This is a genomic window from Burkholderia sp. NLJ2 (assembly GCF_049487195.1).
Taxonomy (GTDB): Bacteria; Pseudomonadota; Gammaproteobacteria; order Burkholderiales; family Burkholderiaceae; genus Burkholderia; species Burkholderia pyrrocinia.
The window spans coordinates 2,283,062-2,337,767 of the sequence record NZ_CP137810.1 but is presented as its reverse complement, the minus strand read 5'-3'; the positions used below and the strand labels follow the sequence as shown (position 1 = coordinate 2,337,767).

General features: G+C 64.4%; 55 protein-coding genes and 1 pseudogene (2 of these 56 cut by a window edge). 34 read left to right on the top strand and 22 right to left on the bottom strand.

Features of this window, described 5'->3' with window-relative positions:
* The 3 genes in view from R9B84_RS32905 to fae are tightly spaced (at most 40 nt apart) and all read right to left on the bottom strand, a layout consistent with a single transcriptional unit that may run on beyond the window.
* Window positions 1–1,024: the 5' portion of an NAD-dependent succinate-semialdehyde dehydrogenase gene (locus R9B84_RS32905; protein ID WP_423761602.1), read on the bottom strand. It extends 428 nt beyond the left edge of the window; 1,024 of the gene's 1,452 nt are visible here — the first part of the coding sequence; its start codon is at window positions 1,022–1,024; the stop codon falls past the left edge of the window.
* A 22-nt stretch (window positions 1,025–1,046) separates the two neighbouring features.
* Window positions 1,047–2,069: an aldo/keto reductase gene (locus R9B84_RS32900; protein ID WP_047901826.1), complete on the bottom strand. Its 1,023-nt coding sequence runs from the start codon at window positions 2,067–2,069 to the stop codon at window positions 1,047–1,049.
* A 40-nt stretch (window positions 2,070–2,109) separates the two neighbouring features.
* A complete protein-coding gene (fae, locus tag R9B84_RS32895) occupies window positions 2,110–2,634 on the bottom strand; it encodes a formaldehyde-activating enzyme (protein ID WP_011356415.1) in 525 nt (174 codons plus the stop codon).
* 412 nt (window positions 2,635–3,046) lie between these two features.
* On the opposite strand from fae, the gene R9B84_RS32890 reads away from it, so the two are divergent.
* The 3 genes from R9B84_RS32890 to R9B84_RS32880 all read left to right on the top strand — a co-directional run bounded on the left by R9B84_RS32890 (window position 3,047) and on the right by R9B84_RS32880 (window position 5,290).
* The gene (locus R9B84_RS32890) at window positions 3,047–3,973 is read left to right on the top strand and encodes a LysR family transcriptional regulator (RefSeq protein WP_423761601.1); all 927 of its coding nucleotides are present in this window, start codon (window positions 3,047–3,049) and stop codon (window positions 3,971–3,973) included.
* A gap of 261 nt (window positions 3,974–4,234) precedes the next feature.
* The gene (locus R9B84_RS32885) at window positions 4,235–4,585 is read left to right on the top strand and encodes a hypothetical protein (protein WP_423761600.1); all 351 of its coding nucleotides are present in this window, start codon (window positions 4,235–4,237) and stop codon (window positions 4,583–4,585) included.
* A 144-nt stretch (window positions 4,586–4,729) separates the two neighbouring features.
* Window positions 4,730–5,290 (top strand): hypothetical protein, encoded by a 561-nt coding sequence (locus R9B84_RS32880; protein WP_423761599.1) that lies wholly within the window; start codon window positions 4,730–4,732, stop codon window positions 5,288–5,290.
* Here R9B84_RS32880 and R9B84_RS32875 read toward each other — a convergent pair whose 3' ends face one another.
* Window positions 5,291–6,166 (bottom strand): LysR family transcriptional regulator, encoded by an 876-nt coding sequence (locus tag R9B84_RS32875; protein WP_027782171.1) that lies wholly within the window; start codon window positions 6,164–6,166, stop codon window positions 5,291–5,293.
* A gap of 129 nt (window positions 6,167–6,295) precedes the next feature.
* On the opposite strand from R9B84_RS32875, the gene R9B84_RS32870 reads away from it, so the two are divergent.
* Both R9B84_RS32870 and R9B84_RS32865 read left to right on the top strand, forming a co-directional pair.
* On the top strand, window positions 6,296–7,615 hold the full coding sequence (locus R9B84_RS32870; RefSeq protein ID WP_423761598.1) for a DUF3422 family protein: 1,320 nt from the start codon (window positions 6,296–6,298) through the stop codon (window positions 7,613–7,615).
* 29 nt (window positions 7,616–7,644) lie between these two features.
* Window positions 7,645–7,845: a hypothetical protein gene (locus tag R9B84_RS32865; protein WP_423761597.1), complete on the top strand. Its 201-nt coding sequence runs from the start codon at window positions 7,645–7,647 to the stop codon at window positions 7,843–7,845.
* Between the two features lie 37 nt (window positions 7,846–7,882).
* Here R9B84_RS32865 and cynR read toward each other — a convergent pair whose 3' ends face one another.
* Window positions 7,883–8,815 (bottom strand): transcriptional regulator CynR, encoded by a 933-nt coding sequence (gene cynR / locus R9B84_RS32860; protein ID WP_423761596.1) that lies wholly within the window; start codon window positions 8,813–8,815, stop codon window positions 7,883–7,885.
* A 113-nt stretch (window positions 8,816–8,928) separates the two neighbouring features.
* On the opposite strand from cynR, the gene R9B84_RS32855 reads away from it, so the two are divergent.
* The 4 genes from R9B84_RS32855 (at window position 8,929) to R9B84_RS32840 (ending at window position 11,249) form a co-directional block, all read left to right on the top strand.
* Window positions 8,929–9,588 (top strand): carbonic anhydrase, encoded by a 660-nt coding sequence (locus R9B84_RS32855; RefSeq protein WP_423761595.1) that lies wholly within the window; start codon window positions 8,929–8,931, stop codon window positions 9,586–9,588.
* Window positions 9,589–9,618: 30 nt separating this feature from the next.
* Window positions 9,619–10,089: a cyanase gene (gene cynS, locus R9B84_RS32850; protein WP_423761594.1), complete on the top strand. Its 471-nt coding sequence runs from the start codon at window positions 9,619–9,621 to the stop codon at window positions 10,087–10,089.
* A gap of 114 nt (window positions 10,090–10,203) precedes the next feature.
* On the top strand, window positions 10,204–10,671 hold the full coding sequence (locus tag R9B84_RS32845; RefSeq protein ID WP_423761593.1) for a nucleoside deaminase: 468 nt from the start codon (window positions 10,204–10,206) through the stop codon (window positions 10,669–10,671).
* Between the two features lie 314 nt (window positions 10,672–10,985).
* Window positions 10,986–11,249: a hypothetical protein gene (locus tag R9B84_RS32840; RefSeq protein ID WP_423761592.1), complete on the top strand. Its 264-nt coding sequence runs from the start codon at window positions 10,986–10,988 to the stop codon at window positions 11,247–11,249.
* A gap of 33 nt (window positions 11,250–11,282) precedes the next feature.
* On the opposite strand, the gene R9B84_RS32835 is transcribed toward R9B84_RS32840, so the two are convergent.
* Together R9B84_RS32835 and R9B84_RS32830 are read right to left on the bottom strand one after the other, a co-directional pair.
* Window positions 11,283–11,894, bottom strand: a complete 612-nt coding sequence (locus R9B84_RS32835) for an FMN-dependent NADH-azoreductase (RefSeq protein ID WP_423761591.1) — start codon at window positions 11,892–11,894, stop codon at window positions 11,283–11,285.
* Between the two features lie 459 nt (window positions 11,895–12,353).
* Complete coding sequence (locus tag R9B84_RS32830; RefSeq protein WP_423761590.1) at window positions 12,354–13,247, bottom strand: LysR family transcriptional regulator; 894 nt, start codon at window positions 13,245–13,247, stop codon at window positions 12,354–12,356.
* On the opposite strand from R9B84_RS32830, the gene R9B84_RS32825 reads away from it, so the two are divergent.
* From R9B84_RS32825 to R9B84_RS32810, 4 genes are all read left to right on the top strand, one after another.
* A complete protein-coding gene (locus R9B84_RS32825) occupies window positions 13,246–14,199 on the top strand; it encodes a pirin family protein (protein ID WP_423761589.1) in 954 nt (317 codons plus the stop codon). The genes R9B84_RS32830 and R9B84_RS32825 overlap by 2 nt on opposite strands.
* A gap of 54 nt (window positions 14,200–14,253) precedes the next feature.
* Complete coding sequence (locus R9B84_RS32820) at window positions 14,254–14,685, top strand: DoxX family protein (RefSeq protein ID WP_423761588.1); 432 nt, start codon at window positions 14,254–14,256, stop codon at window positions 14,683–14,685.
* Window positions 14,686–14,743: 58 nt separating this feature from the next.
* The gene (locus R9B84_RS32815; protein ID WP_423761587.1) at window positions 14,744–15,760 is read left to right on the top strand and encodes an NADP-dependent oxidoreductase; all 1,017 of its coding nucleotides are present in this window, start codon (window positions 14,744–14,746) and stop codon (window positions 15,758–15,760) included.
* Window positions 15,761–15,941: 181 nt separating this feature from the next.
* The gene (locus R9B84_RS32810; RefSeq protein WP_423761586.1) at window positions 15,942–16,844 is read left to right on the top strand and encodes a LysR substrate-binding domain-containing protein; all 903 of its coding nucleotides are present in this window, start codon (window positions 15,942–15,944) and stop codon (window positions 16,842–16,844) included.
* A 638-nt stretch (window positions 16,845–17,482) separates the two neighbouring features.
* Here R9B84_RS32810 and R9B84_RS32805 read toward each other — a convergent pair.
* Complete coding sequence (locus R9B84_RS32805; RefSeq protein WP_423761585.1) at window positions 17,483–18,679, bottom strand: acyl-CoA dehydrogenase family protein; 1,197 nt, start codon at window positions 18,677–18,679, stop codon at window positions 17,483–17,485.
* A 266-nt stretch (window positions 18,680–18,945) separates the two neighbouring features.
* Here R9B84_RS32805 and R9B84_RS32800 point away from each other — a divergent pair, with 266 nt between their 5' ends.
* Both R9B84_RS32800 and R9B84_RS32795 read left to right on the top strand, forming a co-directional pair.
* On the top strand, window positions 18,946–20,445 hold the full coding sequence (locus R9B84_RS32800; protein ID WP_423761584.1) for a PAS domain-containing sensor histidine kinase: 1,500 nt from the start codon (window positions 18,946–18,948) through the stop codon (window positions 20,443–20,445).
* Window positions 20,446–20,509: 64 nt separating this feature from the next.
* A complete protein-coding gene (locus R9B84_RS32795) occupies window positions 20,510–21,682 on the top strand; it encodes an alpha-hydroxy acid oxidase (protein ID WP_423761583.1) in 1,173 nt (390 codons plus the stop codon).
* A gap of 71 nt (window positions 21,683–21,753) precedes the next feature.
* Here the strand turns inward: R9B84_RS32795 and R9B84_RS32790 are convergent, their stop codons facing one another.
* Both R9B84_RS32790 and R9B84_RS32785 read right to left on the bottom strand, forming a co-directional pair.
* Window positions 21,754–22,398 carry a response regulator transcription factor gene (locus R9B84_RS32790; protein WP_423761582.1) on the bottom strand — a complete coding sequence of 215 codons (645 nt, stop codon included), beginning with the start codon at window positions 22,396–22,398 and terminating at the stop codon, window positions 21,754–21,756.
* A 107-nt stretch (window positions 22,399–22,505) separates the two neighbouring features.
* A complete protein-coding gene (locus R9B84_RS32785) occupies window positions 22,506–23,600 on the bottom strand; it encodes a porin (RefSeq protein ID WP_423761581.1) in 1,095 nt (364 codons plus the stop codon).
* A 551-nt stretch (window positions 23,601–24,151) separates the two neighbouring features.
* Here R9B84_RS32785 and hpaC point away from each other — a divergent pair.
* From hpaC to R9B84_RS32750, 7 genes are read left to right on the top strand one after another with little or no spacing between them, the layout of a single operon-like run.
* Window positions 24,152–24,676, top strand: coding sequence for a 4-hydroxyphenylacetate 3-monooxygenase, reductase component (hpaC, locus tag R9B84_RS32780; protein WP_423761580.1), 525 nt, complete (start codon window positions 24,152–24,154; stop codon window positions 24,674–24,676).
* Between the two features lie 53 nt (window positions 24,677–24,729).
* A complete protein-coding gene (locus tag R9B84_RS32775) occupies window positions 24,730–25,884 on the top strand; it encodes an ABC transporter substrate-binding protein (RefSeq protein ID WP_423761579.1) in 1,155 nt (384 codons plus the stop codon).
* Window positions 25,885–25,903: 19 nt separating this feature from the next.
* Window positions 25,904–26,941, top strand: a complete 1,038-nt coding sequence (locus tag R9B84_RS32770) for a branched-chain amino acid ABC transporter permease (RefSeq protein WP_423761578.1) — start codon at window positions 25,904–25,906, stop codon at window positions 26,939–26,941.
* Window positions 26,938–28,746: an ABC transporter permease subunit gene (locus R9B84_RS32765; RefSeq protein ID WP_423761577.1), complete on the top strand. Its 1,809-nt coding sequence runs from the start codon at window positions 26,938–26,940 to the stop codon at window positions 28,744–28,746. The genes R9B84_RS32770 and R9B84_RS32765 overlap by 4 nt, the downstream gene beginning before the upstream one ends.
* On the top strand, window positions 28,747–29,469 hold the full coding sequence (locus tag R9B84_RS32760) for an ABC transporter ATP-binding protein (RefSeq protein WP_423761576.1): 723 nt from the start codon (window positions 28,747–28,749) through the stop codon (window positions 29,467–29,469).
* A 1-nt stretch (window position 29,470) separates the two neighbouring features.
* Window positions 29,471–30,517 (top strand): ketopantoate reductase family protein, encoded by a 1,047-nt coding sequence (locus tag R9B84_RS32755; protein ID WP_423761575.1) that lies wholly within the window; start codon window positions 29,471–29,473, stop codon window positions 30,515–30,517.
* A 38-nt stretch (window positions 30,518–30,555) separates the two neighbouring features.
* Window positions 30,556–31,323: a class II aldolase/adducin family protein gene (locus R9B84_RS32750; protein ID WP_423761574.1), complete on the top strand. Its 768-nt coding sequence runs from the start codon at window positions 30,556–30,558 to the stop codon at window positions 31,321–31,323.
* Window positions 31,324–31,784: 461 nt separating this feature from the next.
* On the opposite strand, the gene R9B84_RS32745 is transcribed toward R9B84_RS32750, so the two are convergent.
* Window positions 31,785–32,681: a LysR substrate-binding domain-containing protein gene (locus R9B84_RS32745; protein WP_423761573.1), complete on the bottom strand. Its 897-nt coding sequence runs from the start codon at window positions 32,679–32,681 to the stop codon at window positions 31,785–31,787.
* A 138-nt stretch (window positions 32,682–32,819) separates the two neighbouring features.
* Between R9B84_RS32745 and tam the strand changes: the two genes are divergently transcribed.
* Complete coding sequence (tam, locus tag R9B84_RS32740) at window positions 32,820–33,605, top strand: trans-aconitate 2-methyltransferase (RefSeq protein ID WP_423761572.1); 786 nt, start codon at window positions 32,820–32,822, stop codon at window positions 33,603–33,605.
* A gap of 30 nt (window positions 33,606–33,635) precedes the next feature.
* On the opposite strand, the gene R9B84_RS32735 is transcribed toward tam, so the two are convergent.
* The gene (locus tag R9B84_RS32735) at window positions 33,636–34,226 is read right to left on the bottom strand and encodes a GNAT family N-acetyltransferase (RefSeq protein ID WP_423761571.1); all 591 of its coding nucleotides are present in this window, start codon (window positions 34,224–34,226) and stop codon (window positions 33,636–33,638) included.
* A 307-nt stretch (window positions 34,227–34,533) separates the two neighbouring features.
* Between R9B84_RS32735 and R9B84_RS32730 the strand changes: the two are divergent.
* A pseudogene (locus R9B84_RS32730) lies at window positions 34,534–34,725 on the top strand (porin); the annotation flags it as partial.
* 218 nt (window positions 34,726–34,943) lie between these two features.
* Window positions 34,944–35,603, top strand: coding sequence for a M24 family metallopeptidase (locus R9B84_RS32725; RefSeq protein ID WP_423761570.1), 660 nt, complete (start codon window positions 34,944–34,946; stop codon window positions 35,601–35,603).
* Between the two features lie 75 nt (window positions 35,604–35,678).
* On the opposite strand, the gene R9B84_RS32720 is transcribed toward R9B84_RS32725, so the two are convergent.
* The 4 genes from R9B84_RS32720 to R9B84_RS32705 all read right to left on the bottom strand — a co-directional run bounded on the left by R9B84_RS32720 (window position 35,679) and on the right by R9B84_RS32705 (window position 40,183).
* Window positions 35,679–38,132 carry a phosphocholine-specific phospholipase C gene (locus R9B84_RS32720; protein WP_423761569.1) on the bottom strand — a complete coding sequence of 818 codons (2,454 nt, stop codon included), beginning with the start codon at window positions 38,130–38,132 and terminating at the stop codon, window positions 35,679–35,681.
* A gap of 97 nt (window positions 38,133–38,229) precedes the next feature.
* Window positions 38,230–38,367, bottom strand: coding sequence for a hypothetical protein (locus R9B84_RS32715; protein ID WP_423761568.1), 138 nt, complete (start codon window positions 38,365–38,367; stop codon window positions 38,230–38,232).
* Window positions 38,368–38,534: 167 nt separating this feature from the next.
* Complete coding sequence (locus tag R9B84_RS32710; protein ID WP_096475253.1) at window positions 38,535–39,215, bottom strand: HAD family hydrolase; 681 nt, start codon at window positions 39,213–39,215, stop codon at window positions 38,535–38,537.
* 23 nt (window positions 39,216–39,238) lie between these two features.
* Window positions 39,239–40,183 (bottom strand): choline ABC transporter substrate-binding protein, encoded by a 945-nt coding sequence (locus tag R9B84_RS32705; RefSeq protein ID WP_423761567.1) that lies wholly within the window; start codon window positions 40,181–40,183, stop codon window positions 39,239–39,241.
* Window positions 40,184–40,452: 269 nt separating this feature from the next.
* On the opposite strand from R9B84_RS32705, the gene R9B84_RS32700 reads away from it, so the two are divergent.
* From R9B84_RS32700 to R9B84_RS32685, 4 genes are all read left to right on the top strand, one after another.
* Window positions 40,453–41,133 carry an MgtC/SapB family protein gene (locus R9B84_RS32700; RefSeq protein ID WP_174416699.1) on the top strand — a complete coding sequence of 227 codons (681 nt, stop codon included), beginning with the start codon at window positions 40,453–40,455 and terminating at the stop codon, window positions 41,131–41,133.
* A gap of 43 nt (window positions 41,134–41,176) precedes the next feature.
* On the top strand, window positions 41,177–41,944 hold the full coding sequence (locus R9B84_RS32695) for a DeoR/GlpR family DNA-binding transcription regulator (protein WP_423761566.1): 768 nt from the start codon (window positions 41,177–41,179) through the stop codon (window positions 41,942–41,944).
* Window positions 41,945–42,087: 143 nt separating this feature from the next.
* Entirely contained in the window at window positions 42,088–42,579 is a 492-nt protein-coding gene (locus tag R9B84_RS32690) for a molybdopterin-dependent oxidoreductase (RefSeq protein ID WP_423761565.1), read from the top strand.
* Between the two features lie 121 nt (window positions 42,580–42,700).
* Window positions 42,701–43,024, top strand: coding sequence for a winged helix-turn-helix domain-containing protein (locus R9B84_RS32685; RefSeq protein WP_423763529.1), 324 nt, complete (start codon window positions 42,701–42,703; stop codon window positions 43,022–43,024).
* A 97-nt stretch (window positions 43,025–43,121) separates the two neighbouring features.
* Here R9B84_RS32685 and R9B84_RS32680 read toward each other — a convergent pair whose 3' ends face one another.
* Entirely contained in the window at window positions 43,122–44,468 is a 1,347-nt protein-coding gene (locus R9B84_RS32680; RefSeq protein ID WP_423761564.1) for a DUF2325 domain-containing protein, read from the bottom strand.
* A 120-nt stretch (window positions 44,469–44,588) separates the two neighbouring features.
* The gene (locus R9B84_RS32675) at window positions 44,589–45,125 is read right to left on the bottom strand and encodes a hypothetical protein (RefSeq protein ID WP_423761563.1); all 537 of its coding nucleotides are present in this window, start codon (window positions 45,123–45,125) and stop codon (window positions 44,589–44,591) included.
* Between the two features lie 652 nt (window positions 45,126–45,777).
* Between R9B84_RS32675 and R9B84_RS32670 the strand changes: the two genes are divergently transcribed.
* Window positions 45,778–46,182, top strand: coding sequence for a nuclear transport factor 2 family protein (locus R9B84_RS32670; protein ID WP_423761562.1), 405 nt, complete (start codon window positions 45,778–45,780; stop codon window positions 46,180–46,182).
* Window positions 46,183–46,512: 330 nt separating this feature from the next.
* Here the strand turns inward: R9B84_RS32670 and R9B84_RS32665 are convergent, their stop codons facing one another.
* From R9B84_RS32665 to R9B84_RS32655, 3 genes are all read right to left on the bottom strand, one after another.
* On the bottom strand, window positions 46,513–47,994 hold the full coding sequence (locus R9B84_RS32665) for an aldehyde dehydrogenase family protein (protein ID WP_423761561.1): 1,482 nt from the start codon (window positions 47,992–47,994) through the stop codon (window positions 46,513–46,515).
* A gap of 28 nt (window positions 47,995–48,022) precedes the next feature.
* A complete protein-coding gene (speB, locus tag R9B84_RS32660) occupies window positions 48,023–48,973 on the bottom strand; it encodes an agmatinase (protein ID WP_423761560.1) in 951 nt (316 codons plus the stop codon).
* Between the two features lie 153 nt (window positions 48,974–49,126).
* Window positions 49,127–50,011, bottom strand: a complete 885-nt coding sequence (locus R9B84_RS32655; RefSeq protein ID WP_423761559.1) for a helix-turn-helix transcriptional regulator — start codon at window positions 50,009–50,011, stop codon at window positions 49,127–49,129.
* Between the two features lie 195 nt (window positions 50,012–50,206).
* On the opposite strand from R9B84_RS32655, the gene R9B84_RS32650 reads away from it, so the two are divergent.
* The 4 genes from R9B84_RS32650 to R9B84_RS32635 all read left to right on the top strand — a co-directional run bounded on the left by R9B84_RS32650 (window position 50,207) and on the right by R9B84_RS32635 (window position 54,428).
* Window positions 50,207–50,551 (top strand): cupin domain-containing protein, encoded by a 345-nt coding sequence (locus R9B84_RS32650; RefSeq protein ID WP_031402035.1) that lies wholly within the window; start codon window positions 50,207–50,209, stop codon window positions 50,549–50,551.
* Between the two features lie 84 nt (window positions 50,552–50,635).
* The gene (locus tag R9B84_RS32645) at window positions 50,636–52,096 is read left to right on the top strand and encodes an NAD(P)/FAD-dependent oxidoreductase (RefSeq protein WP_423761558.1); all 1,461 of its coding nucleotides are present in this window, start codon (window positions 50,636–50,638) and stop codon (window positions 52,094–52,096) included.
* Window positions 52,097–52,184: 88 nt separating this feature from the next.
* The gene (locus R9B84_RS32640; RefSeq protein ID WP_423761557.1) at window positions 52,185–53,375 is read left to right on the top strand and encodes an MFS transporter; all 1,191 of its coding nucleotides are present in this window, start codon (window positions 52,185–52,187) and stop codon (window positions 53,373–53,375) included.
* A 132-nt stretch (window positions 53,376–53,507) separates the two neighbouring features.
* Complete coding sequence (locus R9B84_RS32635) at window positions 53,508–54,428, top strand: LysR family transcriptional regulator (RefSeq protein ID WP_423761556.1); 921 nt, start codon at window positions 53,508–53,510, stop codon at window positions 54,426–54,428.
* A 16-nt stretch (window positions 54,429–54,444) separates the two neighbouring features.
* Here R9B84_RS32635 and R9B84_RS32630 read toward each other — a convergent pair whose 3' ends face one another.
* On the bottom strand, window positions 54,445–54,706 hold the 3' portion of the coding sequence (locus tag R9B84_RS32630; RefSeq protein WP_423761555.1) for a helix-turn-helix transcriptional regulator. Its footprint extends 569 nt past the window's final position; only the last 262 of its 831 coding nucleotides appear in the window; its start codon lies beyond the right edge, outside the window; its stop codon occupies window positions 54,445–54,447.

Sequence of the window (54,706 nt, the reverse complement as noted above, 5' to 3'; positions counted from 1 at the left end):
CGTGCCGTTCGACCTTGCCGAGCGCCGCTTCGTTGATCAGCGGCCCCTGGTCGACGTCGCCCGCGAGCGCATTGCCGACGCGCAGCGTGCGCACGGCGTCCGCGAGCTTGCGCGTGAACGCGTCGTACACGCCGTCCTGCACGAGGAAGCGGTTCACGCACACGCAGGTCTGCCCGGTGTTGCGGAACTTCGACGCGATCGCGCCAACGACCGCCGCATCGAGATCGGCATCGTCGAACACGATGAACGGCGCGTTGCCGCCGAGTTCGAGCGACAGCTTCTTCAGCGTGTCGGCCGACTGCTTCGCGAGCAGCTTGCCGACCCGCGTCGAGCCCGTGAACGACAGCTTGCGCACGACGGACGAGCTCGTCAGCGTCTCGCCGATCGCGACTGCATCGCCCGACACGACGTTGAACACGCCGGCCGGCACGCCCGCGCGCTCGGCGAGCACCGCGAGCGCGAACGCCGACAGCGGCGTTTCCTCGGACGGCTTCAGCACCATCGTGCAGCCGGCCGCGAGCGCGGGGCCCGCCTTGCGCGTGATCATCGCGAGCGGGAAGTTCCACGGCGTGATCGCCGCGACGACGCCGACCGGCTCGCGCGTGACGACGATCTGCGTGTTCGGCTTCGGGCTCGGGATCACGTCGCCGTACATGCGCTTCGCTTCTTCCGCGAACCATTCGAGAAAGCTCGCCGCGTACGCGACTTCGCCGCGCGCTTCCGCGAGCGGCTTGCCCTGTTCGCGCGTCAGCAGCTCGGCGAGCGCGTCGCGGTGTTCGAGCATCAGCTCGCCCCAGCGCTTCACGCGGGCGCCGCGCTCTTTCGCGGTCAGTGCGCGCCACGCGGGAAACGCGTGCGCGGCCGCATCGATCGCGCGCTGCGTGTCGTCGGCACCGCCTTTCGCGACCTTCGCGATCGTCTCGCCGGTCGCCGGGTTCAGCACCGGATAGGTTGCGTCGCTCGCGCCATGCGATTCGTGCCATTCGCCGCCGATGTAATGGCCGGTCCTCAGAAATTCGTTCATCTCGTGTCGTTCCCTCAGTACTTCAGTCGGCCGCGAAGCTGCCCTGCGCCGGGCGCGACTCGCGCGCGATGCGCTTGCCGGCCGTGTAGTCGTTGATCAGGTCGCACGGCGTGTAGTTGCGTTCCAGCTCGTGCAGTTCTTCGTCGGTGAGCTGCGTTTCGAGCGCGCCGAGCGCGCTGTCGAACTGCGCGACGGAATCCGCGCCCACCAGCATGCTCGCGATGCCGGGCCGGCTCAGCACCCACGCCTGCGCGATTTGCGCGGGCGGCACGCCACGCCGCTTCGCGACCTTCGCGACCGATGCGGCGATCGCGAGCGACGACGCGTCGCCGTACATCTGCGCGGTGAAGAAGTCGGTCTGGTTGCGCGTCGATTGCGGCTCGCAGGTCAGCAGGCCGCGCGCGAGCGGGCTGAACACCGACACGCCGACGCCCTGGTCGATGCAGTACGGCACCATCTCGCGCTCTTCCTCGCGATACGCGAGGTTGAGCTGCAACTGCATGTTGATCGGCTTGTCCCAGCCGTTGCGCTCGCACGCCTGCATGATCTTCGCGAACTGCCACGTGTACATCGTCGATACGCCGATGTAGCGCGCCTTGCCCGCGCGCACGATGTCGTGCAGCGCGCTCATCGTTTCCTCGACGGGCGTGTTCACGTCGAAGAAGTGCAGCATGAAGATGTCGACGTAATCCATCCCGAGCCGCTTCAGCGAGCCGTCGATGCCGTCGAGCACGTGCTTGCGCGAATGGCCGCCCGCATTCGGGTAGCTGCCCATGTCGTAGCCGACCTTGGTCGTCACGACGAGCTCCTCGCGGCGCGCGTTGCGCTTCAGGATGCGGCCGACCACTTCCTCGCCGACGCCCGTCGAATAGAAATCCGCGAGATCGATGAAGTTGACGCCGGCGTCGAGCGCGCGACGCACGATCGGCTCGCTCTGCGCTTCGTCGAAGATCCACGGCTTCCATTCGGGGGTGCCCATGTTCATCGTGCCGAGACACAGGCGGGACACCTTCAGGCCGGACTGGCCGAGGCGGACGTATTCCATGCTTCCTCCTGGTGCGGCCCTGCCGGCCGCGCGTTGTCTGTCAGTTCTTTTTCGGCGTGTAGAACGGGTTCGACACGTCGCGCGCGGCGGCGAACACGGCGTCGCGATGCGGCAGCCCTTCCATCGCGGCGACGATCGCGTTGCGGCACGCGCGGTAGTTGTTCTCGAACACGGCGTCGAGATCGTCGGTCTGCGGGTTCACCCAGTTCGCCGACACGACGACCCAGTCGTTTTCCGCTTCGGGCGGCAGCGTGCCGTTCTCGAGCGCTTCGGCCACGGCCTTCGCGATGCCGGCCTGCGATGCGCCCCACGTGGCATTACCGTGGAAGTCGCTGGCGATCTGCGCCTTGTTCACGTACAGCGTGAGCGGCTTGGTCGGCACGCCCGGCTGCGCGATCACGACGAACGGCGCATGGCCGGCCGACGGCGTCGCGAGCGCGGTCGCGAAGGCCTGCCCGGCCGGGCCGTTGCGCGGGCCGACCAGCACGTTGATGTGTGCGAGGTTGACGCCGGGGCCTTCGAAGCCTTCGCCGATGTAGAGCTGCCTGGGTTGGGATGCGGTCATTGCGGTGTCTCGTCGATGAGGTTGGTGTGAGGCGATTGTGGTGGGCCGCGCAGCGGCCGGTGAATCGATGTTTTCTGATCGGGCTATGAGTTTTCGTCGTCTCCGGGAAAGCCCTGGGCCCGGCGCGCGAACGCCCGCCGGGCGGGCCGCGGCCGCCGCCGCGACGGCATGCGGGGCGAGCTCGGCGGGCGGTTTTTCGCGTGCAGGCTCCGGGTTTGTCATACCCGGGCAGGGGTTGGAGGGCCGAGCGCATCTGGACAACAATCGGCGTACTCCGAGCCCTATCTTTCGTCTTCCCTTTTCTTTTCGAAAGCGAGTAATTCCGATGGCTGCCATTGAGAAACCTGTCGCTTCGCGCCAGCCGCCCCGAGCGGGGCACGCCCCCAAGGGGCCTTCCTTCGGGGCGGAAAGCTTGGGGCGGCCCGGCGTTTTCTCGAAGCCCGACTGGTCGAAGCTGACTTCGCTCGATCCGGAGCTGATCCGGGCATTCGTCGCCGTCGTCGAAAGCGGCGGCTTCACCGCGGCGGCCCGGCAACTGCATCGCACGCAGTCGACGATCAGCCTGCGCATCCGCACGCTCGAGGAGCGGCTCGACACGCACCTGTTCATGCGCAACAGCCGGCGGCTCGAACTGTCGCGCGACGGCGAGAATTTCCTGATCCACGCGCGGCGGATCATCCAGGTGCAGAACGACGCGATCATCGCGCTGAAGCAGACGAGCAGCGATCGCGGCGCCGTGCGCTTCGGGTTGCCCGAGGACTACGCGGAGCTGTGGCTGCCCGACCTGCTGAAGTCGTTCTATGCGCTGCGGCCGGGCGCGCGCCTGCACGTGCATTGCCGCACGTCGCTCGAACTGCTCGAACGGCTGCAGGCCGGCGAGCTCGACGTCGCGCTCGTCGTGCGGCACGGGCCGAATGCGGGCGGCCGGTTGCTCGGCCGTCACGACGTCGTGTGGGCCGCGCATCGGGATTTCGCGCTCGGCCCGCAAGCGTCGGTGCCGCTCGCGCTGTTTCCCGAGACGTGCTGCTACCGGCAGCGCGGGCTGCAGGCGCTCGCGACGGCCGAGCGGCCGTATCACGTCGTCTATACGAGCCAGAGCCCGACCGGCATCAAGATCGCGGTGAACCACGGTGCGGCCGTGACGATGATCGATCGCTGCACGCTGCCCGAGAACTGGCGCGTGCTCGACGAGACGGACGGGCTGCCGCCGCTGCCGGCGGCCGATCTCGAACTGCATCGCTCGCCCGGTATCTGCGACCCGCTGACCGACGATCTCGTGTCGCTGATCGAATCGATGGTCGACGAGCGGCGGCGCGCATCGCTCGAGGCGTTCGCGTAGCGGGGCGACAGGGGCGCGGACGAGCCTGACGCGAGGTGACCGGCTCGGTCCTGGCGTACGTCGCTCGCCGGCCACTGCCCACCGGCCACCGGCCACCGGCCACCGCCCGCCGGTAGCCCGCCGGCCGCTCTGCCCGCTGACGGCAGGCAGCGTTCCACATGCCGTTTTTTGCACCGCCGCGCCGTTTTTTTGCACGGCGTTTATGCGTCGTCTTCTAAGCTGGCCATGTGTCGAACAGCCGAGACGGCTTCCGTCCGCTCCATGACCTTCATCCATCCCGTTCCCGCCTTCGATGTCGCCGGCCGCCAGTTGCGCGCCGGCGCACGCAACAACGTCATCCCGTTCCCGCCTGCGCGCCCGCGCCTGCAGTTGCCCGTCACGCTGACGGCCGACTCCGGCGAACTCGCGCGCGCCCGCCTCGCGGCGCTGCTGCATTCGCCGCTCGGCGTGTATGTCGTCAGCGCGCGCGCCGTGCGCGACGTGATCCATGTGCACTTCGAGATCGCGCCGGAAGATCTGGACTTCACGCTGCACACGCTGATCGCGCAGCAGGCCGATGCGGTGATCGGGCCCGTCGCGCGCCGGTTGCGCGTCGGGCCGCAGGCCCGGTGAGCCGGCGAACGGTTATTGCGCGTTCGTTGCGTGTTGCTCGATCGATTCGCCGCCGGATCGCCGGTCGCGGTGCTGTCCGCCGGCCGGCGGCAGATGTTCGTGCGCCGCGTCACGCGCGGAGCCGATCCTGAATACGGAGGGTTCATGTACCTCACCGACGAAGTGCGTACCGCGCGGCCGGCAAGCCGCCGCGTGCGGACGGCGTCGCTGCCGTCGGGCCCGCAGCTTGCGCGGCAGCTCATGACGACGGTTCGCGTGGCCGAAGTGCTGCTGCATCAGGCGATCGTCGTGCCCGACGGGCATCAGTGGTCGGTCGACACCGAGCGCGTCGACGCGGCCGGCGGGCCGCTCGCGGCCTGGGAGCGTTGCGTGACGTTGCGGATCGGCAAGGTGTTCGCGCCGGCGGTCAACCCGGCCGCGCGGGTCAACGATCCCGATCAGGTCGCGATCGAGATCCGTCTCTGCCTGCCCGAGCAGGCGTATCTGGACGAGCGGCGCGTGAGCATCTTCGGCCGCCGCCACGGCAACCGGTTCGGCGCGACGCTGTCGGTCGCGTCCGGCGCACAGTGGGGCTGGCAACGTGTGGAGCATGTCGTGCCGGAACGCGCGCACGTGCGCGGCGATACGCTCGAAGCACTCGTCGATGCGGTCGCGGCGAACGTCAATGCGGCGCTGGCCGCGGCGGGGTTTGGCGCGATGCGTTGATCACGCGTCGCCGGTTTGCCCGGTCTGCCGCTGCAGATCCTCCATCAACTGCTCCGCGAGAAAGTCGCACGGCGGCCGCTTCGATTTCGTGCTGCGCGCGAGAATCAGCTCGAGTGGCGGCAGGTCGGGCAGCCCGTGCGAGCGGCCGAGCATCGACAGTTGCGCGGGAATCGCGCAGCGCGCGAGCGGCGCGACCGCGAGGCCGGCCTCGACCATGCTGAGCAGCCCGAGCAGGCTCGGGCTTTCATACGAGGTGCGGTACGGCACCTTCGCGCGTTCGAGGCTGCGGATCGCGTTCTCGCGCGCGACGCTGCCCGGCATGAACACCGCGATCGGCAGCGGCCGTTCTTCCCACACGCGCGGCCCGTTCGTCATCGCGGCCCACGCCATCGGCTCGTGGCGGATGAAGTCGCCGGTCAGCCCCTTGATGCGCGTGCCGCACACGAGATCGACGGTGCCTTCCTTGATCAGCGGCGCGAGCGCGCTGCTCGGCAGCCCCATCACCTGGATCTCGACCTTCGGGTAGGTCGCCGAGAATTTCTTCAGGACCGACGGCAGCAGCGACGACGCATAGTCGTCCGGCACGCCGATCACGACCTTGCCGGTCACTTCCGGCCGCACCACGGCCGCCCACGCCTCGTCGCGCAGCGCCAGCATTCGTCTGGCGAATCCCAGCAGCACCTCGCCCTCGCGCGTCAGCACGATGCTGCGCGGCTTGCGCACGAACAGCGGCCGCCCGATCGCGTCTTCCAGGCTCTTGATCTGCATGCTCACGGCCGACTGCGAGCGGTTCACGGCTTCGGCGGCGCGGGTCATGTTGCCCGTCTCCGCGACGGCGACGACGGTGGCCAGCACGTCGTGATCGAGCATCTTCATGGGTATCAGGAAAACTGAACGTAACGATCAGCATTATGCGTTTTTATTGTTGCTGTGTGTCTGCCATAGTGCGATCACGCGGGCGTTTTGCGCGGCACGCAGGCTTGAACAAGGAAGAGTGGTGTATCGATGATGGACCATCCGTTGCGCGCCGCACTGGCCGCGGAATTACATGCGCGGCCGTTCCTGCGGCTGGCCGAAGCCGTGTCGCTCACGCATTACGCGATCTACGCGGACGGCCAGCCCGACATCCACGAAACGCTGCTGCACGCGCTGTGCCGCGACACCGGCATAACCGCGCCGCACGAAGGCGCGACGCACTACGCGGTGCAATCGCCGTGCGGCTGGCACCTGAAGTGGGAACGTCACACCGAATTCTCGACCTTTACGTTCGTCGCGCCGCGTCGCGACACCGGCTATTTCGACGATCTCGCGATCGAGGGCATTCCGGCCGCTTGGTTCGCGCGGCTCGCCGGCATCCGCTTCGTCGCGGTGCGGATGGAGTTGCTGTCGGGCGATGCCGCGCGGCTCGTCTGCGGCGACCTGCGCCGCTGGATCGACGGGCCCGCGCTCGTCGGCAGCAACGTGCTCGGCGGCGGCAAGGTGTTCTGCGACTGGCACGTGCGCGACGACGGCTTCATGCGTTTTCTCGTCGTCGACGAGGATTTTCGCGAGGAGCAGGGCGGCCGCCTGCTGCAGCGTCTCCATGAAATCGAAACGTACCGGATGATGGCGCTGCTCGCGCTGCCCGTCGCGCGCCGGATGAGCCGCGAACTCGACGAGATCCACTCGGCACTGCATGCGCTGATGCAGCGGATGGACGTAAGCGGCGCCGACGGCGACGACGCGGCGCTGCTCGTCAAGCTCACGCATCTCGCGGTGCGGGTCGAATCGCTGTCGGGTTCGGGCGCGCGCTTCAGTGCATCGCGCGCGTACGAAAAGCTCGTGCTGGCGCGCATCCAGGAACTGCGCGAGGAGCGCATCGAAGGAATGCCGACGATCGCCGAATTCATGGAGCGGCGCTTCGCGCCGGCGATGGAGACGTGCCGCAGCGTGTGGGCGCGCCACGAGCAGATCGCCGCGCGGATCGCACGCGCGGTCGACCTGCTGCGCACGCGCGTGAACCTCGCGCAGGAAAAGGACGTGACGCGCCTGCTGGCGGGCATGGAGCGCACCGCGCGCAATCAGCTTCATCTGCAGCACGCGGTCGAAGGGCTGTCGGTGGCGGCCATTTCGTACTACGTGCTGTCGCTCGCGACGGCGGCGTTCAAGGCATTGCACGTGATGAACCTGCCGGTCGATCCGGAGCTGGCGGAAGGCCTGCTGATCGCGCCGGTGGTATTCGCGGTGATTCACATCACACGGCGCACGCGCGCGCAGCTTGCACGATCGGAGGCCGTGCATGACGACACGCCCGTTCATGCGGCGGCGTTGAAGCAGGTCAGCTAGAACATCAACGACATAGCAAAGGAGTGGAGATGACTTTTTCGCAGAAACAACCGGGTTTTTATAGCGGTTTCGATGCCTTCGACGAATCGGTATCGGATGAAGCGGGCGTGCCGGAGGAGGCGCGCGTGAGCTCGTATCAGGCTGTGCTGCAGGAGCCGATGACGTCGCTCGTCGGGAATACGCTCGATCGGCCGGACGTCGCGGCAGTGGCGATTCTCGGCTACAACTGACGCGTTTCCTCGCGTCGATTCGATTCGACGCAGGCGTTCATTTGCCGGCCGCCCTTTGGCGCGCCGGACGTGAAGCGCCTTCCCCCTTCGCTTTGCCCGCCCCCTGATCGAGCGCCAGCTCGACGAACGCGCGCGCGGCCGCGCTCCGGTACGCGCCCTTGCGCTGCAGCAACACGGCCGTGCGCCGCAGCACGGCCGGATCGAGCGCGACGGCAACGAGATCGTCGTGCCCGGTCGCGATCGTCGCGGGCAGCAGCGTCGCGAGATTCGTGCGGCGCACGATCTCGATCACCGCACCCAGCGAATTCGCCTCCATCAACACGCGCGGCCGCACGTCGTGCTCGCGGAAATAACGGTCGATCTGCGCGCGCGTCGCGAACTCGGCCGTGAGCAGCACAAGCGGCGCGTCGTGCAGCGCGCGCAGGCCGGCCTTGCGTTTGCCGGCAAGCGCGTGCCGACGGTTCACGACGAGCGCAAGCGTCTCGACCAGCAGCGTTTCCACTTCGATATCCGCCGTCTGCACTTCATCGAACGCGATGCCGACATCGAGTTCGTCGTCGACGAGCAGCGCCTCGATGCGCTCCTGCGACATCTCGCGCACCGATAGCGACACATCCGGATAGCGGCCGTGAAACGCCTCGACGAGCGGCCCGACGAGATAGCTCGTGAAAGTCGGCGTGACCGCGATCCGCAGCGAGCCGCGGCTGAGATCCTGCACGTCGTGAATGGCACGCCGGCCTTCCGCGAGATCGTGCAGCGCCTGCCGCGCATAGCGGAAATACACGTCGCCGGCGTCCGTCAATCGCGTGACACGCCCGGTGCGATCGAACAGTTGCGCGCCGAGCGTCTCCTCGAGCTGGCGGATCTGCTGCGACAGCGCGGGCTGCGACACGTGCAGCGCAGCGGCCGCGCGCGTGAAGCTGCGGTGTTCGGCGACGGCCAGGAAGTAGTTGATATGGCGCAGCAGCATGGCGGTTCCTATAAGTCGTGCTTATCCGCTGGATCATAAATCAGTCTTTTACGTTATTGGAAGTCCGGCGTAACCTGCCCTTCATCGATTTCACCCACACCGGAGGACACGCGATGAAGGACATCATCGAAGGCTTTCTGAAGTTCCAGCGCCACGCCTATCCGGAGCGCGCCGCGCTGTTTCGCGATCTCGCGCGCAGCCAGAACCCGCGTGCGCTGTTCATCTCGTGTTCGGACAGCCGGCTCGTGCCCGAACTCGTCACGCAGCGCGAACCGGGCGATCTGTTCGTGATCCGAAATGCCGGCAATATCGTGCCGTCGTACGGCCCCGAGCCTGGCGGCGTGTCGGCGTCGGTCGAATACGCGGTGGCCGCGCTGCGCGTGACCGATGTCGTGATCTGCGGGCATTCCGATTGCGGCGCGATGACCGCGATCGCGACCTGCCAGTGCATGGATCACATGCCGGCCGTCGGCCACTGGCTGCGCTACGCCGATTCGGCGCGCGTCGTGAACGAGGCGCGCACGCATCGCAGCGAACGCGAGCGGATCGACTCGATGGTGCGCGAGAACGTCGTCGCGCAACTCGCGAACCTGAAGACGCATCCTGCCGTGCGGCTCGCGCTCGAAGAAGGGCGTCTCGCGCTGCACGGCTGGGTCTACGACATCGAATCCGGCTGCATCGACGCCCATGACGGCGCGACCGGCCGGTTCGTCTCCCTGGCGGACCATCCCGACGTCCGTGCCACGCCCGCGACGCTCCCCGTCGCGGCCTGAACCGCTCCCAACCAACCACGAGGTATTGCCATGATCCAGTCCCAGCACAGTCAGACCGCCCGCCACGCGCTTGCAGAAACCGTCGTCCTCGCGAAGACGCGCAAGAACCTGTCGTTCGCGCAGCTCACCGAAGGCACGGGCCTGAGCGAAGCATTCGTCACGGCCGCGCTGCTCGGCCAGCATGCGCTGCCGGCCGACGCCGCGCGCGTCGTCGCCGACAAGCTCGGCCTCGACGACGACGCGGTGCTGCTGCTGCAGACGATTCCTCTGCGCGGCAGCATCGACGATCGCGTGCCGACCGACCCGACCATTTATCGCTTCTACGAAATGCTGCAGGTGTACGGCACGACGCTGAAGGCGCTCGTCCACGAGAAGTTCGGCGACGGCATCATCAGCGCGATCAATTTCCGGCTCGACGTGAAGAAGGTGGACGATCCCGAAGGCGGATCGCGCGCGGTGATCACGCTCGACGGCAAGTACCTGCCGACCAAGCCGTTCTGACCGTTCCGACTCAGGCGCGGCGCTGCAGCGACGGTGCCGCGCCGTTTCGCTCGACGTGCGTCGGCCGCCGGCCGGTGCACGTGCCCACCATTCCGTTTCTACGAGGACGCAGCCATGGATTTTGTGAAGCGCACGATCGATCTCGCGATGAAGAACGTGGAAGAGGGCGGCCGTCCGTTCGCGACGGTGATCGTCCGCGACGGCGAGATCGTCGCGGAGAGCCCGAACCTCGTCGCGCAGACCAGCGACCCGACCGCGCATGCCGAGATCCTCGCGGTGCGCGACGCGTGCCGCAAGCTCGGCACCGAGCACCTGACCGACTGCGAGATCTACATCCTCGCGAGCCCGTGCCCGATGTGCCTCGGCTCGCTGTACTACTGCAGCCCGAAGCGCGTGATTTACATCACGACGCGCGAGGATTACGCGCCGTTCTACCGCGACGACCGCAAGTACTTCGAGCTCGACACGTTCTATGCCGAGTATGCGAAGCCGATCGAGGAACGCCGGCTGCCGATGGTGCAGCAGAAGCATGGCGACGCGATCGGCGTCTACCGGCGCTGGAAGGAACTGAACGCGAAGTGATGTGATCCGCGCGCCGCACAGGTCGCGCGGCGCAGCCGCCCTGGTTGCTCGTTTTCCGGACCCCTTGCTCGGCGGCTTTCGTGCTGCCGGGTGTCCGCGCTGCCGCGCAGGGTGTGTCGTGCTCCCGTTTCCGCGCCTAATCGATCAGGAGTCGGTGAGCGGATTTGGGCCACCTCGATGAACCGGCGCCAGGCTTCGAACCGTGCCGCGCGTTGATCTGTACCGCCTCTTTGTCAGAATGAATCGTGTCTGAGAAAGCGGGTCATCTCCGTTACGTACTCGGCGGAGGGGGGAGAGCACGCTGGAGTGCATCGATGAGTCAAGCGACGACGCTGCATCGAAGGATACGGGAGATGTGTGTCGCGCGAGCCATAGAAAAACCGACCGGCAAGCCGGTCGGAAAAGGTTGTGGTTCCGAGGGAGATCAAGCATTGTTGGAGCAGGGCCCGAAGGAAACCGACAACAGAGGCACTGAGAAAAAATGGTGCAACACGCCGACACGGATGGCGGGCGGGTCCATGAAGGCGCCGCGGTACCTGACAAAAACAGATCAGGAATGCGATATTTCAAGACGATGAGCGCGTATCCATGAACGAGCCGCTCGGCTGAAATCAGAAAACGAGCTCGGAGATTTCGCGTTTTGCTTTCGCGATGGCGGCATTCTTCGCGTCGTCACCGAGCGCCAGTCCTTCGGCACGGACGATCGTGACGTCGGTCAGTCCGATAAATGAAAGAATGCCGGTGAGATAGCTTTCCTGGTGATCCAGCACGCGTGACGGGCTGTTGCCGGTATATTGCCCACCGCGGGAAGATGCGATGAAGACTTTCTTGCCCACGGGGAGAAGGCTTTCCGGCCCGTTCGGGCCATAACGGAATGTCTTTCCGGCCACGACGATACGGTCGATCCATGCCTTGAGCTGGGACGAAATGGAGAAGTTGTACATCGGCGACCCGATCACGATCAAATCAGCCGAGAACAGATCGTCCAGATATTGAGTGCCCAGCGCGATGTCTTCAGCCAAAGCTTCGTCGCTGTTGGTGTTTCCGTGGGATGCGGCTACGTGTTTGGAGGACAGGTGAAGCGCGGGACCTTCGTCGAGATCGCGATACGTGACACGCGTGCCGGGATGCAGTTCGATCAGGCGGTCGACGATGTCGGCGGAAAGGATGCGGCTGACCGAATGGTCGCCGAGGATGCTTGAATCAATGTGCAGTAGATTCACGATAGATAGCCCGGAGCAAGGTTGGCAGGGTTCCGATCGACCGGAGTCGATCGATCGACGCTGATACTTATCTCACATGCCGGCTTTGCGGGGTATCCACAATATATCGATGCGACCTATCTCGGAATACGATGGATTAGCCTGTGAATCCGATCGTTGTCTGCAACAAGACTGCCGACATTTTCGGGGGCATCTGATTTCTCGATGGACACCATCGAGAAATCTGCGTTGCTCATGATCCATGCGTCTGCATCAGTTGATCGAGCGGCTGGACTGTGTCGGGATCGATCTCGGCACGCTTGTCACCGGTGGACGCCTCTTCCGGTTTTCAGGAGGGCCGCTTCCTTCGCGCAATCTCGTTCGATATCCGTAACTTCAAGGGCGCGACATGCCAAGGACGGCCGCGACGAAATTCACGCACACGTCGTATCGCGTTCGATTCGGGGCGCGCCGGGCCTGTTAGCAGGGAACTTTGAGCTGTTCGAGCAGCCATCGGCCCGCTGGCCCCGGTGGCGTGTCTTTCCGGTATATCCCCAGCATCGGCATTGCATGGATGCGAGGAAACAGGATGCCGAGGCTCAATCTGACGAGGCGTCCGGCTTCGATATCGTCGCGCACCATCGCTTCCGGCATGTGCCCCCAGCCGAACCCCGCCTTCAGGAATGCGTGCTTGGCACCCAGATCGGCCAGCCGCCACGTGAGCGACGAATAGACACCGAACAATTTCCCGTCGGTCAGGGAACTGCGATCGGTCAAGACAAGTTGAACATGCTCGTCCAACTCGCAGGACTGGATCACGTGTTCGAGCCGCGAGAGCGGATGAGTCGGGGCGGCGACCGTGACCATGGGGACTTCGAGCAGATGTTCGGCGGCGACGGTCTCGGGTACGTCGGGCATCGAGCCGCTGATACCGAGTCTGCACGTGCCGTCGAGCACGGGTTGCACCACCGCGCCCAATGCTTCCACGTAGAGGCGCAGCGGCGTGTCGGGAAACGCGATGCGAAATCCGCCGACGGCGTGCGTCAACTTCGCCATCGGAAACATCACATCCACGACGACCGAGAGCTCGGGCTCCAGCCCTTCCGCGATCGCGCGTGCGTGCGACTTGAACGAATCCATGCCGCCGACCACGAGACGCGCTTGCGCGAGCAACACCCTGCCTTCTTCCGTCAGACGCGGATAGCGGCTGCTGCGGTCGAACAACTGTATGTCGAGCTGCGCTTCGAGGTTCGCGAGCGTTTGGCTGACGACCGACTGGGCGCGCCGCAGCCTTCGGCCTGCGGCCGAAAAACTGCCTTCGTCGGCTGCCGCGATAAAGGTTCTCAACTGATCGAGCGAGAGGGCGTCGAGCATGTATCTGGAAAATGGATGGATCTCATCGAAAAATATCGGCTATCCGCCCCGAGGTCAACGCTTTAATCTGCTCGCACATCAAGCGCGAGAGGACATGATGAGTTCACGTGTCGACAGCATCGAGCAACCGGCCGCCGCTCCTCGGGGGCAGCGGATCACGCTGCGCACGGCCGGCTACCGGTTGGGTTCCATCCTGAGGCTGGTCAGCCCGACGGATATCGGGCGGCGAATCAAGCCGTTTGTATTCGTCGATTACTTCGATTTCGCGCCGACACGCGACGAACTGTTCCGGATTCATCCTCACTCAGGCATTGCGACAGTCAGCATCGTGTTGAACGGCGAGGCACGATACCAGGATACGACCGGTGCATCGGGAATGATGCGGAAAGGCGACGTGGAATGGTTGCAGGCCGGGAATGGCGTCTGGCATGACGGAAGCGCCGTCGGAAACGAACGCCTCAGAGGCTATCAAGTCTGGATTGCATTGCCGCCCGATCAGGAGAACGGTCCCGCGTTCAGTCAACAAGTGCCCGCTGGATCGATTCCCGGTGTCGGCCCCGCGCGCGTGCTTTTCGGCGATTTCGCCGGCGTTCGGAGTCCCGTTGCATCGACGGAAGGCGTCACCTTGCTGCATGTCCGGTTGCGGGCCGGCAAGACCTGGCGATTTCAGCCGCCTTCGGGGCAGACCGTCGCGTGGGCGCATGCCGGATCCGGTCTGGTTACGGTCGACGGCGCTTCGCTCGGGAACGATCTGGTCGTGTTCGACGAATCCGACGACACGATCGTATTCACGGCCAGACACGACGCGGACATTCTCGTCGGCTCGGCCGTTCCTCATCCGTACGATCTCGTGGTTGGCAATTACTCCGTTCACACGTCTGCCGATGCACTCCGAAAGGGGGAGGCCGAAATCGATCGAATCGGCAGCGCTTCGGACTGGCGAGCGCGCTGAGGCAAGGGCAGTTCAAGCATTTCATATTTTTCAATTTGATTAGGATTACGTTTCATGGAAACGAAGAACTCGAATATTACGCAGGCCCTTCCGCTGGTAGGGCGTGTCTTGATCGCACTCCTCTTCCTGATCAGCGGACTGGGCAAGCTCGCGGCCCCCGGGGCGACGATCGGCTATATCGCGTCGCTCGGCCTGCCGGCGCCTGTGCTCGGCTTTTTGGGTGCACTGATTCTCGAGCTGGCCGGGGGTGTTCTGCTGGTCGTCGGCTATCGAGTTCGCCCCGTGGCAGCGTTACTCGTCGTTTATTCGGTGGCCACCGCGCTGATCTTCCACCATGCATTGAGCGATCAGAATCAGCTTTTCCACTTCTTCAAGGACGTGGCCATTGCGGGCGGGCTGCTGCAGATCGTCGCAAACGGGGCGGGCGCGTTCAGTATCGATCGACGTACTGCCAGCGGAAGCGGAAAGCTCGGGGTGTCTCGATAACGCAACCTGATGAAACGACGCCGAGATCGCATCGATATCCCGGCCAGGCGTTTGCGGCTTGAAATTCGAAGATGACGGCGAGGCAAAAACGATGAGCTCCGAAGCATATGAAAACCCGACCCCCGAGCGTGCGAGGATTGTCGTCGCGACGGCTTACGGCGGCCCCGAGCTTCTTGCCCTGCGTGAGGTTCCGGTACCGAAGGTGGGCCATGGTCAGGTGAGTGTCGCGATTCGCGCGTCAGGGGTGAATCCGATCGATTACAAACTCTATGGCGGTGGATTCGGTACCGATCCGGCAAATCTGCCGCTTCGGATCGGCGTCGAAGCGGCCGGTGTCGTGACGGCCGTGGGAGAAGGGGCCGTGGGGCCGACCGGTCCGATATCCGTGGGCGACGAGGTGCTCGTGTTTCGTGCGCCGGGCGCATATGCAACGCAGTTGGTCGTTCCTGCGTCGTCGGTGCTGGCCAAGCCCGCGAATCTACCGTGGGATCAGGCCGGCGGGTTGCTTGCCGCGGGGGCGACCGCGGTTCATGCCCTGGAGGCCGTCGCGCTTGAGGAGGGCGAGACCGTGTTGATTCACGGCGCGGCTGGCGGTGTAGGCCACCTCGCCGTGCAATTGGCCGTGGCGCGGGGCGCGACGGTGATCGGGACCGCGAGTCCCGGCAAGCACGACCTGTTGCGCGAACTCGGCGCGATCCCGGTCGCATATGGAACGGGCCTGACGGATCGAGTCAGGGCTGCAGCCCCGCAAGGCGTCGATGCGGCGGCGGATATGGTGGGATCGGACGAAGCAATCGATACGTCGCTGGAGGTCGTTCCCGATCGCTTGCGCATTGCGACGATCGCCGGGTTTGTCCGGGGACGCCTGGCGGGCGTGAAGCTGCTCGGCGGCGTTCCTGGCGCCGATCCCGGGCAGGATATCCGTTACGCGGCCCGCCTGAGGCTGGTCATTGCCGCCGCGACCGGTACGCTGCGCGTCATCGTCAGCGAGACCTTTCCACTGAATCGCGCCGCAGATGCTCATCGCGCGATCATGAGCGGGCGGACGACCGGGAAAATAGTTCTGCTCTCCTGAGCTTGCCATGAGCGGTACGCACGAGCGCATGAAGCGTGCCTCTCGCGGAATATCTTGAGGATGGAAGCGGCAATCACCGGCGATGACTTGCGGACGCGGATCGAGTCTTGTCGCCGCGATCGAAACGACTGAAAAATCGCTCTATACCTGGTCCGGGGAACCTGAGTGGATCAGATGCAAGATGGACAAAATTCAATCCGTACGTTTCTTCTTGCAGGTCGTGGAAGAAGAGAGTTTCGTGCGGGTCGCCAACCGATCAGGCGTCTCTGATGTGGCGATCAGACGCCATGTGGCTTGGCTCGAAACGCAAACAGGAGCACAACTGCTTGTTCGCAAGTCGCGAAGCGTGGCGGTTACGGAATTCGGACAGACCTACTATGCGAGAATGCGGAGCATTCTGGCGAAGCTGGACGAACTCGAGCGCTCCATATCGGAGCCTTCACTGAAACCGATCGGGACATTGCGCGTTGCGGTTTCGTCTTTCTTTTCGCTTCGGTACCTCACCTCGTGCTTGGGCGACTATCGCAACACATACCCCGACGTCTCGATCTCGCCAATCTTTCTGGATCGCCCGTTCGACCTTGTCCGCGACGGATACGATGTCGGCATTACCGACCTGTCGACGTTGTCGAATTCGAGCTTCATCGCGCGCCCCATCTGTCATGGCCCGTTGATCGCTTGCGCATCGCCCGCATACCTGGAGCGATGTGGCGAGCCGCTGCATCCCGAGCAACTGACGGGCCATTCGTATATCAAGGCATCGGGTTTGCATTCCGGTGGGCCCGGACTGAAAATCACCGGCCATGGCGGGACGGTGACGCTGGATTGCAAACCAGTGCTGGTAGTCAATAACGTGGATTTTCTGGTGCAGATGATCCTGGCCGGAACCGGCGTCAGCTTTGTTCCGCCGGCATTGATTGAGTCCGAGCTCCAAAACGGCGCGTTGAAGCCGGTGTTGACCGGATATTCGTCTCCTGCTCCCGCTATCGGCATCGTATACCCGAGTCGTCGCCACTTGCCGGCCAAGGTGAGGACATTCGTCGAGCACCTTCTGGCTACTTTCGATACATCGTCGGGTATGTGAGGCAAGTATCACGGTTGATCGATCGATTCCGGTCGACTTAAATCCGCTAACCTTGTTCCTGGCCATCTATCGTGTGTTCATCAGTCGAAAAGACTGCTTGCCACGTCGTCGATCGCCCGCTGGTGCAACAGGCGGATTTGTGGTTCTAGAATGCGATGCTCGGAGAGCGGAGGCAAGTCGGCCGGCGGGAAGTAGCCGGGCACCGAGAGGGAGTGGCAGCACTTGGTGTTGGCAATCCAGCGAGAGTTGCTTACCAATCCAGATTCACGGGCCTCGCTTAAACACGAGTGACGATTCCAATACCGACGGTAGAGAGGCTGCTAACCGGTCCAGCAGCCCAGTGCCTGAAGTGCCTTTCGATCGAGCAATTGCTTCCTCCGGCATCCTTGAAATCAGGTGTCAGATTATGCAATCGCTCGAAAACCCTCTACGGTTCCCTGCGATGAACCCACGCGGCAGATCGAGGAAATTTTGCGTTACGCCGCAGCAGAACAGCACGCGCAACGGAAAGGATAGTGGACCGAACATCAAATTCGGCCTGGTCGGGAAAATCGAAGGTCGCATTGCACGATGCGTTCGCACGGTGCTGCACGGGGCCATGATGTTGCATTCGGCCGGCGTTAGACGTCCGCCTGAAGTTACAGATAGCCCGGAATCGGCGGTGCGCCGACGAACACGGCACCCGCGCCGTCGTAGTTGCCTTCCGCAAGGAACGCATGCTGGGTGACCACCATCGAATCGCGGACCATCCGTTGTAACGGATGACTCCGATAGATCGCCAGCGTGCCGCCGAGACGATAGGCCTGCTGAACCACGTCCGCGCCGGCATACGCGATCTGCGTGGCAGACAAGCGCAGCAGGCTCACCTGTTCGGGCGTGACGGGATCGCCCGCGATGATCGAATCCCAAACTGTTTCGGTTGCATCGTAGAAGAACGCCCGCGCCGAGCGGAGTTGCGCCTCAGCCTTCGCAAGCGTAATGCGAAAGTATGCGCGATCGGCCATTTTCGGCGCGCCGGTGGTGGTCTTCTTACCGCCGGACATTTGGTTGACGACGTCGAGTGCGGCCCGCGCCAGCCCCAAGTTGACGACGGCGAGCACCTGCGCCGCGTAGGCAATCGTCGGGTAGCGATAGAGCGGCTCGTCAACGGTCGGCTCGCCGCCGCGCACGAAGGTCCACTCGTCCGGCACGAACCGGTCGGTGACGCGCAGATCATGGCTCCCGGTACCCTGCATGCCGACGACATTCCAGTTTTCGACGATTTCGATCTGCCCGGCTTCGAATACGGCCGTACGCGGCCGGCTGGAGCCGGGTGCGCCGGTGCCGATGCCGACGCCGAGCCAGTCGGCTCCCTTGCACCCGCTTGCGAATTTCCATATGCCATTGACCTGCCAGCCGCCATCGACCGGCGTTGCAGGTTGCAGCGGAAAGAGGCCTCCGGCAAACACCTGATCGGGGCCGCTCGCGTAGAGTTGTGCCTGGGTCGCGAGCGGCAATGCTGCGAGGTAGACGTTTGCAGACCCGAAGCTCGCAACCCACGCGCTCGAACCGTCGGCCACCGCGATCCGTTCGATCATGCGCAGGAAGTCCGCCGGCGGCGATGCGTCGCCACCGAAGCGTCGCGGCGTGCCCGCACGGTAGATGCCCGCTCGCTTGAGCATCGCGATCGCATCGCGAGGTACATGCGACAGGCGCTCGAATTCGTCACGGCGCAGTTCGATTTCCGCGATCACCGAGCCTAGCGGCAAACATTCGGGCATGCCAGCCGACGCCTGGATGCTGGCGGCGGAACCGGAGTGTGCTGTCGGGTCGACGGTATTCGTGGTGGCTGGCATGACTTGCGTTCTCCCTGGAAAAGGCCCGTGCGACGTGCGGATTCCGGCTTGTCAGACCGGCACGTGAATCGTTGACAAGTCTAGAAACGTCAAAACTTCGTTTCAATTGGTGTGCGGCCAGAATGCTTAGGTAGTGAGCCGGCGCCCACTAAAGAAACCTTTGGAGCGAGACCCCATTTCGACTCTAGGAGCCAATAATGACGATGCGTTAAGCTGCATTCAGACCTTTTACATGGACGTCACACTTCGTCGCCGGGCTTGAACGAATGGAAACTTCCTACGTATTCGAACTGTTGGACGCCGATCGCCTTGCACTTCTTCAATCGCTGAAGACGTGCATGATCCTGCACGACGCAAAGACCAAGGCCATTCTTTGGGCCAATGCCGCCGCATGTAATGCACTGGGTTTTACGGTGGAAGAATTGCGACCGCTCAAAGCGCCCGATATGAGCCGCAACGCGGAGAAGTACCGGCATGAGATCGGCTTGCAGTGGCTGAAGGACGCAGCGGAGAACGGCGAAAGTATTATCGAATGGTGTTATCGAGCGAAAGACGGCACGGAAATCCTCTCAGAGGCGGTAGCGACACGTGTCAAGCTGCATGATTGCGATGTGCTGATGGTTCAGTTCAGGGACATTGCCGCGGAGGAGCGGATCAAGAAGGATCTGAAGCGATTCGAGACACGTTTGAAGGAGTTCATGCATGACCTGAGCGAAGGCGTGGCGGTGCTGTCAGCAGGCGGTGAAATCAAATATCTGAGCGAGTCGTCGTGTCGGCTGCTTGGCTTGCAGGCCGATTCGTCGACGCTGATGAATTTCACCGAGTTATGCGATGGGACGTCGCGGCGGATCGTACTCGCGCAGCTCGCCGAAGCGGAGCTGCGTCACGAGCCGACTTCGTTTCGCTACCGGATTCGCAATGGTGACGGCTCGTTACGCTGGCATGACGCATTCTGTCGCCATGTCGAACTGGAAGACGATCTGAGCGGCATCCTGCTTCATTTTCGTGACGTGACGCCGCAAGTGGAGGCCGAGGAAATGCGTCGCGTAAGCGAGCGCAAGCTCGAATACCTCGCGCGCTACAACGCGATGGGCGAGATGGCTATGACGCTCTCGCACGAACTCAGCCAGCCGCTCGCTTCAGCACGTAATTTTCTCGAGGGCGGCATGATGCGGCTCAACGAATCGCCTGTTATACCGGAAGAGGTGATGTGGGGGATGGAGAGCGTGCTTAAACAGGTCGAGCGCGCGTCGATCATCATCAAGAGCGTGCGTGATTACGTGGTGAAACTCGAGCAGGTCGAGGAGGTGATCGACCTGAATGCGATCGTGCACGATGTCGAGTATTTCATCGCGCTGAAGACGCGTGAGGTCGGCGTGGCACTCGAATTCGCGCTTAGCGATCACCCGATATGGGTCCGCTGCGAAAAGATCCTGATCGGGCAGGTGATCCTCAATTTCGCCTTCAACGCGGTCGAGGCCATGCTCGACGTGCCCGAGACATCACGTTTCCTGACCATCAGGACGTGTTCCGAGCGCGGCCGGGCGCTGCTACGCGTATCCGACACTGGCGTCGGAATTGATCTCGGCCAGCATGAAAAGGTATTTGACGGTTTCTTCACGTCGAAGCTCGGGGGTAACGGCATCGGACTTTCGCTCTGCAAGAACATTGTTTCCCGCCACGGTGGCGATGTCTGGGCAGAAGCCAATCTGGGCCGCGGCACGTCCTTCTGCTTCACTCTGCCGCTGGAAGAGCGGGATGGTTGACTCGCCGTTAGCCGCGAGTCAACCGCCGCACCTCATCCATACCTGATCCACACCTCAAACGCTGATGAAAAGACGTCTGTCCGTTCCCGCTCAATTTCACCGCGCCTGCAATGTCGACGAACTCCGGCTGCTGGCGCGGCGCCGGCTGCCGAATTTCGCGTTCGAATATCTGGATGGCGGCGCGGAGGACGAGGTGACGATGCGGGCCAACCGGAGCGCATTCGAGCGCTGGCGCTTCGTGCCGAAGGCGCTCGTCGACACGCAGCGCCGGGACCTGTCGAGCACGCTGTTCGGCAAGCGCGTCGCATTGCCGTTGATCGTCGCGCCTACCGGTTTCAACGGTATCTACCACCGTCACGCGGATCTGTCGCTCGCGCGCGCTGCGGCGCAGACGGGCATCCCGTTCACGCTCAGCACGGTGTCGAACATGCGCGTCGACGAACTGGCGCGCGACGCGGGCGGTCGCGTGTGGATGCAGCTCTATATGCTGAAGGATCGCGCGGTGACCGCAGGGTTGATGCATCGCGCGGCTCAGGCGGGCTGCGACACGCTGGTGCTGACCACGGACGCAACCCATCTCGGGAATCGAGAATGGGCGCAGCGGCCGTTTCGTGCGCCGATGAAATTGAACTGGCGCAATCAGGTCGACGTACTGTGTCATCCGCGCTGGATCGGGAATGTGCTGATGCCGCACGGTGCGCCGACGTTTGCAAACCTTACCGAATATCTGCCGGCCGGTCAGCAAAGCGTGCGTAGCGGCATGGGCTATATGGCGAGCCAGATGGATGCCTCGATCACGTGGGACGAGGTGGCATGGCTGCGCGAACGCTGGACGGGCACGCTGATCGTCAAGGGCGTGTTGGATGCCGAGGATACCACCCGTGCAATTCAGGCGGGTGTAGAAGGTTTGGTCGTTACCAATCACGGTGGCCGTCAGCTCGACGGCACCGTGCCGTCGATCGACGTGCTTGCCGAGATCGTTCGCGCCTGCGCGGGACGTGCGACCGTGATCGTGGATAGCGGCTTTCGCCGCGGTACCGATGTGGTGAAGGCGCTCGCACTTGGCGCGCATGCGGTGATGATCGGCCGACCGGTGCTTTACGGTGTCGCGGCGGGGGGAGAGCAGGGTGCGCTGCATGCGCTATCCTTGCTGGCCGCTGAAATCGACCGTACGCTGGGACAGCTTGGTTGTCCCTCGATCGATGCGTTAGGGCCGCAGTTTTTGCGCGCGGCGTGATGCTCGACTGCGCGCCCACTGGGGGCAGATTGATCAGGGGAAGTGGTCTGCTGATTGTCTGCCCTTGAAGTCTAGCCACGCGGGTGTGTCGTGGCCATTGCGTGCCGCGCTTCGATCACGTCCTTGAGCAAGCTCGCAAAAGAGGTCGCACCGAGTTTCTCCTTGATGCTCGCGCGATAGACGTCGACGGTTTTTGCGCTGATACCCAGCTCACGCGCAATCAGCTTGCTCGCTTTTCCTTCGATCACGCCGTTCAGTACTTCCTGCTCACGCGGCGTAAGCGCGCGGATGCGCTGGATCATCGCCTGGAGGTGCTGATTCGCCCGATGCGTTTCGCTCGCGATCTTCATCGCGTTCTGGATGCGGTCGAGCATCCGCTGCGAGTTGTAGGGCTTCTCGACGAAATCGATCGCGCCGTTCTGCAGCGCACGTACCGACATCGGGATATCGCCATGACCTGAAACGAAAATGATCGGCAGCGAGACACCTTGACGGTTGAGTTCAGCTTGCAGATCGAAGCCGCTGACCCCAGGCATGCGCACATCCAGCACCAGGCAACCCGGCACGCTGGGATTGAATTGTTCCAGGAACTCCGCTGGGCCCTGAAAGCAGCGGGTCTGAATCTTCACCGAAGCGAGCAGCCAGGAAAGCGACGTACGCATGTCCTCGTCGTCATCGACGACGTACACAATGGGGGACTGGGTCGGTGCGTCCATATCGTGCTTCGGTTCGCTGCAATGAGAATAGCTGGCCGCCCCGAAACATGGAGCCGGTCAGCTGTGATCGTAGCAGTTCAAAAAAATTGCGGGAAACGAATCCGTGTCTAGAACATGTGCAACATGCCGATCACGACCGAGTTCGAATTCTGGCCCGGTTTGGGGGCGGCGAGCGCAGCAGGGCCGCCTGCATTGTTCAACGAGAAGGTCGCGGCATCGCCGTTGCGAACCTCGGCGGCGCCCGCATATACGATAGTGCGCTTCGACAACGGATAGTCGTAGCGGATGCCGAACGAATCGGCGTTGCCGTCGCTATTGGAGATCTTGCGATAGTGGCCGTAGCTGAGCAGTAGTTTGCCGACGCTGATCGGTACTTCGGCGCTTGCTTCGAAAAAATCCGAATGCGGATTCGCGTAGGTCGAGCCGGCCATAGTGGCGACGTCCTGGCCGCCGCGGTGCCGCGCATAAACGAAGGCCGGTTTTACGAAGCCGAAGTTGTACGACACGCCTGCAAGCGCGTAATTGCCGCCTTCCACTGGGCTACTTGCCGTGAGCGTCTTGACCGGGCTGAAGCGTTGAAGCTGATAGCCGATATCTACAGACAAATTGTTGTACACGTAGTTGATGCCGCCGCTATAGGTGTCGCCAAGCGACGCCGGGGCGCTGTTCGATGAGCCGTTGTTGCCCCTGGCCACCAGTGCACGCACGAGGAACCCGCCTATGCGCGGCGATACATAGCGCAGCGAGTTGCTCACGCGCAGTGAAGGGCCATAGACGAAATTGTCGGCGGCATTGCCCCAGCCCAGGCCAGCACCATAAGCAGGCAGCGAATACGTGACGAGAATCGTGTGAATCGGGGTGTAGTTGACGCCGGCCTGAAATGCGCCGAACGATCCTGCGAGACCGACCCATGATTCGCGGCCGAACAGTGCACCGTTCTGCCCCCCAACGCCATTAAAGGAATTGAATCCATTTTCGAGCTTGAAAATGGCACGTAGTCCTCCTCCCAGGTCCTCGACGCCCTTAAGTCCCCATGAGGTGGCGGCTATGTCGCCGCTGCCCATGTGGACCACGTGATTGGGGCCGAAGTTCGAATATTCGATCGATGTGTCGATCCGGCCATACAGGGTGACGCTCGACTGAGCAAGGACTGGCGTTGCGCACAATGTCAATGCCGAAGTGAGAATGATTCGCTTGGTCATGCTTTTAGTTCCCCTAGAGTGAAGATCAGTTACATGTCTCGTTGTTTTTTTGAAGTCGGTATCCGAAGCATTGATTCGTACTCCATATCTGTATGGGAAATGGAGTCTTTTCCCGGAGGCGGGCAATCGTGTCCTTCGAAAAAACGACCATGCCGCAGTGAGTTCGCTGGCCTGTGTAAGGCACAGGAAGGTTGGGGCGATGGGCGGGCGCTGCCGGTACCCGCTCCGGCACGCTGAAATGTCCCGACGACGAGTGCAGTCTAGGTGATCGTTTTTTTGGCGGTAAGCCAAGGAATGCACTTGTCTCAGCAGCAAAACCTTTAGGTTTGTACCGAATTCTTCACTGGCACTACCGTGTCGGCGATCGAATGCAGCACGCGTCCATTTACTACACGAACCCCGCTTCCGACTCCGTAGCTGACTAAAGATTTTCCTAGGGTGGAAGGTGGTTTTGTTGGGTTACCGTCAAAAAAGAGTTCTCTTAGACTGCCTTCACTGTTTGACGAGTCGGCGCATCCGATGCGTGCCGCTCAGCTCTGTCGGATAAGGCTATGCAACGCACCAGCGATCCCCTGAAGTCCTTTCGAGAAGCGATGGCGCATTTGTCCGCCGCCGTGAGCGTCGTTACCACCGATGGTCACGGCGGCCGGTGTGGCGTGACGGCCAGCGCCGTCTGCTCGGTCACTGATTCGCCGCCGACATTGCTGGTGTGCCTGAACCGATCAAGCGCAATGCATGACGTGTTTGCGGCTAACGGGATGTTGTGCGTCAACGTGCTGGAAGGTGAACACATCGAACTGGCCAGGCATTTCTCCGGCATGACTGGTGTTGCGATGCGTACACGCTTCGAGTGGCCGATCTGGGATCTGGGGCAGCAAGACCTGCCGGTGCTGCGCGATGCACTTGTCAGCCTTCAGGGGAGGATCGCCGAATGCAAGCAGGTGGGTTCGCATTCCGTCATGTTTGTCGAACTGGTCGACATCAAGGTTCGAAAAGATGCCGAAGCACTGGTCTACTACGGCCGACAATTTCATCGGCTGCGTTGTGTGCGCGAAACCGTCGAACCGAATTCATAGCCGATCCTCAATTAACTCACTGGTATTCGCTAACCTGTCCTCGGGAGTTTGCAATGTTGTTGAAGAAAATTTCGACGGTGGCGCTCGTCGCACTAGCCGCTGCCTGTTGGCTGCCGGCGTACGCGCAGCTCAAGATCGGTGTGGTTACTTCGTCGACGGGGCCGACGGCACTTGTCGGCATTCCACAGAAAAATTCGGTGCCGCTGTTGCCGAAGAAGATCGGCGATCTGAGCGTCGACTATATTTCGCTGGACGACGCGAGCGATCCCACTGCATCGGTGACCAACTTCAAGAAGCTCATATCCGAAAACAAGGTCGACGCGATCATTGGACCGACCGGCTCACCCAATGCGATGGGCGTGATCCAGTTCGCCGCCGAATCCGGTACGCCGATGTTGGCCCCGGTCGGCACCGCCGCGGTGGTTCTGCCGATGACCGAGCAGAAAAAGTGGGTGTTCAAGACCACGCAAAACGATGACCTGATTGCTCAGGCGCTGGTCGACTATATGGTCAGGAACAGTGTGAAGACCGTGGGTTTCATCGGCTTGAACGACCCGTATGGCGAGAACTGGTACCGGGTGTTCTCGGGTCTCGCGAAGACTCACGGGATTCAGATCACGGCGAACGAACGCTATCAGCGTGCCGATAGTTCGGTGACGGGGCAAGCGCTTAAGGTGATGGCGAGCCATCCCGATGCGGTGCTGATCGCGGCACCCGGCGGCGCCAGCGTGCTGCCGGAAGCGACGCTGTACGACCTCGGTTACAAGGGCAAGTTTTATCAGACGCACGGCGCGGCGTTGCCCGATTTTCTGAAGCTTGGCGGTCGCAAGGTCGAGGGCACGGTGCTGGCTGCGAGTCTCATGCTCGTGTTGCCCGAGATACCCGACAGTAATCCGTCGAAGAAAGTCGCAACCACCTATATCGATGCCTATCAGAAGCTGAACGGCATGAAGCCCGCCACCTTCGGCGCGAACGTCTACGATGCGGGGCTCCTGCTCGAACGTGCGGTACCGATTGCTGAAAAAAAGGCGGGGCGTCCTGGTACGCCTGCGTTTCGCAGTGCATTGCGAGACGCACTCGAGCAGACCCGCGATCTGGTTGGCACGCAGGGTGTCTACAACATGAGTTCCGCCGATCATAGCGGCTTCGACGATCGCGGCCGCGTGCTGATTACCGTCAAGAACGGCAATTGGGCGCTCATCAAATAAGTCAAAGCCAGACGTCCCGATGAACGCTCAGATAGTTTTGATCCTCGGCCAGGACGGCTTCACCAACGGTGCAATTTATGCGTTGCTGGCGTTGTCGATCCTGCTTGTATTCAGTGTCACCCGGGTGCTGTTCATCCCTCAGGGTGAATTCGTGGTCTACGGCGCGCTGACGATGGCGGCGATGCAGTCAGGCAAGCCACTACTCATCGTCTGGTTGCTGGTCGCCTTCTCGGTAGCTGAAGTTGTAGCGGACCTCGCGGAGCGCCATCGGCGCACGGGCGCGCTTCGCCTGACGGCCACGGGATGCGGGAAGCTCGCTTACGCATGTGTGCTCGCCGCCTTGGTGCATGTGTTGCCGGTGGCTCAAATGCCTGTTTCGCTGCAGGCGTTGCTGACCTTTGCGCTGATTGTGCCGCTCGGTCCGCAGTTGTATCGGCTCTTCTATCAACCTCTCGCGGGATCGTCGGTGCTTGTACTGATGATCGTGTCGATTTCGGTGCATATGGCGCTGGTGGGTTTAGGTTTGCTGATCTTCGGTCCAGAGGGCGCGCGCATCACACCGTTCATCGACGTGCCGTTGCAGCTCGGCGCCATCAACATGAGCAGCCAGGCGTTGCTAATTATTTCGACATCCGTACTTTTGATGATCGTGATGCGCCAGGCATTCGAACGCACCGTTTATGGAAAAGCGTTGCGCGCAGTCGCGTTCAACCGGATTGGTGCCCGGCTGATGGGTATTTCACCGATATTCGCCGGCAAGGCGACGTTCTTCATCGCTGCGCTAATCGGCGTGCTGTCCGGGATTCTGATCGCACCGCTTACAACGCTGTATTTCGACTCAGGCTTTCTGATCAGTCTGAAAGGCTTTGTCGGCTCGATCATCGGTGGGCTTGTCAGCTATCCGGTTGCGGCGACAGGTGCGTTTCTGGTGGGGCTGATTGAATCGTTCTCGGCATTCTGGGCCAGCCCCTACAAGGAGATCATCGTTTTTACGCTGCTCATCCCCGTGCTGATGTGGCGCTCCCTGAAGAGTCATCCTGTTGAGGAGGAAGAATGACGCCTCGCCGCATCTTCATTTGTGCGCTGGTGTTGCTGGCGGGTGTTCCGCTCGTGTTGCCGCCGTTCTACGTGACCCTGCTCAACTACATTGCGTTGTACGCACTCGTGACGCTCGGCCTCGTGCTGTTGACGGGCGTCGGCGGCATGACCAGCTTCGGGCAGGCGGCCTTTGTCGGCATCGGCGCTTACACCACCGCAGTGCTGACCGTACAGGCTGCGACGCTGCCGGCATGGATTGGCTGGCTGGGCACATCGCCATGGCTCACGCTCGTGGCGGGGTTGGTGTTGACGCTGGTGGCCGCCTGCCTGATCGGCGCGTTGACTTTACGCCTGTCGGGCCACTTCCTGCCGCTCGGGACTATCGCATGGGGCCTGAGTCTCTATTTCGCATTCGGCGCGATTGGCGGATTGGGCGGCAACGCCGGCATTGCCGATATTCCTCCGGTGACGCTGGCGGGCATCAGCCTGCGCGACGGCGCTCGCATGTACTACCTGATCTGGTTGTTCCTGCTGGCAGCGATCGTCTGTACCGGCAATCTGCTCGATTCACGTGCAGGCCGCGCGATACGGGCGCTCAAGGGCGGCACGGTAATGGCCGAAGCGATGGGGGTAAATACGGCGCGAGCGCGCATGGTGATCTTCATCATCGCCGCATTGCAGGCGAGTGCGTCCGGCTGGCTCTATGCGCATATGCAGCAGTTCGTGAACCCGGTGCCGTTCGGCATCCAGATGGGGATCGACTACGTGTTCATGGCCGTCATCGGCGGCGCGGGGCAGGTGTGGGGCGCGCTGTTGGGGGCGGGCGTATTCACCGTCGCCAGGCAGTGGTTGCAGGACATCCTGCCGAAGTTGCTCGGGGAAACCGGCAACTTCGAGATCATCGTGTTCGGCTTCGGCATGGTGTTCCTGCTGCATTACGCGCGTGGCGGCTTGTGGCCGCTGCTCGCACGCCGGCTGCCGGTGATCGGGCGAGGTGCGAGCCGCACGCGTGCCCGTGTGGATGCGAATGCCGCTGCGTTGCCGAAGCGCTCCATGCCGCCCAGGGGCGAAGTCCTGCTGGAAGTGCGCGACGTTACGCGCCGCTTTGGCGGTCTGGTGGCGAACGATGCAATCAGTCTGAGCGTGCACGCAGCGGAGATTGTCGCGTTGCTGGGGCCGAACGGTGCGGGCAAGAGCACGATGTTCAACCAGATCTCCGGCGTCGATACGCCGACCTCCGGCGAGGTGGTGTTTCGCGGCGAGCGCATCACCGGCATCGGCTCGAGAAGGATCGCCCGGCGCGGTATGAGCCGCACCTTTCAGCATGTGCGGCTGCTGAGCCGGATGAGCGTGCTCGACAACGTTGCGCTGGGTGCGCATCTGCGCGGTAGCGGTGGCGAGCTGCGCGCCGCGTTCCGGCGCGAACGGGATGAAGAGCGCAGTTTGCTGGCCGAAGCTGCGCGGCAGATCCACCGAGTTGGGCTGGGTGCCTATCTGAACGACGAAGCCGGGTCGCTGGCTCTCGGACAGCAACGCGTACTGGAAATCGCCAGGGCACTTGCGTCCGATCCGTGCCTGCTGTTGCTCGACGAGCCCGCGGCTGGCTTGCGTTATCAAGAGAAGCGCGATCTCGCCGAGTTGCTGAACAAATTGCGCGAAGAGGGACTCGCGATTCTGCTGGTCGAGCACGACATGGACTTCGTGATGAATCTGGTCGACCGCGTGGTGGTGATGGATTTTGGCAAGAAGATCGCCGAAGGTCTGCCGGCCGAGGTGCAAAAGCATCCAGCGGTACTCGAGGCCTATCTGGGCGGGGAGGAATGAATGGCTGGAGAACTGCTGGAGGTACGCAACCTGTCGGCCTCATATGGCAAGGTTCGCGCGCTGTCGGACGTCAGTCTGCGGGTGGGAGAAGGGCAGATCGTGACCGTGATTGGACCGAACGGAGCGGGCAAGACCACGCTGCTGTCAGCACTCATGGGCGTGCTGCCGTCGGACGGCGAGATTGCATTCTGCGGCCGTCATCACCCGCATGCGCTGATCGAGGACAGGGTAGCAGCTGGTATGAATCTCGTGCCCGAAAAGCGCGAGTTGTTCGCCGAAATGCCGGTGGAAGACAACCTGTTGCTAGGCGCGTTCAGCCGGATTCGCAGAGGATATCGCGACCATCCGCAGACGATGCAGGAGGTCTACGCACTATTTCCGCGCTTGCGGCAGCGTCGCAACCAGGCCGCGGGCACGCTGTCCGGCGGCGAGCGCCAGATGCTTGCGGTCGGACGCGCGTTGATGGCGCGGCCCAGGCTGCTGATGCTCGACGAACCGAGTCTGGGTCTGGCACCGCTGATCGTGCGTGAAATGTTCCGTATTGTCGCCGCATTGCGCGACCGCGGTGTGTCGATCCTGCTGATCGAGCAGAACGCGCGTGCCGCACTGAAGGTCGCGGACTACGCGTACGTGCTGGAAACCGGTGCGTTGACGATGGAAGGACCGGCGGACGAGATCGCCCGGGACTCGCGGATCGTCGACGTTTACCTGGGATTGTCTTGAGATGGATTGGACGGAAGAACAAGGTCATCGCGGCGGCATTCCGTCGAGCCCGAAGGTCTGTGTGGCGGGTGCTGGTGCGATTGGCAGCACCTTGGCGGCGCGGCTCGCCGCCAGCGGGCAGGCGGTCAGCGTGTTTGCGCGGGGCGCGACACTGGAGGCCATCAGCCGACGCGGGATCGAACTGGATGATCTGTCCGGCTCGATCCGGGTGAATGTGCCTGCGAGTGATCGAGTCGACGATTTTGGTATGCAGGACATTGTATTCGTGTGTGCGAAAGCTCACGCTCTATCGGGTTTGCTGGCGTCCATCAAGCCGATGCTCGGAAGGCAGACGCTAGTCGTTCCGGCGGTTAACGGTGTGCCGTGGTGGTATTTCGGCGGCGAGGGCGGTCGTGAACGCAGCGGCGCTGGTAGTGGCCTCGACTACGAATCGGTACAAGCCGTGGACCCGGACGGCAGTCTCGCTGCGATGCTGCCGTCACGGCAGATCCTCGGGTGTGTCGTGTATATCACCGCCGAGGTGCGCGAACCCGGGCGGGTTATCGCAACCAATCCGCGCCGGATGATTCTGGGCGAACTGGACAACCGTCCGAGCGTGCGTCTGCATCAGCTCTGCGCGCTGCTCTCGGATGCAGGCATCGAGGCGCGCGCCAGCAAGCGCATTCGCGATGACGTGTGGACCAAGCTGATTGCCAATCTCACGTCCAATCCGCTCTCCGTCGTCACAGGTGGAACCTTGCAGGACATCTATGGCGCAGCGGAGTTGCGCGAGGTGGTGGTCGACATGATGGATGAGGTGATGAGCGTGGCAGAGCGCTACGGCGCACGCATCGCACTGAATCAGGATGCGTTGCTCGTCCAGGGGGAAAAGATGGGGACATTCCGCACATCGATGCTGCAGGACTACGAGAAGGGGCAGCGTCTGGAACTGGCAGCGATCGGCGACGCAGTGCTCGAGCTTGCCGACCGGCATGGCATTCCGATGCCGACTACTCGCGCGATTCTTGCGCTCACACGCTATCGGACGGCGCAACGCGGGATTCAGTAGGTGTGCGATACAACTTTTGTTTTTTACGGGAAACAGTCATGACATACGCCATCCTTTCAGAGATGCGCAAGCCGGCTTACATCGACGATGCCGAATGGGCGCTGCGCATTCAACTGACGGAGTTCTATCATCTGGTCGATTACATGGGCTGGACGGAAATGATCTTCAACCATATCTCGGCACGCTTGCCGGGGGCAGACGCTCATTACCTGGTCAATCCTTTCGGTCTGAACTACTACGAAGTGACGCCGGAGAACCTGCTGAAGGTCGACCACGAGGGGCATCTAGTCGATCCATCACCGTATCCCGGCAATCCCGCCGGGTTCGCGTTGCATAGCGCGATACATGGCGCGCGGGAGGACGTGCATTGCATCGTTCATACGCATACGACGCCGATTTCGGCGATCGCCTTGAAGGAAGAAGGCTTTCGCTACGACGACTTCTACGGGGCACAGTTGTACGGGCGAGTGGCCTATCACACGTTCGAAGGAATCACGCTGTTTGCTGACGAGAAGACGCGTATGCTCGCGAGCCTCGGCGACAAGCATGTGCTGGTGCTACGCAATCACGGCATTGCCGTTTGCGAGAAGGATATTCCGGGCACCTTCATGCTGCTGTGGACCGCACAGCGCGCCGCCGAGATTCAATGCCAGGCTGCGGCGCTGCGCGGGGACGATGTGCCGCTGTCGGATGCCGTTAGGGAACGTTGTTCGGCGCTGGCGGCGCAACTGATCCGCAACGATCGGTTCGCGATCAAGCTGTTCGATGCGATGGTGAGGAAGATGCGGCACGGGCCACGGAGGTGAAGGCCGCGAGCGTGTTTGCCTCGCGGATCGGGACTTGGCGAGCGCTCCTCGCGCAGATTGCCGAGGCGGTTGATTGAGTCAACGACGTCGCCGTTCTATTGGTGTAGTGAATGGCGGACTTGCCACATGCCGTCCCGCGCAGCCCCGCGAGCCGACGATGCATCGGCAACTTTCAGTTTCCCCTCACATCGCCCGATGGCAGTTGCAACTCTCGCCAGTGTCGATATTTGTTGTCCGACAAGAAATCCATTGGCCTGACCCAAGCGGGGAGTGCGCAGAAATACTCCTCCGCACGGCTCGGTGGTGTCTCTGCGAATGCGATCCAACTGCATGGTCAAGACGCTTTGAGCGTGTCTTCCCGGCATCTGCCGACATCGTAAGTGAGTGACGGAAAACACGGCGCAGGATGGGCCGCCGTTTGCATCCGGCGATGCATCCGAAGTGCCCGTACCGCCCACGGATCACCGCCCCGGCGTCGCGCGCTCGACGATCATGTCGTAGAGCGCCCGTGCCGCAGGCGACAGTTGCGCGCTCTTGCGCGTGACGAGCACGAGCGTGCGCGACACCGACGGCTCGACGAGTTCGATCATGCGGATCATCGGATACGCGTTCTTCTGGATCGCGAGCTTCGGCACCACGGCGGCGCCGAGCCCTTCCGCGACGAGCCCGAGCGCGGTCGAGCTGCGCTGTACCTCGTAGAACGAATGCAGCGATACGCCGCTGGTCTTCAGCGCACCTTCGAGCAGCCCGCGATTGCCGCTCACTTCGCCGGCGAAGATCAGCGGATGAGGCTGCAGCGCCGCCCAGCGGATGCGCCGCCGCTTCGCGAGCGGATGATCGTCGCGGCAGGCGAGCACATACGGGTCATTCGTGAGCGGCACGCTGACGAGTTCGGGGTGCTGGTCGCCGGCGATGCTGATGCCGAATTCGGCTTCGCGGCGCAGCACGGCCTGCAGCACCGACGCCGATGCGTGATCGAGGATCTTCACGCGATCGTGCGGCCGGTGCCCGGAGAACGCGCGCAGGATGCGCGGCAGGTATTGCACGCCGACCGTCGGCACGCACGCGATCGTGACGTCGCCGCGCTGGCTCAGGCCCGTCTCGCGGATTTCGGTCAGCGCGTCGGACAGTTCGTTCAGCAGCCGCCGTGCCTGCGGCAGGAAGCGCTGGCCGATCTCGGTCAGCGTGGTGCGGCGCGTCGTGCGTTCGACCAGCGCGACGCCGAGAAACGACTCGAGCTTGCGCAGCCGTTGCGTGATCGCCGTCTGCGTCACATGCAGCGTGTCGGCCGCCTGCCGGAAGCTGCCGCCGTCGGCGATCGCGACGAAAGCCTGGACACCGAGCGTATCGATCTTCATCAGAAATTTGAATCAATAACGATATTAAATTCATTTTACTGAAGTGCGGCGTCAGTCGCAGAATGCGCTGCATCGACGGCCGCATGCAGCCCGCGCCCGGATGCGGCGACGCCGCCCATGCCGACCAGGAGAACCATCGTGACGACCCCACTCGATCAATACGCGAACCAGTATGTGCAATTCGAGGACGAACGCACGCGGCCGGTGCGCGACCTGCTGGCCGCCGTGCCGCGCACGCCGATCCGCACGGCGGTCGATATCGGCTGCGGGCCCGGCAATTCGACCGAAGCGCTGATCGCACGCGCACCGGATGCGACGATCCACGGGATCGATGCGTCGGCGGACATGATCGCGGCCGCGCGCAAGCGCCTGCCGGCGTTGCGTTTCGATATCGCGGATGTGGCCACATGGGACGATCCGGGCGGTTATGACCTGATCCTGTCGAACGCGGTGCTGCAATGGGTGCCCGCGCACGACACGCTGTTTCCGACGCTCGTCGGTCGGCTCGCGCCGGGCGGCCATCTCGCGGTGCAGATGCCCGACAACCTCGACGAACCGGCGCACCGGCTGATGCGCGAAGTCGCGGCGGCCGGGCCGTGGGCGGACAAGCTGAAAGGCGCGGCGCGTACCGAGCGGTTCGACGCGCGTGACTACTACGCACTGCTGTCGCCACTGTGTTCGCGCGTGGACGTGTGGCGCACGACCTACTACCACCCGCTGCGCGGCGGCGCGGACGCGGTCGTCGAATGGTTCAAGGGCAGTGCGTTGCGGCCGTTCCTCGCGGCGCTCGATGACGGCGAGCAGCATGCGTTCCTCGCGCGTTATCGCGACGCGCTCGCCGGCCCGAACGGCTATCCGGCACTGGCCGACGGCACCGTGCTGCTGCCGTTCCCGCGCCTGTTCATCGTGGCGACGCGGAAGTGATGCAGCAATGACGCGTTGTGCGACGCTGCGTCAGCGCACCGGCCGCACCGATTCCGGATCCACCGTGCGGCTTCGTGCGGTCTGCCCGTCGCGCAGGTCCTTGTACCAGAACAGCGCGACTTCCCGGTCGTTGTCGCCATCCGCGTACAGCAAGCGGTCGTGGCCGCCGAGCACGAAGCCCGTGCGTGCATACGTGCTGCAGGCCGCGACATTGTTCGCCTGCGTTTCCAGCCGCAAGAAGCCGAACCCCTGGTTGCGCGCCCATGCTTCTGCTGCGGCCAGCAGGAACTGCCCGATCCCCTGGCGGCGGCAATGGCGGTCGACGGCCAGCTCCGCGATTTCGGCCATCCCGTTCCAGCTTTCGGCAATCGCCACGAATCCGGCGAGCCGCCCGCCGGCCGTCGCGCGAAAGAGCGCCGTTTTGCCAGATGATTCGTTTGCCCAGCCGGCCGGATCGAAGCCGTAGTCCTTGCGCCGTACCGGCAGCGCGCGAAGATCGAGCAAATCCTGATATGGCGGATTCAGCTCCCATGCGATGTCGAACGAGAAGTCGCATCGTTCCAGTTCGTCGGCGGGAAGCCCGCTCGCCGGTTCGATGCTGATGTGCTCGGTTCGGTCCATGTGTCGGTGTCCTGTCTTCGGCGGGATGGCGTGGTCTTGTGCGTGACGCAATCGTCGGCGCCATCATGCACACCGGATCACGTCCGTTCCTTGTTCGTCTTTTTACACCTGCACAAATCTTCGTGCGCGAAACCGGTACGGACCGGCTGCATCCGCGGCTGCCGAACGCGGGCAAGCCGTGAACCGGACGACGCCGCACGCGTGCGCGACGTTCGCGCGCCGGCTGCGGCGCTGGTTCGACCGCCGGATTATGCTGGATTTCGATGTCGGGCCGGTGCTGGCATCGGTGCGATGCCAGCCGCCATGCGTCGTGTTTGCGCTGTCGAAGCGCACGGACGTATACGCGCGCGCGGCCTGCCGGAAGGCGTCGGGCAGCAACACGATCAACGATCGCGCGGTGCCGGCGCAGGCCGAGATCGGTTCGTCTTTGTCGTTCGTCGGCAGCGCGAGCGCGAACACGCAGTTCGTCACGCGTATCGGCCTGTGTCACACGTTCTGATCGACCGGTCGGACGGGCGTTGCCGACGCACAGCGCCCGTCGCGACGTCCGGAACCTGTACCGGCACGGCAGCGGGCGCGCCATCGGAGCGCCCGTTTCGCTGTGGATGACGGAACGCGTGGGCAACGCGCCGGCGCGGAAAGCGATATATTTGCCGCTGCATATCGATGCGACGATCGACCCCATCACCCCACATTCACCAGCACGGGAGCACCATTTTGAATTCGACGCAACGCGAAGCCGTCGGCGAGGCTTTCTCGCTCGACGCGATGCAGCATGCAAGAACCATGACGTGGCAGGCCGTCGACGCGATCGCCGCGGGTATCCGCCCCGGCATGCGCGAATCGGAGGCCAACGCGCTGGGGCTGAGCGTGCTCGAGGATCTCGGGATGGACCGGATCTGGCATCCGATTCTCGTCCGCTTCGGGGAAAACACGCTGCGCACGTTCAAGGAGCGTTCGGTGGCGGACCCCGTCCTCGCCGACGACGACATCTTCTTCATCGACCTCGGCGCCGTCTGGGCGAAGCACGAGGGCGACGCGGGCGCGACGTTCGTGTGCGGCGACGATCCGGACATGCATGCCTGCGCGCGCGCGGCGCGCATCATCTACGGCGAAGTCGAGCATCACTGGCGGACCACCGGATGCGCGGGCATCGCGCTGTACGAATTCGCGGCGCAACGCGCCGACGCGCATGGCTTCCGGCTGAACGTCGACATCAAGGGGCATCGCGTCAGCGATTTCCCGCACGCGATCTACAAGGCCGGCAATCTCGGCGATTTCGACGGCGCGCCGGCCGCCGGCCTGTGGATCCTCGAGATCCAGATCGCGCATCCGACGCGGCCGTTCGGCGCGTTCCACGAAGACCTGCTCGTGTAAGCGTGGCGCCCGGTGGCGCGCGACATGCATGCGCGCCGGCCGGGGCCCTTGGGCATTGGCGGGACCGCCGCGATCTCAGATGCTGATCGCGATCGGGCCCGCGAGCGGCGTGTAGCCGTCGTCGAACAGATACCACGCGTCGTACTGGCCCGAGGCCAGCGTGCTGTTCGCGGTCGACGAGAACAGCAGCGAGCCGGTGCTCTTGGGCAGGTACGCCCACGACTTGTAGCCTCCCTTGGTCGGCTGCGCGCCGCGCGCATAAATGCCTACCCAGTTCTTCGGGCTGTGGCGCCACGGCGGCACGACGTAGTCGAACCGCAGCGTGCCGTACGACGACCCCTGCGACGCCAGCGCCGCGACGAATGTCCCGTTCGTATTGCCGATCGCCGAATCGGTCAGCAACGTGCCGGATTGCATCTGCACGCAGCCGGCGATACGGCGCAGGAAATTCGGATCGTTCGCGTCGCGGATGCTCGCGTCGTACCAGCCGGCATCGCCGTACCACGTGACGGCCTGCGTCGCGCCGGCGGGCACGCTGACCGATTGCGCCGTATTCTTCCCGTACGCGTTGTCGACGAGCTGGAACGTCGTCGCGCTCGCGCCGGCGGAGTTGTCGAGCGTGATCTGCACGTTGCCGTTCTGCACGTCGTAGCAGAGGCTGACTTCGGCCGTCGATCCCGTGTTTCCCGACGCGCCGATGTTGCCGCGGAACGTTTGCAGGAACCCGTTCGGGCCGTAGATCGAGTAGTCGTAGCCGCCGCCCGAATTCAGCGCGAGCGAATCCGACAGGTTCGTGCACGCGCCCGTGCCGGCGCCGATCGTGTATTGCCGCGGGATCGTGCCCGTGCCGTCGACCCACGCCTGCAGATGCACGCCGGCCGCGCCGGTGTTGGTCATCGTCAGCGCGAGCGTCTTGCCGGACCGGTTGACCTTGCCCTGGACGAAGAACTCGTACGGCAGCCGGCATGCGGTGTTGCGGCCGGCCGTTTGCGCCGGGACCGCGGTCGTGGTTGGCGGTGGGATCAGCACCGTCCAGCCGTTCGGGTTCATGTTGCTGGCCGCACCGGGGATCGCCGGAATCGTCTGGTCGGGATTCGCGAAATCGAACGCCGACGTGAGATCGCCGCATACCGTGCGGCGCCACGGCGTGATGTTGGTTTCCTGCAGCCCGAAGCGCGCTTCCAGAAAGCGGTTCACCGACGTGTGATCGAAGACCTGCGAGTTGACCTTGCCACCCTTCGACCACGGCGAGATCACGAACATCGGCACGCGCGGGCCGAGCCCGATCGGCACGTCGCCGCTGGCCGAGCCGTCCGACGCGGCGCCGCCGCTGGCGACGAATTCCGCCGCGGTCGACACCGTCGACCGGCCGGTGCCTGCGTAGGCGCTCGACGGAACGGCCGGCGGCACGTGATCGAACAGGCCGTCGTTCTCGTCATACATCACCAGCAGCACCGTGCTGGCCCACACCTTCGGATTCGACGTCAGCGCATTGAGGACGTTGCTTACATACCATTCGCCGCCGCTCGCGGCCCACGACGGATGCTCGCAATACGCATACGGCGCGGCGATCCACGACACCTGCGGCAGCGTGTCGTTCGCGACGTCGGCCTGCAACTGGCTGAAGAGATTCGTATCGTATTCCTTGCCGCCGCCGGTCGGATCGATCTGCGTGCCGTTGAGCGCCGGCGCGAGCGGATCGCTGGCGCCGAGGTTCTGGTACTGCTTGAAGTTCAGGATGACGTTGTCGCCATAGTTGCCGTTCCACCAGAGATCCTTGCTGGAACCGTTGTATTCGCCGTAGCCGTGGCTGGAATCCAGCCCGTTGCCCTTGTCCTGGTAGAACTTCCACGTGACGCCGGCCGAGTTCAGTCGTTCCGGCATCGTGGTCCAGCCGGTGCCGGTCATCGTGTTCGTCGTGTACGGCGAATAGCCGGCGACGTTGCCGCAGCAGCCGGTCCACAGATACAGGCGGTTCGGGTCGGTCGGGCCGAGCATCGAGCAGTGGTAGCTGTCGCACACGGTGAAGGCGCTCGCCAGCGCGTGATAGAACGGGATGTCGTTCTGCGTGAAGTAGTACATCGTGCCGCTGGTCTTCGCCGCGACCCAGTTGTCGTAGCAGCCGTTGTTCCACGCGCTGTGCGTGCCGCCCCAGCTGTGATCGAGATCGTTGTAATAGGTGTCGCCGTTCGCGACGCCGGAGACGGGCGGCGACGGGTTGAACGGAAACACGTACGACAGCAGCGAAGGCTGGCGCCATACCGGATAGCCGCTGGAAATCACGACGGGCCGCGGATCGCCGAAGCCGCGCGCGCCGCGCAGCGTGCCGAGATAGTGGTCGAAAGACCGGTTTTCCTGCATCAGGATCACGACGTGCTTGACGTCCTGAAGCGTGCCGGTGACGGTCGCGGCCGGAATGGATTGCGCGCGCAGGATGCTCTCGGGCAGCATGCCGGTGACTGCGGTGGCGCCGGCGAGCTTCAGCGCATCGGCGAGGAACTGACGTCGTGTCGTGGATTTGTTTTGCATGATCGCTCTCTGTCTTGGATTGCCGGTCGGACTTGCCGGACGCTGCAGTTCGCCGCGCATCGCGCGGGCGGTCGCCCGGCCGAGGGGCCTGCGTCGGTCAGTGGCACGCGCTCGCGCAGTGCAGGACCGGCGCGGAGGCCGAACCCGGTGCCGATGCGCGGGCAGTGGCGACCTTGCCCGCCGCACCCGAGTCGCCGTCGCCGCAAGCGGCCAGCGTGCAAAGAAGCGCGATCATGAAAACGCCGCGCCAGTGCGGAAAGCGGCTTTCCGAGCGTGGCGGCGGGACGACATCCTTTCGATCCGATTCGAATCGGATTCCTGATTGACTCAATTGGGTGCTGCTTGCTCCTGATTTCATTTCCCCTCCGAACATGAAATGGACAGCAGAGAATATCGCCCGAATCAGAACAACTTCATGACAGGCCAACCGCGTGTGCCTGCCACCTGCGAAAGCCGTGTGTCGGGATTGGTCGCGACCGGATGCGTGACGTAGTCCAGCAGGGGCACGTCGTTGATCGAATCGCTGTAGAAGTAGGTCCGCTCGAAATCCGCCGGCGCGTAGCCGAGCGAATCCAGCCACGCGGCCGTGCGCACGATCTTCCCTTCGCGGAAACTCGGCACGCCGGTGCTGCGCCCGGTGAATTGCCCGCCGGGCGTGCCGTCGTCGGTATCGAGCTCGATGCCGAGCAGATGCTCGATCCCGAACTCGGCCGCGATCGGCCGCGTGACGAACACGTTGGTGGCCGTGACGATGCAGCAGAGATCGCCGTTCTCGCGATGCCGGTCGACCAGCGCACGCGCTTGCGGCGTGATGGCCGGCCGGATCACCTCGTCCATGAACTGCGCATGCCAGCGTTCGAGCTGCTCCCGCGAGTAGCGGGTGAGCGGCGCGAGCGTCACGGCGAGATACGCATCCATGTCGAGCGTGCCGGCCGCGTAGTGGCCGTAGTGCTCGTCGATCAGCGCCGCGTGCGCGTCGTCCTCCTGCCACCCCACCCGCGTGATGAAGCGGCTCCAGGCCTGGTCGCTGTCGAGCGGCAGCAGCGTGTGGTCGAGGTCGAACAGCGCGAGATTCTTGTGCATGGGTGGTTCCTTCGATTGCGTGCTTACGCGCCGATCAGCTTTTCGATCGCGTCTTTGGCGTTCTTCCCGTCGATGGTCGTGACGCCGTCGAGCCACTTCGACAGCACGCCGGGATTTTTCTTCGCCCATTCCTTCGCGACCGCGACCGGATCCGCGTGATTCATGATCGGCACCATCAACTGGTTCTCTTCGTCGGTCGTGAATTTCAGGTTGGTCAGCAGCCGGCCGACGTTCGGGCAGCGTTCGAGATAGCCGGGCGTGACGAGCGTATAGACCTTCGCCGACCCGTAGTTCGGGCCGAATACGCCGTCGCCGCCGTCGAGATAGGCAATCCTGTAGTTGATGTTCATCGGATGCGGCTCCCACGCAAGGAACACGATCATCCGGTGCTCCTGCACGGCACGTGTCACCTGGACGAGCATCCCGGCCTCGCTCGATTCGACCAGCTTGAAGCCACCGAGCCCGAATTCGTTCTTGTCGATCATCCGCTGGATCAACGCGTTGCCGTTGTTGCCGGCGCCGATCCCGTAGATTTTTCCGTCGAGCTGGTCGCGGAACCTGGCGATGTCGGCGAAGCTCTTGAGGCCCTTGTCCGACGCGTATTGCGGCACGGCCAGCGTGTAGCGCGCGCCGATCAGGTTGGGCTGCGGCAACTGGTGCACGGCGCCGGCATCCACGAACGGCTTCACCGTCGGCGTCATGCTCGGATCCCAGTAGCCGAGGAACGCATCGATCTGCGCCTTCTTCACGCCGGCCAGCACGATCGGCGGCGACGCGATCGTCTTGGTCGCCTCGTAGCCGAGCCCGTCGAGCAGCATCATCGCGACGCCGGTGGTGGCCGCGATGTCGCTCCAGCCGACATCGCCGAGCGTCACCTTCCTGCAGACGTCGCCCTCGGATGCGTGAACGGGGGCTGTCGCAAGCGCCGCCAGCAGTGTTGCAGCCAGCATCCATGCCTTCTTCATCATGTCGGTCTCCTAAGCAAGTGTTCCGGATCGTGTTACCTGAATGGTCTGACGATTGATCGTGTCGATCGGATGAAACAAACGAACTTGGGTCTGGCTTTGCAGTTTTTCGTACCGTATATTAGAACGCACAAAATCGCAAGATCGCACAAAAATGCAACTCGCTGCCGGCCGGTCGAGCGGGCTGGCGAAGGCCGGAAAAGTCGGGCGGCGGTCCGGAACGGCCGCGCTGCATCAATCAGATCGGTAAGGCAAAAGAAAGGAGGCCTCGAATGATCAGTCAACTCGAAATCGTTTCCCGCCTGTTGCTGGCGGCATTGCTCGGCAGCATCGTCGGCATCGAGCGTGAGCGCCTGTCGTGGGCGGCCGGGTTGCGCACGCACATGCTGGTGGCGGTGGGCGCCGCGTTGGTGATGGTCGTGTCGGCGTTCGGCTTCGCGGATATCCAGGACGCGAAGAACGTGTCGCTGGACCCGTCGCGGGTCGCCGCGCAGGTCGTGTCCGGCATCGGATTTCTCGGCGCCGGGTCGATCATGCTGCGCGGCGAGATCATCCGCGGGCTGACGACGGCGGCGAGCCTGTGGGTCGTGGCTGCAGTCGGGCTGGCCGTGGGCGGCGGCATGTACGTGGCCGCGATCGCCGCGACGGCGATCGTGCTGGCGATCCTGGCCGGGCTGAAGCCGATCGAGAAACGCTTCTTCGCCGCGCGGCAGCGCCGGGGCGTGCGCATCCTCGCGAGCCGCGGCGCCGTGAAGCTGACGTCGCTGCAGGCGATGCCCGGCATCGACCAGGCGCGCATCGTCCAGTTCATCATCGAACAGGACGACGCCGAGCCGGACGACGACCGCATCCACGTGGTGTTTTCGAAGATGACGAGCGCCGAGTTCCAGGCCGTCCGTCAATCCTTGCAGACCCTCGTCGGCATCAAAAAGATGGAGGAGAGCGCAGCATAGATCGCCGTTCGAATAACATTGACGTTCACTTCCGAGGACACCCATGTGGCAAGAAGAGCGATATCAGAGGATTCGGCTTCTGTTATCGAAGATGCAGCGCGTTTCCACCGACCGGATCATGGCCGACCTGAACGTGTCGCGGGAAACCGTGCGCCGCGATCTCGTCGACCTCGAGGCGCTGGGGGAACTGAAGCGCGTGCACGGCGGCGCGGTGCAGGTGGGCGACGAAGCGCCGATCGCCGAGCGCGCGCAGACGCACGTGAAGGCGAAGCTTGCGATCGCGCGCGCGGCGGCCCGGCTGGTCACGGGCTCGCAGACGCTGTTCATCGACGCGGGCACGACCACCACGCTGCTGGCCGAGGAACTGTCCAAGCTGTCGGGCCTCACGATCGTCACGAACTCGATCGATGTCGCGCTGAAGATGCGTTCGAGCGACCCGGCCCAGGCGAAGAACGAAACGATCCTGCTCGGCGGGATGATCGGCAGCCGCGCGGCCGCGACGGTCGGCGACGGCACGGTCGCCGAAATCTTCCGCTACCGCGCCGATCTCGCGCTGCTGTCGCCGGTCGGCGTCGATTCCGTGCGGGGCGCGACGAACTACGACCGGATGGAAACCGAAGTGGCGCGCGCGATGGTGAACAACGCGGCTGAGGTCGCAATCCTGGCCGATTTCAGCAAGCTCGGCACGAACAGCCGGATCAGCTTCTGCGAACCGGCGCGGATCGGCACACTCGTGACCGACCAGAAGGCGGAATCGGTCGGCAGCTTCAAGAGCATCAGGAAGGTCGTCAAGAACATCGTGCTGGCGTAGCGCGCGAGACGCGCGGGGTACGATCGGCCGCCGTTATGCCGTGCATGCGGCGCGCATTCTGCCGGCCGGCCGTTTCCCAGCGTAATATATCCGCCGATACAACGAAGGCGCGCCGTCCGGCGGTGCCTGCACGGAGGCGGGCGATGGAGATGGCAGGGACGGCGGCGCCTTCGGCGCATCAAACGGCGGCAGGCTCGATCGCGCTGACCGGCGCCTTCGTGCGGCCGATGACGGTGACGCTCGACGATCTGCGCCGGCATGCGAGCGCGACGGCCGAGCCGTTCGACCTGCGCTGCTTCACGACGAAACGCTTCATCCGCTCGGTCGCGCCGTATCGCGGCGCGCGGCTGAAGGACCTGCTCGACGCGGCTGGGCTGCGCAACGACGCGCCCGGCGACTTCAAGCGCATGGTGTTCGTCGCGCATGCGCACGACGGCTACGCGGTGACGTTTTCATGGCACGAGCTGTACAACACGCCCGTCGGCGAACAGGTGATCGTCGCGTTCGAATGCGGCGATGCGCCGCTGTCGATCGACGACGGCGCGCCGCTGCTGTTTTCCGGCGCCGACCTCCTGCCCGCGCCGCGTCACGTGAAGCGGCTTGCCGGCATCGTCGCGCGCGTGCTCGAGATCTGAGCGCGGCATGTGTACTGCCGGCGTTTGCCGCGCCGGCCATCGTGTATGCTTGCCCGCATCGTTCTAACGGCAGGACAACATGAAGACTTCGGCACACCCCAAGCCAGAGGTGCGGTTCAGGATGCGCATCCAGCAGGCCGATACGATCGCGCTCGGCCCGGGCAAGGTCGCGCTGCTGGAGGCCGTGCGCGAGCACGGTTCGATTTCGGCGGCGGCGCGCAGTCTGAAGATGTCGTATCGGCGCGCGTGGCTGCTGATGGACGAACTGAACCGCTCGCTGAAATCGCCGGCGACGGTGTCCGAGCATGGCGGGCAGAGCGGCGGCGGCAGCGTGCTGACGCCGGTCGGCGAGGAGATCATCCGCCTCTATCGCGGGATCGAGGAACGTGCGTACGCGACTTGCGCGGACGAGATCGCCGCGCTCACGAAAATGGTGCGCCGCTGAAGGCTTCTTCAGGTTGACGCTTGCTTAACGCACGTTCCGCTGTTTGGAAAAATCATGCGTGGGGCCCGCGCGAGCGAGTTACTAGCGGGAACAGGCGCTAACCGTGCCGCAGACAAAAGCGCGGCGTGTCGCCCGCGGCGGCGTCCGTTGCGATGACATCGCGCGCCTGCGCATCGAGCCGCCCGATCAGTTCGACGAAGCTGGCGACGCTGGCGGTCCGCAGCGGGTAGTACGCGATGTGATTGCGTTCGCAGATGCGCTTGAGCAGGTTCATCGAATCGTGGTCGATACAGTCGACCGGGAACACGACCAGGTGCGCGCCCGGTAACGCCGCGGCCAGCAGACCCTTGCGATCCTCGATGCCGCCGTCGTGCATCGTCACTTCGCCGCCTGCAGTCTCGACGATCCGCCGGATCGCGCGGTTCGACCCGGGGCGCCCGCCGACATAGACGAGGCGCGTGTGTCGAAGCATCGACAGCGTGTCCACCGTCTGTTCGGCCGGATCGTCCGTCGACGCCTGCATCGCCTGTTCGATCGCGCTCGCTTCGGCGCGCAGCGTCTTCACCATCGCCATCAGGTCGTCGAGCCGCGCGCGCATCGCGCGGGCGCTCGCCTGTTCCGCGGCGATCCGCTGTTCGGCCGCCTCGCGGCGGCTCGTATGCAGCGCGAGCCGTTCGTCGCGCGCCGCCAGCGCTTCGCGCAATTCGTGTACTTCGTCGCGCAACACGGCTTCGGCGGCCAGCGGCTGCGCGTTCTGGCGCGCGTTGATCGCATCCAGTTCCTTCAGCGCCGCGTCGCGCTGCGTGTTCATCTCGTGCAGGCGCGCCTGCTGCCGTTCGATCTTCGCGTGCAGCGCCGCATTCTCTTCCTCCAGCGCGACCAGCCGCCGGATATCGGCGCGATTGGCCGCGCCGACCAGATGAGACAGCATGTGCAGGTCGCCGAACGCGGCCTGGCGCACGCCCATCGTCGTGCGCGGATGCGTCATCAGCGCCCAGTACGCGGGCGGAATGTCGCCGCTCTTGAGCGCTTCCTTCCAGCGTGCGAGGAGTTCGTCCGCGTCCTTCGCGCTGTCGAACGCGCGTATCGCCCCGGCATAGCGTTCATCGAGCGCCTTGTGCAATGCCTTGGCTCCCGCCGTGCCGTCGATCGCGAGCTCGACGGCCGCGTGATGGATTTCGAGGTCGGTGGCGCGCTGCCGGTCGAGATCGGTGAATTTCGGCACGAGTCGGCGCAGTTCGTGCGTGGTCAGGCAGGTGCCGATGATCGAGCAGTGCAGGTTCGCGTCGAGTTCGGACAGGCGCGCGCGGCGCTTCAGCTCGGCCAGTTGCGCACGCGACGGTGCACAGCACGCGTCGACTCGCGCGCCGGTTGCCGCGGCCGGGTGGCCGCCGGACGACGGGAGGCCCGCCGTGCGGGCAAGGCGAAAGGGCGGAGCGTGCATGTTGACCTCTGTCCGGCCCTGTCGGACCGGGGACGGATGCGCGAAAGATTCGCGAAATATACCACGGAATATAACGCGCGAAATTCCGGGGAAATCACAGAGAAATGCGGGGTGGCGCGGTCAGCAGAGCGCGGTTGATCGGTCGGTGCGGGACAGTGCGGTTGGGGGCGGCATTACGGTCGAAACCGCGAACGATGCCGGCGCGTGGCACGCCATCACGTACTCGACGCACAGTCCGACCAGCAGCACGTCGACGCGCTCCAGCGCGGTGACCGCGTCGCGCATCGCGGCCGGATCGTTGCTGAACGAATCGGAAAACACGTCGTCGCGCGTGCGTTCGAGGCCGTGCGCCTGACCGATTGCACGTTCGAGCTCGGGCAGGCGCGTGAAGCGTGCGGCGCGCGCGTCGCGTTCGAGCGTCGACAGCAGTTCACGCAGACTCATCGCGGACAGCGTTTCGTCCGTGGCGGCCGAGAATAGCCGGATGAAGCGTGCGACGCTGCCGCGCAGGCGCCGAAACGCGTCGACGACGTCCGTGACCTGCTGCGCGCGCCCGTCGCTCGGCAACGGCCTGAGCGCGCTGATCTTGCAAGTCAATGCCGGCGTCTGGTCGCGTGCGGCGCGCAGCGGTGCGCGGTACGTCGGCGTGCGGGGCATGGTGTGTCTCCGGTGGTGCTGATGTCGATATATTCTATGGGATATATCGATGGCGTAGTCGATGGATGCCTGACAGGAGTCGTCGTGGTGAATGAGAAGGTTGGCGACAAGCGACGAGCGACGAGCGACGCGTGAATCGAGGTAGCGGGAGACCAATGCGGCGACAAGCGCGTTCCGACAGCGACGGGTTTCAGTTGTGTATTGATCCAGGACCGGACACCGCTGTCTACTCGAACGTAGATGCCACCGTCACCACACGTGGCCATGCCGGGTGTTTCGACCGCGCGCGACGTAATGGCGGCCAGACTGAACGTTTGGGTTCCAGTTATCGAGTCCTTGCCTTCTACGAACAGAGGAACGCCGCCGCGCAACGAAATCGATGCGCGCGATGCCGGCTTGCTTTAGCTCGCTACGGACCGGACAACAGAGGCAATTGCCGCTGACCATGGCGACGGGCCGGTGGCCGGCAAGATTCAGGCGCGTGTCATCGTGGCGGCAGGCTGGTGGCGTCCCGGATTGCTCATATCAAATCGGCGCCGCTCGATTGCTCGCCAACCCTAAGTGTGTCGCGCTGCGGTTCGACTATGCTGAAATGACTGCAGCCCGGGCTTCGCGCCGCAACGCTGCGAATCGGCGATGACGGGAGAGCACGATGACCGAGCAAAGCAACGTTCAACTGGTGCAGCAGGCGTACGCGGCATTCGGCAGGGCCGATATCGACGGCATCCTGCAGACGCTCTCCGAAAGCGTCGACTGGTTCATACCAGGGCCGACCGGCTTCATTCCGTTCGCCGGCAGAAGACATGGGCCTCAGGAGGTCGCGGCGTTCTTCGCGGCGCTTGCGTCGACGCAGACTGCGGAGCGGTTCGAGCCGCGCGAGTTCATCGCCAGCGGCAACCGGGTCGTCGTGGTCGGCGCACAACGCTGGTATGTCCACTCGACCGGGCGCACGTACGAGGACGAGTGGGTGCATCTGATCACGATCGAAAACGGCAAGATCACGGCGTTTACCGAGTATCACGATACCGAGGCGGAAGCGTCGGCACATCGACAGTGACGGCGTCGCACGCGCGCCTGCCGCCCGGGAAAACCCGCTCGAACCAGCGAGGCAGCCTCTTGCAGCGCTGGAATCCGGTGCGACTATTCCGGGGCTGCAAGAGGCAGCCCGGTTGAAACCCGGGTTCCGCGGGAGATCGTGCATCCGGTCGCCGCAGTCGTGCGTTGACATCGACACCATCGGAAGGGCGAAACCCATGCGTTGGCTGGCTGTCGCTTTCTGGCGGAACGCAGACAGGTTCTTCCGCGTTGTCCGGAACTCCGCGCAGAAAAAAAGACGACACCGCGCCGCGAGACACGGTGTCGCCAACGGCCTGAACGGCCGCACTGGTCAGTCGATCGAGCGCATCGCGTGGCGCAGTTCCTGATAGCTGCGCAGCCCCGCGACGCCGAGCTCGCGGCCGATCCCGCTGAGCCCGAAGCCACCCCAGCACACGTGCGGATAGATGAGCTGCGGCGCATTGATCCACACGAGCCCCGCGCGCACGCGCTGCTGGAACTGCTTCGCGATGCCCGCGTCGCGTGTCACGACGGTCGCGACGAGCCCGTAGCGCGTGTCGTTCGCGAGCGCGATCGCTTCGTCGTCGGTGCGAAACGACTTCACGCATGCGACGGGGCCGAACACCTCGTCGGTCCACAGCGGATTGTCGGCGCCCGGTTCGGCGATCACGACGGGCGCCATGAAGAAACCGGCGCCACTGGCATCCAAGACGCGACCGCTGAAGGCGATGCGTGCGCCCGCATCGATGCCGCGCTCCAGCATCGCTTCGACGCGTGCGCGATGCGCGGCCGAGATCAGCGGCCCCATCGCGACCTGTTCCGCGGCCGGCGGCGCGACGACGAGCGCGCGCACGGCCGTCTCGAACGCGGCCATGAAACTGCGGTACACGCTGTCGTGCACGAGAATGCGTGCGGTGGCCGAGCACATCTGGCCGGCGTTGGTGAACGCGCCGGCGACCGCGAGCGACACGGCGACGTCGAGATCGGCATCGTCGCGCACGATCAGCGACGACTTGCCGCCGAGTTCGAGCGTCACGCGCTTCATGTCCCCGGCCGCGGCCTGCATCACCTTGCGGCCGGCCGCCGTGCTGCCGGTAAACGAGATCTTGTCGATCAGCGGATGCGCGGTCAGCGCCGCGCCGACGTCGGCGCCACCGTTCACGACGTTGACGACGCCGGCCGGCACGCCGGCCTGCTCGACGATGTCGAGCAGCGCGTGCTCGGTCGGCGACGTGAGTTCGGACGGCTTCAGCACGACTGCGCAGCCGGCCGCGAGCGCGGGCGCGAGCTTCCACGCGGTCGTGACCATCGGGAAGTTCCACGGCATCACCAGCGCGGCGACGCCGACCGCGTCGTAGAAGCGTTCGGCCGTGACGGCGTCGCTTGGCAGTGCGACGGGTTCGGCCGCGAACAGCGCCGGGTCTTCGCACAGCTTCGCGTAGTACGCGAACGTCGCGGCGACGTCGCCGACGTCGGCTTCGGCTTCGAACGGCGGCTTGCCGCTCACCTGCATCTGCAGCGCGGCGAGGCGGTCGCGTTCGGCTTCGACGCGCTCGGCGATCGTCGCGAGAATACGGCCGCGCTCGGCGGGCGGCGTGTCGCGCCAGCCGGCGAATGCGTCGCGCGCGGCGCACACCGCGGCGTCGACGTGCGCGGCCGTCGCGAATTCCTGCCAGCCGATCGTGTCGCCGGTCGACGCGTTGCAGATCGGCACGCCGGCCGCGTCAGAATGCGTGCGCACGGGCTGGCCGGCGATGTGCGCCGCGGGCAGCACGAATGTGGCGGTGGAACGGGAAAGCTCGGCGGTGGACATGAGGGTCATCCTGTCGATGTCGGTCGGGTTAGCGGTAGGCGACGCCCGGCATCACGCAGAGCATCTCGAACGCGAGGTTCGCGCCGGTAAGCGCGGTGGTGCCGGTCGGATCGTATGGCGGCGCGACTTCGACGAGATCCGCGCCGACGATGTTCAGGCCTTTCATTCCGCGCACGATCTCGAGGCCCTGCTGCACGGTGAGGCCGCCGATTTCAGGCGTGCCGGTGCCGGGTGCGAACGACGGGTCGAGGCCGTCGATGTCGAAGCTGAGATACACGGGCGTGTCGCCGACGCGTTCGCGCACCTGCGCCATCAGCGGCGCGAGCGACTTGTTCCAGCATTCCTCCGCCTGCACGACGGTGAAGCCCTGCTCGCGGCACCAGTCGAAATCGTCCGCGTGGTAGCCGGTGCCGCGCAGGCCGATCTGCGTGACCTTGTCGCATTGCAGCAGGCCGTCTTCCACCGCGCGGCGGAACGGCGTGCCGTGCGCGATCTTCTCGCCGAACATCGTGTCGTTCACGTCGGCGTGCGCGTCGACGTGAACGACGGCGACCTTGCCGTACTTCCGGTGCAGCGCGCGCAGGATCGGCCATGCGATCGTGTGGTCGCCGCCGAGCGTGATGGGTCGGCAGCCGTTCGCGACGATCTCGTCATACGCTTCCTCGATGCGGCGCACCGAGTCCTTCAGGTCGTACGGGTTGGTCGCGACGTCGCCGATATCGGCGACCTGCAGCGAGTCGAACGGCGCGGCGCGCGTGGCCATGTTGTAAGGGCGCAGCAGTACGGATTCGGTGCGGATCTGGCGCGGGCCGAAACGCGAACCCGAGCGGTTCGACGTGCCGAGGTCGAGCGGCACGCCGACGAAGCACGCGTCGAGGCCGTCGGTCGTCGCGGCTTGCGGCAGCCGCATCATCGTGGCGATGCCGCCAAAGCGCGGCATCTCGTTGCCGCCCATCGGTTGGTTCAGTTCGCGGGGCATGGGGCCGTCTCCTTTTTCTGAGGTAAAGCGATCGGCCGATGGTAGAGGAGAACGCCCGCGCGAAGATTTTGAAGTCGCAACGTTTACATCGACGGGTCTCGATGCGAGTGGCGCCGGCGCATCGACGCGGCGCAACCGAAGGCGGCCGCGCGGTCAGCGGGCGATCGCGGGTGGCGCGGTGCCGTCGTGCGATCCGGCGGAAGGGAACGCGGTCGTCGCCGAACCCCACGCGGCGAGCTCGCGTTTCGTGCGCACGCCGAGCTTCGCGAACGCGCGCTTGACGTACGACTCGGCCGACGCGACGCGCACGCCGAGGATCCCGGCGGTTTCCGGCACGGTCTTGCCGGAGATCAGGTGCTTGCAGGTTTCGTATTCGCGCTTCGACAGCTTCACGCCGTCGGCCGCGATCCGCGCATCGAACTGCGCGAGCGGATGGACTTCGGGCGTGGGGTGCGCGACGCGCCGCACGGCGGTGGTCGACGCATGCAGTTCGAGCAGCGGGAACAGCACGTCGCTGATGCTGCGAAAGCGGTTCATCTCGGCGAGCGTGAACGGCGGCCGGTCGCGGCCGCGCTCCAGCGCGATCGAATGCTGCGAATAGCGGGTGCCGCGCGCGAGCACGCATTCGTGCCCGATATGCACGTCGTCGAACAGCCGCTGACGGAATTCGCCGGGCGGGATCGCCGCGATGTCGCGCACGACCAGCATCGTGCCCGTCTTGCCGCGCAGCCCCGCGAACAGCGGGTCGCTGTCGAGAAAGCGCTCGTAGTAGAGCGTCATCACGTCCGAGATGTCCGACGTCGCGGTGCCGATGCCGCTGCTGCCGATCCATTCGCATCGGTAGCCGGTGGGCATCGTGCCGTCGACGCGCGAGCGTTCGACGTGCGCGACGTCGAGCGGCACCACGTCGTTCAGCAGTTGCGTGAGGCGCGGCACGAAGTGCGGCGTGCCGACCGTCTCGATCAGCTCGCCCAGCGCCTTGAACGACACGTTGAAGCGGTCGTTGTCGCGGTGGAAGGGGTTCACGTTGAGCAGCATGCGGTTCCCCGGTAAAAGGCGGCCGGATTCTAGCGTTTGCAGCGAAAAACGTCATTAAGGGGAAACACCGGCAGGGTCCTTGCGACTTCGCGCCCCCGCAAAACATCGCTTGTCCCCCCCGGAGGGGGGCATACCGGGGCAGTGTAAATGAGTAACTTTGTCTCTGCTTTTTCAATCAAGAGACGAAAGACTCAGATGACCAAACTGATCAAGGACATCCTGCCGCTCGGCGCAGGCATCGGCGAATTCACGAAGCTCGACTTCGGGATGGACGAAAGCGACTGGCGCGCGGCCGAAGGCAAGAGCGGCAACTACATCATCGGCTGGTGGGAAGGCAAGGTCGGCTCGGTGGAGTTTCCGGAAACCGCGGCCGACGAAGCGGTATGGCTCGTCGAGGGCCGGATCGCACTGACCGACGTCGAAGGCAACCGCAAGGAATTCGCGCCGGGCCAGGGCTACCTGCTGCCGGCCGGCTTCGCGGGCCGCTGGGAGACGATCGAGGACGCGAAGAAGTTCTACGTGCTGCTCGAGAAGTCGTGATGCCTGAAACCGCCGCCGAGGTGTCGTCGTCCGTGTGACGCGAGCCCGGCGGCGGTTTCGTTTTCGCGTGTGATGGCTGGGATCATGGAAATGGAAGTCAACGAAGCAAAACAGCGCGCGCCGGTTCAGGCGCACGCATTGCGTGGCGCGCCGGTCGCACTGGGCGTCGAAGCGGCGCTCGCGCATACGAAACTGTTCCCGTACTGGCTCGACAACCCGGCCGCGCCGGCGACCGAGCCGGAACTCGTCGGCGACGTGACGGCCGACCTGCTGATCGTCGGCGGCGGCTTCACGGGGCTGTGGTCGGCCGTGCAGGCGAAGGAACAGATGCCGCACCTGAACGTGGTGCTGATCGAGGCCGGCAAGGTCGCGCACGGCGCATCGGGCCGCGCGGGCGGGATCATTTCGACGTCGGTGATGCACGGGCTGCCGAACGCGGTGCGCGTGTTCCCGAACGACATCGCACAGCTCGAGGCATTCGGCCATCACAACCTCGACGGATTCGAGGAGACGCTGAAGCGCTACGACATCGACGCCGACATCGAATGGAACGGCGAGATGACGGTCGCGGTCGATCCCGAGCACATCGCGCACCTGAAGGGCGATTACGACCTGCATCGCGAATACGGCCACAACGTCGTGCTGCTGAACCGCGACGAAACGCTCGAACAACTGAATTCGCCGCTGTTCGCGGGCGCGCTGTGGTCGCGCAACCGCAGCGGCATCGTGCATCCGGCCAAGCTCGCGTGGGGGCTGAAGCGCGCGGCGCTGTCGCTCGGCGTGAAGCTGTACGAGCACACGCCGCTGATGACCGTGACCGACGAAGGCAGCACCGTGTTCGTGACGACGCCGAAGGGCAGCGTGCGTGCGCCGCGCGTCGTGTTCGGCAGCGGCACCGCGAAGGTCGGGATTCCCGACATCAATCGCCGCGTGATGCAGGTGCGCGACCATGTGCTCGCGACCGAGCCGCTGACCGACGAGCAGCTCGCGCGGATCGGCTGGAAGAACCGCCAGGGCGTGTATGACACGCGCACGCAGCTCAACTATTTCCGCCTGACGAAGCACAACAACATCATCTTCGGCGGTCTGGTGAGCTATCACTTCGACGGCGACCCGGAACCGCACCAGGACGGCCAGCGCGAAACGTACTACCGGCTCGCGGAGGCGTTCTACCGCACGTTCCCGCAACTGAGCGACGTGCGCTTCTCGCACGCGTGGGGCGGCCCGATCGACTACTGCTCGCGCGGCTCGGTGTTCGCGAAACGCTATCTCGGCGACAAGGCCGTGTTCGTCGCCGGCTATACGGGCTTCGGCGTCGCGGCGAGCCGGTTCGGCGCGTTCATGGGGCTGAACATCCTGTTCGATCGCGACAGCCCCGAGCGCAAGCTCGACATCGCGAACCAGAGCCCCAGCTACATCCCGCCCGAGCCGATGCGCTGGGTCGCCGCGAAGATCACGTTCCATGCGTTCGACGGCGCGGATGCCGAAGGCGGCTGGAAGCGCGCGTGGATCAGCGGCCTCAAGGCAATGGGCTTCCCGATGTAAGCGACGCGGTGGCCCGGAGCCGGGCCGCCGCCATACCAAGCTCCCTCGAGGAGACGATCCGCACAGCGGACACGGAGAGAGACACCAGATGAACGCAGTGAACCTGCAGGATGAAGCGCGACAGGAAAGCGCGCTGTTCGTCGTCGTGATGCTGCTGCTCGGCATACTCGGGCCGACGGTATTTCTCGGCCTGCCCGCGATCGTCGGGCAGGTCGAACGCCATTGGGGCTTCGGCGAAGCGGCGCTCGGGCTGTCCTGCTTCGTCGAGGTGCTCGGCGAATCGACGGGCACGCTGCTCGTCGCGTTCGTGCTCGGCCGCCAGCCGGTGCGGCTCGTGCTCGCGGGCGCGGTGACGCTCGCGGCCGGCGCGAACCTCGGCACGCTCGCGACACACGGGCTCGTCGCGTATTCGGCGCTGCAGTTCATCGCGGGCGTCGGCTCGGGCGGGCTGAACGGCATCGCGCTGCGCTACCTGTCGTATTCGCGCGCGCCGGAACGCAATCTCGGGATGATGCTGATGGGGCAGGTGATGTGGAGCATGGTGCTGCTCGCCTACATCTTCCCGATGCTGAGCGGCGCATGGGGCGCGCATGGCGTGTTCGGTCTCGTCGCCTGCGTGCTCGGCATGTTCGTGCTCGCCGCGCCGCTGTTTCGCCGCGGCGAGACGCTGGCCGCGCCGACGCCGGCCGGCGTCGGCGGCAGCATCGACCGCAAGGGCGCGATGCTCGTGCTGTGTGCGCAGCTTGCGCTGTACGGCGGCGTCGGCGTCGTGTGGACCTTCCTCGAAAAGATCGGCACCGATGCGGGCCTGAGCGGCAAGTCGGTGTCGCTCGTGCTCGGTATCGCGAACGTCGCGAGCCTCGTGATCTGCGCGGCGATGCCGAAGCTCGGCGCCGGTGCGGGCCTGCGCCGCTGGACGCTCGTGAACCTCGGCGGCTGCGCGGTCGCGGCGGTGCTGCTCGCGATGCCGGCGTCGGTCGCGACGTTCACGCTCGGCGCGATCGTCTTCATCGGCTGCTGGACCGGCGGCGCGCTGCTGATCTACGCGACGATTCCGCAGTACGACCTGATCGGCAAGTCGGCCGCGCTGTCGCCGGGCTGCGTCGCGCTCGGCTACGGCGTCGGTTCGGTCGCGGGCGGCTCGCTGATCGAGCGCGCGGGCACGCAGTCGGCGCTTTTCGCGGCGATCGTGCTGTGCGCGGTGGCGTTCCTCTGCTATGTGCGGCTGCGGCCCGCGGTATTCCGCATGGAGCGCTCGCTCGCTGTGGCACCTGAATGACGGATGCGATGCGCGCCGCTGCCGATGGCGGCGCGTGTCCGGTTCGGTTCATCGGCGCAGTCGGCCGGCATGGCGCGCGATGCGCGTCGTGCGGGCCGGCCGGGCAACGCGCGTACGCGCAGCGGCTTCAGCATGTTTTCGAATACCACCGATCTCGATCTCCGGCTTATCCGGGTCTTTCTGGCCGTCGTCGACGCACGCGGCATCACGGCCGCCGAGGCGTCGCTCGGCGTGCGGCAGTCGACCATCAGCACGCAGCTGTCGGCGCTCGAAGCGCGCGTCGGCTTCAAGCTGTGCGATCGCGGGCGCGGCGGCTTTCGCCTGACGTCGAAGGGCGAACGCTTCGCGGCCACGGCGCGCACGCTCGTCGCGGCGACGTCCGAATTCGTCGCGCGCGTGCGCGACATCGACCGCAAGCTGGTCGGCACGCTGTCGATCGGCCTGATCGGCCAGGCGCCGCTCGTCGAGAACGCGCGCGTGGCCGACGCGATCGGCGCGTTCCGCAAGCGCGACCAGGCCGTCACGTTCTCGATGAAGGTCACGTCGCCGCAGGAGCTCGAGGAAAGCCTCGTCAACAACCAGCTCGATCTCGCGATCGGCTATTTCTGGCATCGCGTGCCGGGCCTGCTCTATACGCCGCTGTTCAACGAGCAGCAGGTGATCTACTGCGGGCGCGGTCATCCGCTGTTCCATGCGTCGCGGGCGGTGTCGGCGGACGACCTGCAGGCGCACGACTGGGTATGGCGCACCTACCCGGTGCCGGAGGAGCAGTATCCGCTGCCCGAGCGGCGCGTGACCGCGAGCGCGGACAGCATCGAGGCCGCGACGATCCTGATCCTGTCGGGCGGCCACCTTGGCTACCTGCCCGCGCATTACGCGGAGCCGTTCGAGCAGCGCGGGCTCGTGAAGGCCGTCGGGCGTTCGACGTTCAGCTTCGACGTGCCGCTGCATCTCGCGATGAAGCGCAGCACGAGCGACAAGCCGATCGTCGATGCGTTCTGCGAGGACCTGCTGCGCGCATTCAACATCAAGGCGGCCGCGCTGGCCGCGTAGCGCAACGCCTGCGCGTTCAGCAGTCGACGAGCACCCAGTCGAACAGCTCGCGGCGCGTGCGTACGCCGAGCTTCGCGAACGCGCGCTTCACATACGACTCGGCCGTCGACAGTTTCACGTCGAGCTGCTGTGCGGCCTCGGGCACCGAGCGTCCGCACAGCATGAGCCGGCAGATCTCGTGTTCGCGGCGCGACAACTGCACGTGCTGCCGTTCGAGGCGCGCATCGAAACCGGCCTGCGATGCGGCATTCACCGACACCGCCGCCACGCGCCGCGCC

What these genes read in the sequence shown, in the direction of transcription:
- R9B84_RS32900 (WP_047901826.1), bottom strand. Translation starts at nt 2,069, where the DNA reads ATGGAATACGTCCGCCTCGGCCAGTCCGGCCTGAAGGTGTCCCGCCTG.
- fae (WP_011356415.1), bottom strand. Translation starts at nt 2,634, where the DNA reads ATGACCGCATCCCAACCCAGGCAGCTCTACATCGGCGAAGGCTTCGAA.
- R9B84_RS32885 (WP_423761600.1), top strand. Translation starts at nt 4,235, where the DNA reads ATGACCTTCATCCATCCCGTTCCCGCCTTCGATGTCGCCGGCCGCCAG.
- R9B84_RS32880 (WP_423761599.1), top strand. Translation starts at nt 4,730, where the DNA reads ATGTACCTCACCGACGAAGTGCGTACCGCGCGGCCGGCAAGCCGCCGC.
- R9B84_RS32875 (WP_027782171.1), bottom strand. Translation starts at nt 6,166, where the DNA reads ATGAAGATGCTCGATCACGACGTGCTGGCCACCGTCGTCGCCGTCGCG.
- R9B84_RS32870 (WP_423761598.1), top strand. Translation starts at nt 6,296, where the DNA reads ATGATGGACCATCCGTTGCGCGCCGCACTGGCCGCGGAATTACATGCG.
- R9B84_RS32865 (WP_423761597.1), top strand. Translation starts at nt 7,645, where the DNA reads ATGACTTTTTCGCAGAAACAACCGGGTTTTTATAGCGGTTTCGATGCC.
- cynR (WP_423761596.1), bottom strand. Translation starts at nt 8,815, where the DNA reads ATGCTGCTGCGCCATATCAACTACTTCCTGGCCGTCGCCGAACACCGC.
- R9B84_RS32855 (WP_423761595.1), top strand. Translation starts at nt 8,929, where the DNA reads ATGAAGGACATCATCGAAGGCTTTCTGAAGTTCCAGCGCCACGCCTAT.
- cynS (WP_423761594.1), top strand. Translation starts at nt 9,619, where the DNA reads ATGATCCAGTCCCAGCACAGTCAGACCGCCCGCCACGCGCTTGCAGAA.
- R9B84_RS32845 (WP_423761593.1), top strand. Translation starts at nt 10,204, where the DNA reads ATGGATTTTGTGAAGCGCACGATCGATCTCGCGATGAAGAACGTGGAA.
- R9B84_RS32840 (WP_423761592.1), top strand. Translation starts at nt 10,986, where the DNA reads ATGAGTCAAGCGACGACGCTGCATCGAAGGATACGGGAGATGTGTGTC.
- R9B84_RS32825 (WP_423761589.1), top strand. Translation starts at nt 13,246, where the DNA reads ATGTATCTGGAAAATGGATGGATCTCATCGAAAAATATCGGCTATCCG.
- R9B84_RS32830 (WP_423761590.1), bottom strand. Translation starts at nt 13,247, where the DNA reads ATGCTCGACGCCCTCTCGCTCGATCAGTTGAGAACCTTTATCGCGGCA.
- R9B84_RS32820 (WP_423761588.1), top strand. Translation starts at nt 14,254, where the DNA reads ATGGAAACGAAGAACTCGAATATTACGCAGGCCCTTCCGCTGGTAGGG.
- R9B84_RS32810 (WP_423761586.1), top strand. Translation starts at nt 15,942, where the DNA reads ATGGACAAAATTCAATCCGTACGTTTCTTCTTGCAGGTCGTGGAAGAA.
- R9B84_RS32805 (WP_423761585.1), bottom strand. Translation starts at nt 18,679, where the DNA reads ATGCCAGCCACCACGAATACCGTCGACCCGACAGCACACTCCGGTTCC.
- R9B84_RS32800 (WP_423761584.1), top strand. Translation starts at nt 18,946, where the DNA reads ATGGAAACTTCCTACGTATTCGAACTGTTGGACGCCGATCGCCTTGCA.
- R9B84_RS32795 (WP_423761583.1), top strand. Translation starts at nt 20,510, where the DNA reads ATGAAAAGACGTCTGTCCGTTCCCGCTCAATTTCACCGCGCCTGCAAT.
- R9B84_RS32790 (WP_423761582.1), bottom strand. Translation starts at nt 22,398, where the DNA reads ATGGACGCACCGACCCAGTCCCCCATTGTGTACGTCGTCGATGACGAC.
- R9B84_RS32785 (WP_423761581.1), bottom strand. Translation starts at nt 23,600, where the DNA reads ATGACCAAGCGAATCATTCTCACTTCGGCATTGACATTGTGCGCAACG.
- hpaC (WP_423761580.1), top strand. Translation starts at nt 24,152, where the DNA reads ATGCAACGCACCAGCGATCCCCTGAAGTCCTTTCGAGAAGCGATGGCG.
- R9B84_RS32775 (WP_423761579.1), top strand. Translation starts at nt 24,730, where the DNA reads ATGTTGTTGAAGAAAATTTCGACGGTGGCGCTCGTCGCACTAGCCGCT.
- R9B84_RS32770 (WP_423761578.1), top strand. Translation starts at nt 25,904, where the DNA reads ATGAACGCTCAGATAGTTTTGATCCTCGGCCAGGACGGCTTCACCAAC.
- R9B84_RS32765 (WP_423761577.1), top strand. Translation starts at nt 26,938, where the DNA reads ATGACGCCTCGCCGCATCTTCATTTGTGCGCTGGTGTTGCTGGCGGGT.
- R9B84_RS32760 (WP_423761576.1), top strand. Translation starts at nt 28,747, where the DNA reads ATGGCTGGAGAACTGCTGGAGGTACGCAACCTGTCGGCCTCATATGGC.
- R9B84_RS32755 (WP_423761575.1), top strand. Translation starts at nt 29,471, where the DNA reads ATGGATTGGACGGAAGAACAAGGTCATCGCGGCGGCATTCCGTCGAGC.
- R9B84_RS32750 (WP_423761574.1), top strand. Translation starts at nt 30,556, where the DNA reads ATGACATACGCCATCCTTTCAGAGATGCGCAAGCCGGCTTACATCGAC.
- R9B84_RS32745 (WP_423761573.1), bottom strand. Translation starts at nt 32,681, where the DNA reads ATGAAGATCGATACGCTCGGTGTCCAGGCTTTCGTCGCGATCGCCGAC.
- R9B84_RS32735 (WP_423761571.1), bottom strand. Translation starts at nt 34,226, where the DNA reads ATGGACCGAACCGAGCACATCAGCATCGAACCGGCGAGCGGGCTTCCC.
- R9B84_RS32720 (WP_423761569.1), bottom strand. Translation starts at nt 38,132, where the DNA reads ATGCAAAACAAATCCACGACACGACGTCAGTTCCTCGCCGATGCGCTG.
- R9B84_RS32715 (WP_423761568.1), bottom strand. Translation starts at nt 38,367, where the DNA reads ATGATCGCGCTTCTTTGCACGCTGGCCGCTTGCGGCGACGGCGACTCG.
- R9B84_RS32710 (WP_096475253.1), bottom strand. Translation starts at nt 39,215, where the DNA reads ATGCACAAGAATCTCGCGCTGTTCGACCTCGACCACACGCTGCTGCCG.
- R9B84_RS32705 (WP_423761567.1), bottom strand. Translation starts at nt 40,183, where the DNA reads ATGATGAAGAAGGCATGGATGCTGGCTGCAACACTGCTGGCGGCGCTT.
- R9B84_RS32700 (WP_174416699.1), top strand. Translation starts at nt 40,453, where the DNA reads ATGATCAGTCAACTCGAAATCGTTTCCCGCCTGTTGCTGGCGGCATTG.
- R9B84_RS32695 (WP_423761566.1), top strand. Translation starts at nt 41,177, where the DNA reads ATGTGGCAAGAAGAGCGATATCAGAGGATTCGGCTTCTGTTATCGAAG.
- R9B84_RS32690 (WP_423761565.1), top strand. Translation starts at nt 42,088, where the DNA reads ATGGAGATGGCAGGGACGGCGGCGCCTTCGGCGCATCAAACGGCGGCA.
- R9B84_RS32685 (WP_423763529.1), top strand. Translation starts at nt 42,701, where the DNA reads ATGCGCATCCAGCAGGCCGATACGATCGCGCTCGGCCCGGGCAAGGTC.
- R9B84_RS32680 (WP_423761564.1), bottom strand. Translation starts at nt 44,468, where the DNA reads ATGCACGCTCCGCCCTTTCGCCTTGCCCGCACGGCGGGCCTCCCGTCG.
- R9B84_RS32675 (WP_423761563.1), bottom strand. Translation starts at nt 45,125, where the DNA reads ATGCCCCGCACGCCGACGTACCGCGCACCGCTGCGCGCCGCACGCGAC.
- R9B84_RS32670 (WP_423761562.1), top strand. Translation starts at nt 45,778, where the DNA reads ATGACCGAGCAAAGCAACGTTCAACTGGTGCAGCAGGCGTACGCGGCA.
- R9B84_RS32665 (WP_423761561.1), bottom strand. Translation starts at nt 47,994, where the DNA reads ATGTCCACCGCCGAGCTTTCCCGTTCCACCGCCACATTCGTGCTGCCC.
- speB (WP_423761560.1), bottom strand. Translation starts at nt 48,973, where the DNA reads ATGCCCCGCGAACTGAACCAACCGATGGGCGGCAACGAGATGCCGCGC.
- R9B84_RS32655 (WP_423761559.1), bottom strand. Translation starts at nt 50,011, where the DNA reads ATGCTGCTCAACGTGAACCCCTTCCACCGCGACAACGACCGCTTCAAC.
- R9B84_RS32650 (WP_031402035.1), top strand. Translation starts at nt 50,207, where the DNA reads ATGACCAAACTGATCAAGGACATCCTGCCGCTCGGCGCAGGCATCGGC.
- R9B84_RS32645 (WP_423761558.1), top strand. Translation starts at nt 50,636, where the DNA reads ATGGAAATGGAAGTCAACGAAGCAAAACAGCGCGCGCCGGTTCAGGCG.
- R9B84_RS32640 (WP_423761557.1), top strand. Translation starts at nt 52,185, where the DNA reads ATGAACGCAGTGAACCTGCAGGATGAAGCGCGACAGGAAAGCGCGCTG.
- R9B84_RS32635 (WP_423761556.1), top strand. Translation starts at nt 53,508, where the DNA reads ATGTTTTCGAATACCACCGATCTCGATCTCCGGCTTATCCGGGTCTTT.